The sequence below is a fragment of the Sulfuricurvum sp. genome (genome assembly GCF_028688295.1).
In the GTDB taxonomy this organism is placed as follows: Bacteria; Campylobacterota; Campylobacteria; order Campylobacterales; family Sulfurimonadaceae; genus Sulfuricurvum.
This window is the reverse complement of the sequence record NZ_JAQTYM010000017.1, coordinates 1-41109: the sequence shown is the minus strand read 5'-3', so window position 1 is coordinate 41109 and position 41109 is coordinate 1. Positions and strand designations below refer to the sequence as shown.

At 42.3% G+C, this 41109-nt stretch carries 40 protein-coding genes and 1 rRNA gene; 33 read left to right on the top strand and 8 right to left on the bottom strand.

Translation table 11 applies throughout. From position 1 onward, the window contains the following. Both rrf and PHR02_RS05695 read left to right on the top strand, forming a co-directional pair. Window positions 1-108, top strand: a 5S ribosomal RNA gene (gene rrf / locus PHR02_RS05700); the annotation flags it as partial. Window positions 109-251: 143 nt separating this feature from the next. Continuing rightward, the gene (locus PHR02_RS05695) at window positions 252-494 is read left to right on the top strand and encodes a helix-hairpin-helix domain-containing protein (RefSeq protein ID WP_299990090.1); all 243 of its coding nucleotides are present in this window, start codon (window positions 252-254) and stop codon (window positions 492-494) included. Here PHR02_RS05695 and PHR02_RS05690 read toward each other — a convergent pair. Genes PHR02_RS05690 through bioD form a run of 3 tightly spaced genes read right to left on the bottom strand, consistent with a single transcriptional unit; the run spans window position 491 to window position 2964 of the window. Beyond that, window positions 491-1426, bottom strand: a complete 936-nt coding sequence (locus PHR02_RS05690; protein ID WP_299990089.1) for an aminodeoxychorismate synthase component I — start codon at window positions 1424-1426, stop codon at window positions 491-493. The two genes, PHR02_RS05695 and PHR02_RS05690, sit on opposite strands and share 4 nt — an antisense overlap. After that, window positions 1426-2295, bottom strand: coding sequence for an aspartate carbamoyltransferase catalytic subunit (locus PHR02_RS05685; protein ID WP_299990087.1), 870 nt, complete (start codon window positions 2293-2295; stop codon window positions 1426-1428). Before PHR02_RS05685 ends, PHR02_RS05690 begins: the two co-directional genes overlap by 1 nt. A gap of 15 nt (window positions 2296-2310) precedes the next feature. Then, a complete protein-coding gene (bioD, locus tag PHR02_RS05680; protein WP_299990085.1) occupies window positions 2311-2964 on the bottom strand; it encodes a dethiobiotin synthase in 654 nt (217 codons plus the stop codon). A 50-nt stretch (window positions 2965-3014) separates the two neighbouring features. Here bioD and PHR02_RS05675 point away from each other — a divergent pair, with 50 nt between their 5' ends. The 19 genes from PHR02_RS05675 (at window position 3015) to dxs (ending at window position 24082) form a co-directional block, all read left to right on the top strand. Continuing rightward, window positions 3015-4253: an aminotransferase class I/II-fold pyridoxal phosphate-dependent enzyme gene (locus PHR02_RS05675; RefSeq protein WP_299990083.1), complete on the top strand. Its 1239-nt coding sequence runs from the start codon at window positions 3015-3017 to the stop codon at window positions 4251-4253. A gap of 22 nt (window positions 4254-4275) precedes the next feature. Then, window positions 4276-4575: an ATP-dependent Clp protease adaptor ClpS gene (locus tag PHR02_RS05670; protein ID WP_299990081.1), complete on the top strand. Its 300-nt coding sequence runs from the start codon at window positions 4276-4278 to the stop codon at window positions 4573-4575. Between the two features lie 2 nt (window positions 4576-4577). Then, complete coding sequence (gene clpA / locus PHR02_RS05665; protein WP_299990079.1) at window positions 4578-6758, top strand: ATP-dependent Clp protease ATP-binding subunit ClpA; 2181 nt, start codon at window positions 4578-4580, stop codon at window positions 6756-6758. Next, complete coding sequence (gene aat / locus PHR02_RS05660) at window positions 6755-7435, top strand: leucyl/phenylalanyl-tRNA--protein transferase (RefSeq protein ID WP_299990077.1); 681 nt, start codon at window positions 6755-6757, stop codon at window positions 7433-7435. The genes clpA and aat overlap by 4 nt, the downstream gene beginning before the upstream one ends. Before the next feature lie 49 nt (window positions 7436-7484). Further along, window positions 7485-7931, top strand: a complete 447-nt coding sequence (locus PHR02_RS05655; protein ID WP_299990075.1) for a DUF3015 family protein — start codon at window positions 7485-7487, stop codon at window positions 7929-7931. A gap of 70 nt (window positions 7932-8001) precedes the next feature. Beyond that, window positions 8002-9798, top strand: coding sequence for a DUF4105 domain-containing protein (locus tag PHR02_RS05650; protein WP_299990074.1), 1797 nt, complete (start codon window positions 8002-8004; stop codon window positions 9796-9798). Window positions 9799-9842: 44 nt separating this feature from the next. Beyond that, a complete protein-coding gene (locus PHR02_RS05645; protein WP_299990072.1) occupies window positions 9843-10820 on the top strand; it encodes a transaldolase in 978 nt (325 codons plus the stop codon). A gap of 6 nt (window positions 10821-10826) precedes the next feature. Continuing rightward, on the top strand, window positions 10827-12032 hold the full coding sequence (locus PHR02_RS05640; RefSeq protein ID WP_299990070.1) for a PilT/PilU family type 4a pilus ATPase: 1206 nt from the start codon (window positions 10827-10829) through the stop codon (window positions 12030-12032). A gap of 67 nt (window positions 12033-12099) precedes the next feature. Then, a complete protein-coding gene (locus PHR02_RS05635) occupies window positions 12100-12636 on the top strand; it encodes a 50S ribosomal protein L25/general stress protein Ctc (protein WP_299990068.1) in 537 nt (178 codons plus the stop codon). A gap of 2 nt (window positions 12637-12638) precedes the next feature. Continuing rightward, window positions 12639-13187: an aminoacyl-tRNA hydrolase gene (gene pth, locus PHR02_RS05630; RefSeq protein WP_299990066.1), complete on the top strand. Its 549-nt coding sequence runs from the start codon at window positions 12639-12641 to the stop codon at window positions 13185-13187. Window positions 13188-13243: 56 nt separating this feature from the next. Further along, on the top strand, window positions 13244-14332 hold the full coding sequence (locus PHR02_RS05625; RefSeq protein ID WP_299990065.1) for an LptF/LptG family permease: 1089 nt from the start codon (window positions 13244-13246) through the stop codon (window positions 14330-14332). A 16-nt stretch (window positions 14333-14348) separates the two neighbouring features. Beyond that, complete coding sequence (gene lysA, locus PHR02_RS05620; RefSeq protein WP_299990063.1) at window positions 14349-15551, top strand: diaminopimelate decarboxylase; 1203 nt, start codon at window positions 14349-14351, stop codon at window positions 15549-15551. Window positions 15552-15560: 9 nt separating this feature from the next. Then, window positions 15561-16340: an HAD-IIA family hydrolase gene (locus PHR02_RS05615; protein WP_299990061.1), complete on the top strand. Its 780-nt coding sequence runs from the start codon at window positions 15561-15563 to the stop codon at window positions 16338-16340. Then, window positions 16337-17419: a prephenate dehydratase gene (gene pheA, locus PHR02_RS05610; protein WP_299990060.1), complete on the top strand. Its 1083-nt coding sequence runs from the start codon at window positions 16337-16339 to the stop codon at window positions 17417-17419. Before PHR02_RS05615 ends, pheA begins: the two co-directional genes overlap by 4 nt. After that, window positions 17416-18510: a histidinol-phosphate transaminase gene (gene hisC / locus PHR02_RS05605; protein ID WP_299990058.1), complete on the top strand. Its 1095-nt coding sequence runs from the start codon at window positions 17416-17418 to the stop codon at window positions 18508-18510. The genes pheA and hisC overlap by 4 nt, the downstream gene beginning before the upstream one ends. A 139-nt stretch (window positions 18511-18649) precedes the next feature. Continuing rightward, window positions 18650-20368 (top strand): flagellar basal-body MS-ring/collar protein FliF, encoded by a 1719-nt coding sequence (fliF, locus tag PHR02_RS05600; RefSeq protein ID WP_299990056.1) that lies wholly within the window; start codon window positions 18650-18652, stop codon window positions 20366-20368. Between the two features lie 9 nt (window positions 20369-20377). Then, a complete protein-coding gene (gene fliG / locus PHR02_RS05595) occupies window positions 20378-21403 on the top strand; it encodes a flagellar motor switch protein FliG (RefSeq protein ID WP_299990054.1) in 1026 nt (341 codons plus the stop codon). A gap of 5 nt (window positions 21404-21408) precedes the next feature. Then, the gene (fliH, locus tag PHR02_RS05590; protein ID WP_299990052.1) at window positions 21409-22194 is read left to right on the top strand and encodes a flagellar assembly protein FliH; all 786 of its coding nucleotides are present in this window, start codon (window positions 21409-21411) and stop codon (window positions 22192-22194) included. A gap of 73 nt (window positions 22195-22267) precedes the next feature. Further along, entirely contained in the window at window positions 22268-24082 is a 1815-nt protein-coding gene (gene dxs, locus PHR02_RS05585) for a 1-deoxy-D-xylulose-5-phosphate synthase (protein WP_299990050.1), read from the top strand. On the opposite strand, the gene pgeF is transcribed toward dxs, so the two are convergent. Both pgeF and PHR02_RS05575 read right to left on the bottom strand, forming a co-directional pair. Next, window positions 24069-24800 carry a peptidoglycan editing factor PgeF gene (gene pgeF / locus PHR02_RS05580; protein WP_299990048.1) on the bottom strand — a complete coding sequence of 244 codons (732 nt, stop codon included), beginning with the start codon at window positions 24798-24800 and terminating at the stop codon, window positions 24069-24071. The two genes, dxs and pgeF, sit on opposite strands and share 14 nt — an antisense overlap. Before the next feature lie 19 nt (window positions 24801-24819). Next, complete coding sequence (locus PHR02_RS05575) at window positions 24820-25863, bottom strand: hypothetical protein (RefSeq protein WP_299990046.1); 1044 nt, start codon at window positions 25861-25863, stop codon at window positions 24820-24822. Between the two features lie 149 nt (window positions 25864-26012). Between PHR02_RS05575 and ovoA the strand changes: the two genes are divergently transcribed. From ovoA to PHR02_RS05555, 4 genes are all read left to right on the top strand, one after another. Next, window positions 26013-27431, top strand: a complete 1419-nt coding sequence (ovoA, locus tag PHR02_RS05570; RefSeq protein ID WP_299990045.1) for a 5-histidylcysteine sulfoxide synthase — start codon at window positions 26013-26015, stop codon at window positions 27429-27431. Further along, window positions 27424-28587 (top strand): pyridoxal phosphate-dependent aminotransferase, encoded by a 1164-nt coding sequence (locus PHR02_RS05565; protein ID WP_299990043.1) that lies wholly within the window; start codon window positions 27424-27426, stop codon window positions 28585-28587. The genes ovoA and PHR02_RS05565 overlap by 8 nt, the downstream gene beginning before the upstream one ends. Further along, window positions 28580-28987, top strand: coding sequence for a pyridoxamine 5'-phosphate oxidase family protein (locus PHR02_RS05560; protein ID WP_299990041.1), 408 nt, complete (start codon window positions 28580-28582; stop codon window positions 28985-28987). The genes PHR02_RS05565 and PHR02_RS05560 overlap by 8 nt, the downstream gene beginning before the upstream one ends. A gap of 199 nt (window positions 28988-29186) precedes the next feature. Next, a complete protein-coding gene (locus tag PHR02_RS05555; RefSeq protein ID WP_299990039.1) occupies window positions 29187-29873 on the top strand; it encodes a dUTP diphosphatase in 687 nt (228 codons plus the stop codon). Window positions 29874-29875: 2 nt separating this feature from the next. Here the strand turns inward: PHR02_RS05555 and PHR02_RS05550 are convergent, their stop codons facing one another. Together PHR02_RS05550 and waaC are read right to left on the bottom strand one after the other, a co-directional pair. Next, a complete protein-coding gene (locus PHR02_RS05550; RefSeq protein WP_299990037.1) occupies window positions 29876-30757 on the bottom strand; it encodes a lipid A biosynthesis lauroyl acyltransferase in 882 nt (293 codons plus the stop codon). Further along, complete coding sequence (gene waaC, locus PHR02_RS05545; protein WP_299990035.1) at window positions 30757-31749, bottom strand: lipopolysaccharide heptosyltransferase I; 993 nt, start codon at window positions 31747-31749, stop codon at window positions 30757-30759. The genes PHR02_RS05550 and waaC overlap by 1 nt, the downstream gene beginning before the upstream one ends. 65 nt (window positions 31750-31814) lie before the next feature. Between waaC and PHR02_RS05540 the strand changes: the two genes are divergently transcribed. The 8 genes from PHR02_RS05540 to pssA all read left to right on the top strand — a co-directional run bounded on the left by PHR02_RS05540 (window position 31815) and on the right by pssA (window position 38661). Beyond that, window positions 31815-32723 carry a PDC sensor domain-containing protein gene (locus tag PHR02_RS05540; protein ID WP_299990033.1) on the top strand — a complete coding sequence of 303 codons (909 nt, stop codon included), beginning with the start codon at window positions 31815-31817 and terminating at the stop codon, window positions 32721-32723. Next, window positions 32720-33331: an imidazole glycerol phosphate synthase subunit HisH gene (hisH, locus tag PHR02_RS05535; RefSeq protein ID WP_299990031.1), complete on the top strand. Its 612-nt coding sequence runs from the start codon at window positions 32720-32722 to the stop codon at window positions 33329-33331. The genes PHR02_RS05540 and hisH overlap by 4 nt, the downstream gene beginning before the upstream one ends. A gap of 13 nt (window positions 33332-33344) precedes the next feature. Further along, window positions 33345-34043 (top strand): 1-(5-phosphoribosyl)-5-[(5-phosphoribosylamino)methylideneamino]imidazole-4-carboxamide isomerase, encoded by a 699-nt coding sequence (gene hisA, locus PHR02_RS05530; protein WP_299990029.1) that lies wholly within the window; start codon window positions 33345-33347, stop codon window positions 34041-34043. Window positions 34044-34118: 75 nt separating this feature from the next. Next, window positions 34119-34493 carry a chemotaxis response regulator CheY gene (locus PHR02_RS05525; protein ID WP_299990028.1) on the top strand — a complete coding sequence of 125 codons (375 nt, stop codon included), beginning with the start codon at window positions 34119-34121 and terminating at the stop codon, window positions 34491-34493. Further along, entirely contained in the window at window positions 34493-35326 is an 834-nt protein-coding gene (locus PHR02_RS05520) for a 50S ribosomal protein L11 methyltransferase (protein WP_299990026.1), read from the top strand. Before PHR02_RS05525 ends, PHR02_RS05520 begins: the two co-directional genes overlap by 1 nt. A 4-nt stretch (window positions 35327-35330) precedes the next feature. Next, window positions 35331-37283 carry an ATP-dependent zinc metalloprotease FtsH gene (gene ftsH / locus PHR02_RS05515; RefSeq protein ID WP_299990024.1) on the top strand — a complete coding sequence of 651 codons (1953 nt, stop codon included), beginning with the start codon at window positions 35331-35333 and terminating at the stop codon, window positions 37281-37283. Between the two features lie 12 nt (window positions 37284-37295). Beyond that, window positions 37296-37943 carry a phosphatidylserine decarboxylase gene (locus PHR02_RS05510; protein ID WP_299990023.1) on the top strand — a complete coding sequence of 216 codons (648 nt, stop codon included), beginning with the start codon at window positions 37296-37298 and terminating at the stop codon, window positions 37941-37943. Window positions 37944-37947: 4 nt separating this feature from the next. Continuing rightward, window positions 37948-38661: a CDP-diacylglycerol--serine O-phosphatidyltransferase gene (pssA, locus tag PHR02_RS05505; RefSeq protein WP_299990021.1), complete on the top strand. Its 714-nt coding sequence runs from the start codon at window positions 37948-37950 to the stop codon at window positions 38659-38661. On the opposite strand, the gene PHR02_RS05500 is transcribed toward pssA, so the two are convergent. Then, window positions 38656-41007, bottom strand: a complete 2352-nt coding sequence (locus PHR02_RS05500) for a tetratricopeptide repeat protein (protein WP_299990019.1) — start codon at window positions 41005-41007, stop codon at window positions 38656-38658. The two genes, pssA and PHR02_RS05500, sit on opposite strands and share 6 nt — an antisense overlap. Window positions 41008-41109 lie beyond the last annotated feature (102 nt).

Here is a 41109-nt window from a genome sequence, read left to right as displayed (position 1 = left end):
CTATAGAGAGGGGGAAACGCCCGGTCCCATTCCGAACCCGGAAGCTAAGACCCTCATCGCTCATAATACTGCATCTTTCAGGTGTGGAAACGTAGGTCGCCGCCTGGCTTTCAGAATTTATCCTTCTTAATACTACTCCCAAATATTTACAATCCAAATTTCTAGTTTATCACAATATAAATTATCAACAAAAAATTGACAAACCATTTTTTACCCGCTACAATCTAATACTTTATTTTATGAGGTTAGATATGGTTAAAATAATCACAGCCCTTTTTCTATTTTTTTCACTTGCTTTTGGGGTAGTCAATATCAATAAAGCTAACTCCGCACAATTACAATCACTTAGTGGCATTGGACCTACAAAAGCACAAGAGATTATGAAATACCGTAAAGCGCATGGTGGATTTAAAACAGCAGATGAACTCGTAAATGTTAAGGGTATTGGACCTAAAACGCTCCAGAAATTAAAATCACAAGTGAGTGTTCGCTAAGGGATATAAATTTTATCGATCATCTCTTTGTACTCATTCTCACATATACTATCCGCGGTGATACCGCCACCGCTTTTGTATAAGAGTTTACCATCGGTTTTTTCAATAAACCGTATCGCTACAGCACTGTAGAGATTTTCTCCGTCAAAGTGGCCGAAGATACCTGTGAAATAGCCTCGATTATACTCTTCAACATTCTGGATAATCTCGAGTGTTTTCCGTTTTGGTGTTCCGCTGATGCTTCCTGCCGGTAACAAAGTCAAAATCAATCCTTCAGCATTATCTTTCCAATTGCTCTTTAATGAACCCGATATATGAGAACTTACTTGATGCAATTTTTTTTCTCCGGTATCGATGGTGGTAATGTAACGGAATTTTTCGACTTTAATAGTGTTTGCAACAATTCCTAAATCGTTACGTAAGAGATCGACAATCATTGTATGTTCGGCAAACTCTTTTGGATCATTGAGTATGGTATCAACCGCATTTGGGAGTGATGCATCAATAGTCCCCTTCATCGGATAGGTGTGTATGGTGTTGTTTTCAATAGTAATGAACGGCTCGGGAGAGAAACAAACAAACTCGTCTCTTACTCGTAGTTTATAAGGAGCATGAGACATCGTATAGATCTCTTTGAGTGTGTAGGGCGACTTGATAGGGGTTGGCTGTGTCAAATTAAGCAGATAGGTATTACCGCACCGAATATGCTCTTGAACTGAAGCAAATTTCTGTCGATAATTTTCTAACGAAACAGGGCTAAATATGGGTTTATGAGGGGAGTTGCTACTATCAGAATCACTTTTAAAGGCAAATTCGATATCTTCGCCTTTGAGTTCATCAAGGGTATAGTAATGGAGAGTTTCTCCGGTAAAATCGGTATAAAAAAAGCAAGGAACCCCCGAAGAGACGAGGGAGCTAAAACTCTGAATCATTAGGCGATAAGAGCTTTTAGGACTGCCATACGGATGGCAACACCGTTTCGTACTTGTTCTAGTACTTTGCAGCGAGGGTCACGCAGCATCATATCATCTATATCGATATTACGGTGTACGGGTCCTGGATGAAGGAGGATGAGATCACGATTAGCTACGAGTTCTTGGGTGATACAAAAATCACTGGCGTAATCTTTGAGTGAACCGTAGGTTTGGTGTGAATGGCGTTCTGTTTGGGTTCGTAGAGACATAATTGCATCGACATTATCGATAACATCATGAAGATTATGGGTCATTTTGAGATTACATTCAGGGAGAAAATGTGGAGGTGCCACAAGGGTGATATCCATCCCGAAACGGGTTAAAAGTTCGATATTACTGTTGGCGACACGAGAATTTTTAATGTCACCGACAATGGCGATTTTTTTACCCTTGAGATCTCCAAAATGGCGGCTGAGGGTAAAGAGATCAAGGAGTGCCTGCGTTGGATGGGCATGTGCACCATCACCCGCATTAATAATGGAAGCTTGGGTATGTTGTGCGAGGATATTGGGCACTCCGGCATGGGCATGGCGGACGATCATCGCGTGTGGTCCCATCGAATCGAGGTTGGCCGCCGTATCGACGAGACTTTCCCCTTTTTGGGTAGAGCTTTTTTGAACATCCAGATGAACGACTTCGGCACCTAGACGTTTGGCTGCGATTTCAAACGAACTTTTGGTACGGGTTGAGTTTTCGAAAAAGAGGGTAATAATAATTTTTTCTTTGAGGATCGGGTCGAATTGTCCTCTCAAATAGTGTTCAGCATCTTGTAATACCTGATGAATCTCTTCAGTGGTAAAATCGTCTGTACGGATAAGATGTTTCATAATATTTCCTCGTATTTATGATGATATTGTATCTAAAAGTGCTTTGGCAATGGTATCGATATTGTGATCGATTCGGTAGAGTGTTTCAAACCGATAGTTGAAATAAGGGAGCGATGTCGTTTCAAAATCGGTATCTTCATGTCGGCAGTTAAGAGCCCATATAAAAGGGATTTTAGTCTCTTCTAGGGCTTTTATACTCAGTAGGGTATCGTTAATACAGCCGAGATTGCAGTGGGTTACGAGCAGGGTCACGGCATTAAAGTGGCGAGCCAAATCTATCATCATGATCTCACTATCAATCGGAACCATCAATCCTCCAGCCCCTTCGATAATAACAATGTCACAGAGTGCTTCAATTTTAGCTAATGCACTCTCAAAAAGAGATAGCTCTACCTTATCCCCTTTATTGGCGACAAAGGGGGCAGCGGGTAGGGGAAGTTGCAGGGTAACAATATCACTCAATGATAGAGATTCGAGTGCTGGATTATGGATTAATGCCGTTTCAAAAAGGGCTTTTCCATCACTTGGTAACGTTGTAACACCGGTTTCGATCGGTTTGTAGACACCTACGCGCATCCCTAGTTTCGTGAATGCTTCAATGAGTAATTTAGAGGTATGAGTTTTGCCGATATTGGTGTTGGTCGCGGTGATGAAAATGCGTTTAGACAAGGAAAGAGCCTTTTAGGTTATAATTACCCCATTTTAATATAGGTTTGATGATGAATCGCTTTGAAGAGTTTACAACCCGCATTGTTCAGCAAGTGGGAAAAAAAGAGGGGGCAATTAGCCCCGTAATGGTCAATTCCGCCTCGTTTGGATACGGCAATTGTGAGAGTGGTGAGGGTATTTTTGATGGATCGGTTAAAAAACCGTTATACGCCCGTGTCGGAAACCCGACATCAGCCCAATTGGAGCAGATTTTAGCCTCTATGGATGGTGGTATTGGTGCAGTTGTTGCCTCAACAGGGATGGGTGCCATCGCCATGGCAACCCTTAGTTTACTAAAATCAGGTGATGAGATCATCAGTATTGGGGGACTTTTTGGAGGAACTTACTCTTATTTTACGGAGACTTTAGCGCGTTTTGGAATTACGACCCATTTCTTCGATGTGGATGAGTTGGCAGGTATCGAAGAAGCGATCAACACGGCAACAAAAATCATCTTTTTGGAGAGTGTCGGAAATCCAAATATGCGCCTTCCTGATATTTCTAAAATTGCACAGATCGCTAACGCTCATGGGATTGTATTGATAGTGGATAATACCTGCACACCTCTTAGTGTAGCCCCGATAGCTTTAGGATCAGATATTGTTGTTTATTCGACCACTAAAATCATTACCGGGAATGCTTCTGCATTGGGTGGAGCCGTTATTTACCGCGCTATCTCTGAGGGTGAGGATAAATTGAAGGGGGATCGTTACCGCGATATCCATCCGTTTATCAAAAAGATGGGGGCAATGGCATTAATCGGGGTTGCTAAAAAGCGGGCATTGCGTGATTTTGGAATGTCGGCCAATGGGTTTGGAAGTTACTTGACGATGCTTGGATTGGAGACATTACCGCTTCGCCTTGATCGGATTGTGACAACGGTTGAGACGGTGGTTTGTGCTTTGCAGGAGAGAGGATTTAATGTCAATCACCCTTCTTTAGCAGCGCACCCTCATCATGAGCGATATCGGAGTCAATTTGCCAATGGATGCGGAAGTATTTTCACGATTGATATGGGATCTAAAGAGAGAGCTTTTGAGTTTTTAAACCGTTCAAAACTCATTACCATTACTGCAAATATTGGAGATAGTCGTACGTTAGGTCTTCATATGGCTTCAACTATTTACCGTGATTTTGACGATCAAACCAAAGAGTTTTTGGGGATTACGGCTGGATTGATTCGTATTTCGATTGGCTTGGAAAGTGCTGAAGCAATCATCGATGATTTTGCTAACGCGGCAAAAATTTAAAAAGATTTGGTATAGTTCATTCATGGCGACAAAACACGAGCACTCGACGCAGTTAGATAATTTAGTAGAACATCCAAAGCAGTACAAGGTTTTTTTGCTTAATGATGATTACACCTCGATGGATTTTGTGGTCGATATCTTGATGAAGCTATTTCGTAAAAACTTTCAGGATGCCCACCGTATTATGATCGAAGTACATCAGAATGGTCGTGGTCTATGCGGAGCCTATCCGTATGAAGTGGCGGAAACGAAAGTTCATCAAGTGGGGACACTCTCACGTGAAAACGGGTTTCCTCTTAAAGCGATAATGGAGGAAGCATAAACATGGTGAGTACAGAACTTAATGCAATTTTCCAAAAAGCGATTGCGTTTGCACGACATCAGCGGCATGAGTACCTTACGATTGAGCACGTTATGCTGGCCCTCCTTAATTCTCCTGATGGGGAATCGATCATCCGAAATTGTGGTGCAGATGTAGAGATCATTCGAGAATCGCTGGGTGCGTATTTGATGCAGACGATGGAACCGTTACCGGATGATGCAGAGCAAGAACCATTTGAGACGGTAGCTCTCGCAAGAATGATTGATGGGATGATGCATCATGTCCGAAGTGCTCAAAAAGAGTATGCCGATGTGGGAGATCTCATCGCGGCAGTGTATGAAGAACACCATACCTATGCGTGTATGCTCTTAGAAGAGTACGGTATCAGCCGTGTTGATGTACTTGAAGCGATATCTCATCGAGATATTGAAAGTGTTCAGGATGATTCTCGTAGTGAGGGAGCCCTCCAAAAATATGCGATTAACCTCATTGAACAAGCAAAAAAAGGGAAAATTGACCCCGTTATCGGACGGGTAAATGAGATTGAACGTTCCATTCAAACACTGTGTCGTCGTAAGAAAAACAATCCGCTCCTGATCGGTGAACCTGGAGTTGGTAAAACAGCTATTGCGGAGGGGTTGGCGTTGCGTATCCTTTCCGGTGATGTCCCTGCATTGCTTGAAGATGCCGAAATATTTGCCCTTGATCTTGGGGCGATGCTCGCAGGAACCAAATATCGGGGTGATTTTGAGAAACGCCTCAAAGCGGTGATGGATGAAGCCTCAGAACACCCGAATGCCATTTTGTTTATCGATGAGATTCATACGATTGTTGGTGCGGGTGCCGTAGGGGGTGGGAGTATGGATGCTTCTAATCAGCTCAAGCCTGCACTCGCTTCGGGTGTACTCAAATGTATGGGGGCAACAACGCATGCCGAATACCGAAGTGTCTTTGAAAAAGATCGTGCCCTTAGCCGCCGTTTTGCCCGTATTGAGGTGGGTGAACCGAGCGAAGAGGAGAGTTTTTTAATCCTCAAGGGGTTACGTGCACGGTATGAGAAACACCATGGGGTAAAATACAGCGATAAAGCATTGCGCTCAGCCGTAGAACTCTCAAAAAAATATATTACGGATCGTTTTTTACCCGATGTTGCTATCGATCTGATCGATGAGGCTGGTGCGTCGTTTCATCTTAAAACGCACAAACGTACTACCATAACTCCTCATGATATCGAGACGGTCATCGCAAAAATGACAGGTATACCTACTTCTAAAATGGGTGTGGATGAGCGTGAAAAGCTCGCTTCACTAGAGAGTGATCTAAAAGCACTGGTTATTGGGCAAGACGGTGCGATTGAACAAGTGGCTAAATCGATTAAGCGCTCATACGCAGGCCTTAGTGCACCGCAAAAACCGATTGCTTCTTTTTTATTTTCCGGTCCTACAGGAGTAGGTAAGACAGAACTTGCGAAATCATTGGCCGAAACATTGGGGATCTATTTTGAGCGGTTTGATATGTCCGAATACATGGAAAAACACGCCCTTAGCCGTCTCATCGGTGCCCCTCCGGGATATGTTGGATTTGAGCAGGGTGGATTACTGGTCGAGACGGTGCGAAAACATCCGTACATGGTATTGCTGCTCGATGAGATCGAAAAAGCTCACCCTGATTTGATTAATGTCTTGCTTCAAGTAATGGACAGTGCAACGTTGACCGATAATACGGGATTTAAAGCCAATTTTTCCAATGTTGTCCTCGTTATGACATCCAACATTGGAGCTACTGAGCGCAGTGTTATGGGATTTAATAGCGATAGTTCAATCTCGCGGCATGAAGCACTTAAATCGTTTTTTACCCCGGAGTTTCGTAACCGTCTTGATGGGGTAATCGAATTTGCCGCATTACCGATGAGTGTGGTAGAGGGAATCGTCGATAAATTTATTCGACAGCTCAATACGCAGCTCAAACCTAAAAAAGTGACGGTAACTCTCAGTGAGAAAGCAAAAGCTTATATTGCGAAAATCGGTTATGACAAAGCGATGGGGGCACGGCCCCTCTCACGTGTTATCTCGGACAAAATTAAAGATCCGCTGGTGGATGAGATGCTCTTTGGGCGTTTGGCACAGGGTGGGAAAGTGTCGGTTGATTATGCCGATGAGCTGCTCTTCGATTATGCGGTATGATTCCGAAACTTACCTATCATCTCTCGTTTCCCAACCCTCTTGATGCTTCCGAGGAGGGGGTTGTTGCTTACGGCGGTGATCTCTCCCCCTCACGCTTGATGCTAGCGTATCGTTCGGGTATATTTCCATGGTACAGTGCAAAAGATCCGATTTTGTGGTGGTCACCTAACCCGAGACTGATATTAGAGTTGGATGAGTTTAAACTCAGTCGGTCGTTACGTAAAAAAATTCCTCAGTTTGAGATTCGTTTTGATACTGCTTTTTCGTCAGTAATCCGTGAATGTTCAATTGCACCGCGCACTGGACAAAGTGGAAGCTGGATTGTTCCGGAGATGATTGAGGCGTATGAGGAGCTTCATGCACTAGGGTATGCTCACAGTGTCGAAACGTATCAAAATGGTATTTTGGTTGGAGGGCTTTATGGGGTGAGTGTCGGAGGGGTGTTTTGCGGCGAGTCGATGTTTGCCAAAGTCTCCGATGCTTCTAAAGTTGCTTTTGCCGTTCTGGTGAACCGATTGAGAGAATGGGGATATGATTTTATCGATTGCCAGGTTCCCACCAATCATCTTAAAAGTTTAGGGGCTAAAGAGGTGTCAAGAAACATTTTTTTACAACGACTTTCTAGTGCATCTACTCCTCCATCAGGTGAGATGCTTTGGAATATGAGCGAATTTTAAGCTCTATTTACCTATACTATTTGTTAATTTTAATGAAAAAGGGGTTTATATGAAAAAAGTTTTGATCAGTATCGCAGCGGTTGCTGCACTCGCTACAGCAGGTTTGGCAACGGTTAATTCTCAGACAGGATGTGGTCTTGGATCACAAATCATCAAAGATGACAGTTCAGCAGTAATGTTGGCACTTCAAGCAACAACAAACGGTACTTCTGGAAGCCAAACATTTGGTATCACTTCAGGTACATCAGGGTGTAAAAAAGCGAAATTTGTTATGAATGAGCGTGCGGCAGAGTTTGTGGCATCAAATATGGATCAACTCTCTCGTGAGATCGCTATCGGTCAAGGTGAAAGTGTTTCAACGTTGGCAGAACTTTTAAATGTTGAAAACAAAGCAGAATTTGCATCAGCACTTCAAGCTAATTATAATGCTATCTATACCAGTGAAAAAGCCGATATGGCAACCGTTCTCGATAACGTATCTACTATCGCTGGATAAGTTTAAATCTAAAATTATCTCCAGTCATTCCCGGATTAAGTCCGAGAATGATGAAAATTCAAGGTTTTTATTGCCATTTCTTCTTTTAATATGTGTACTGAGTTTATCGCTTTATGCTGTAACGACCGATGAACTGATTGCACAAGCTCACACACAAAAACTTTCTGACTCTCGCTATTGGCATTTGTTGATGCACGCTCCGACTGACGAGAGTGAAATCGACGATGATACATTTTTTCTCTCACCTGAGGGGAAACACAACCTCTCAGCAGAACTGGATGCAACTCTTCGTTACCTCACTGATGAATCAAATCGAAGTAATGAGAGCCCTTTTTGCCGTTTTCCGGCTCGACGTGCATGGCTCGAACAAGAGCTTAATACCTCTTTTGGTGAAGGTGAATGCAGTGAGTACGATCAATTAGTTTCCAAAATGGATCCTCAGAGTGTGACGTTGGTTTTCCCCAGTGCTCACATCAACTCCCCCGCATCGATGTTTGGACATACCTTTTTGCGGATTGATTCTTCCATGGAAAGCCGTCTTATGTCTTATGCCATCAATTATGCGGCGCAGACGGATGAAACCAGCGGATTGAGGTTCGCCTATAAAGGGGTACTCGGCGGTTATTACGGATACTACTCGATGCTCCCTTATTATGAGAAACTGAAAGAGTATCGAGACAGTGAATCCCGAGATGTATGGGAATATGATTTGAATTTGACCCATGATGAGGTGATGGCAATGGTACGTCATATCTGGGAACTGCAACATATCCATTCATGGTATTATTTTTTTGATGAGAACTGCTCATATCATATGCTTTGGCTCACTGAAATTGCCCGTCCGACAGTCCGATTGAGAGATCAGTTTTTTTATTATGTCATTCCGCCCGATACGGTTCGCGCTTATGAGGAGGAGGGATTGGTAGGAGAGAAACATTTCCGCCCTTCTAAACGGACAAAATTATTGGCGTATGAAGCGAATCTCTCTCCTCAAGGGCTTTATGCAGTTAAAGCTCTGAGTTCGGGTGAGATTAATCCAGCTTCATTCAATAATCAAAAGAATTCCCCTCAAGAGAGCCGGTATATTCTTGAAGCAGCAGCTGAGTTGGTTGAATATGAGTATATTGAGAGAAAAATTTCCAAAGAGGAGTATACCTCCCGTTATCACGCACTATTATCACAACGTGCTGCATTAGGCTCGGGGGATATACTGAATGTACCTCTTAAATCAAATCCCGATTCCGCTCATCGCTCTGCACGAGTATCTATATCTCAAGGGTGGTATGAAAATAGATCTCCGCTTTTAATAGGGATACGTCCTGCTTTCCATGACTTAGGTGAAGATGATACAGGGCATCTTAGCGGAGCGCAGATCGAATTTCTCGATCTCCTTATCGGGGTTGATCAAAGTAATGTACGTTTGGAAAAATTGAGTATTCTCTCTTTGGCTTCCATTACTCCGGTTACCCATTTTTTTAAACCGTTTTCTTGGCGGATGAAAAGTGGGTGGGACCGTGATTATGCAGATGACCGGCTCAGTTTTGTTACCCGAGTGGGTGCCGGTGCGTCTGTTGGAAATGATCAGCTGTTCGGATATGTATTGAGCGAACCGGAAGTGAGATTAGGATTTCATGCCGATGTCGGATTAGGACTCACTGCAGGGGCTGCAATCAATTGGGGCAATCGGATGAAGAGCCATATAGACACATCTTATATATTCTATTTAGATGGTGAAGATCGAAGCCGCATTATGATTTCTCAAGGGTGGCAATGGAGTCCGCTGGGGGGAGTACAGTGCAGTTATGAAGGAATCGATCAAGATTATAGAGAAGATCGTTTCAAACTAGGGGTGAACCTCTATTTTTAATTATTTTTTGGCATAATAGTCCTAATTTATGTTTCGGAGTTTTTATGTATTTAGCGGAAGCGCGTTTTGCCCTTTGGGCCGATTTTATTGAACGAACATTTTTGGATGAAGGATTTAAAGAACTGATTGCAAAGGGGATTATTAATGGAGCAACCTCCAATCCCGCAATTTTTAAAAATGCAATTTTGACATCACCTGCGTATAAAGAACAGCTCGCTACCCTCACACATCTCTCTCCAAAAGAAAAATACGAAGCATTGGCAATCTTTGATATCCAAAAAGCGGCAGATATTTTGCGTCCTTTGTATGATGCGGGAGATGATGGATACGTGAGTATCGAAGTCGATCCATTTTTGTGTGATGATGCAGAAGCAACGCTAACAGAGGGGAGACGTCTCCACAAGAGTATTAACCGACCCAATGTTATGATTAAAGTTCCAGCAACTGAGGCAGGCTATAGTGCAATGGAAACATTGGCTTCCGAGGGGATTGCTGTTAATGCGACGCTGATTTTTTCGCTTGAGCAAGCATTGAACTGTGCGAGGGCATTTGAACGGGCATCTCATAAAGCGAGTGTTGATACCGTCATCAGTGTATTTGTCAGCCGGATTGATCGAGCTATCGACGAGACACTCCGTCTAGCTGGTGTTGAAACCGGTCAAATGGGAATTTTGAATGCGGCAGATATTTATAACCTTGTTGAAGCGCTGAGTGTCCCAAAGTGCCGCGTCTTATTTGCCAGTACAGGAGTGAAAGGCTCTGAGTTTAGGGGATCATACTATATTGATGAACTTTTGGCCTCTAATAGTGTCAATACTGCTCCTATTGCGACGATTGATGCTTTTGTTGAGGGTGGAGACAGGGTGTTAAAACTACCGATAAAGGATGAGATTATCAAAACTCATAGAGATAAAGTAGCGGATGCAGGGGTCGATATGGATGCTATCATTGATCAGCAAATCAGTGAAGGATTAGATGCCTTTAAAGTAGCTTTTAGTGAAATTTTGAGTGAATTGGAGTAAAGAAATATGAGCCAAGATATACATCACAGCGTCCATCAACCGGACTTGGGAGAACTCAATTTTGAAGTATTGAAAAAAATTCGTGGTTATTTGCGCCGTATGATCGATGCTGGTGGAAGTGACTTGCACATTAAGGCGAATGCCGTCGTTCGTGCGCGTATTAATGGAGAAATTATCCCATTATCGGGTGAAATTTTTTCCAAAGATGATGCCCTTATTTTTGCAAAAGAGTTGCTTCGTACCCGTTTTCCTGAGTTAGTTGAGAAAAAAGAATTGGATTTGGTGTATCCCTTTGATGATAACACTCGCTTTCGTATCAATATCTTTTTTCAAATGGAGGGAATATCTGCGGTTTTTCGTCTGATTCCAATCAAAATTTTAACGGTAGATGAGTTGCTATTGCCCGAAATTGTGCACAGTTTTGCGGAGATGGAACGGGGGCTTGTTTTGGTGACGGGAGTTACTGGAAGCGGGAAATCGACAACGCTAGCGGCATTAATAAATGAAATAAATTGGAAGCGTCGTAAACATATTATCACTATTGAGGATCCGATTGAATTTGTTCATAAAGATCGTAAATGTATCGTTAATCAACGCAGTATCGGGCAAGATACCCATAGTTTTGGTTCAGCCCTTCGTGCGGCGTTACGTGAAGACCCTGATATTATCTTAGTCGGGGAGATGCGTGATATGGAAACAATTGAGATTGCGCTTCATGCGGCGGATACGGGACATTTGGTTTTTTCAACGCTACACACTTTGGATGCGAAAGAGACGGTAAACCGTATTATTTCAGTATTTCCGACGGCTGAGCAGAACCGTGTTCGTATGACGCTTTCATCGGTCCTTAAAGGGGTGATTTCACAACGTTTGATTCCTACCGTGGATGGTAAACGGACGGCAGCTTTGGAAATTTTGGTTCGGACTCCACGCATTGAACAGCTTATTGCTGAAAATCGTGATATTGAAATCCCCGATACAATTGCAGAGGGAAAAGAACTTTATAAATCACAAACCTTTGATCAGGGAATTTTGGATTTATATCTTTCAGGGCGAATTTCTAAAGAGGACGCGTTTGCATTTGCAACGTCTCCATCGGACTTAAAACTTCGAATGGAAGGGCTTAGTACTACTGTTGAAAAAGGGAAGCTGGGTGTAGATGATGGTCCTAAGGAATTTAAGGAAGAGGAATATATCGGGCTAAAAGAATAAAAAGCTTTAGGATATTTTTAGCTGTATTTAAGTATAATCCGTCCCATTTTATTTTAAGGACATGATTATGTTAGAAGGCATCGTAAGAGAGAGTATTGGCAAACGTTCAACAAAAGCGTACCGCCGTGATGGTTATCTTATTGCCAACATCTACGGAAAAGGGCTTGAAAATATTCACGCTGCGTTCAAAATGAACGATTTTATCCGTACTGTGCGCAACAAAGAGACCGTAGCATTTGCTGTAAATGTAGCTGGCAACGAGATGAACCTTGTAGTTCAAGGGTATGAGTCTCATCCGGTTTCAGGTAACTTGTTACACGTTGATTTAATGGTTGCACAACCAGGTGTTGTCACTCACTATCATGTTCCGGTTAACACAGTAGGAACTCCTATCGGTTTGAAAAACAAAGGTATGTTGTTTGTTGCTAAAAAACGTCTTCGTGTAAAAGCGGCAATTGAAAACTTGCCAGCTGCTATCACTGTTGATGTTGCTCCACTCGATTTGGGTGATTCTGTATTGGTTCGTGATCTTCCACGTGTTGAAAACGTTACCTTTACTGATTCAGACCGTGTATCGGTTCTTAGTATCATCAAAGCGAAATAAGTATGCTAATCGTCGGACTGGGCAATCCTGGCCCGGCGTATGCGTCAACTCGACACAATGTTGGGTTTATGGTAATTGATGAACTTTGTCGGCGTCACAGCGTGCAAAACATTTCAAAGAGCTCCTTCGAAGGGGAGTTGTTTAAAATGGGAGCACACTTTCTCCTTAAACCTACTACTTACATGAATCTTTCCGGTCGCTCTATCCTCACGGTTAAAAATTTTTACAAAATTGATGAAATCATTGTTGTTCATGATGATTTGGATCTCCCTTTTGGCGCGATGCGGTTTAAAATTGGTGGTGGGCATGGCGGACATAATGGTCTGAAATCAGCGGATGCAGCCATCTCTTCAGAGTATACCCGTGTTCGACTAGGAATCGGAAAGCCAGAACATAAGTCCCAAGTTGCCGATTATGTCCTGCATCCGTTTAACCCTGAAGAGCAATCGAAGTTGTCGCATTGGATTTGTGCCGCAGCGGATGCGGTTGAAATGCTTTTGACACAAAATTGCAGTGATGTAGCTGCAAAGTGCTCTCTCAAGGGGCTGTGAAAATTTTGCAGGTTTAATTGGGTACAATAAACTCCAATTTTTTATTTTAGGCTCTTATGCTCGCATTTAATACTTTATCACTACTTTATTTACGCTATTTCTCGATTGTTTTGATTGCTTTGAGCAGTTTCATGGTTGGGTTCGATTTAATGGAAAATGCTTCAGAACTTCCAAGTTCCGCAAATCTTGTACTAATTTACATCATGTATAAATTTTTTTACGCGATTGATATGATGCTTCCTATTTCACTAACTTTTGCCATTGTCATTTCGTTGGTTGAACTCATCCGTTCGAATGCATTAGCGGCGTACTTTGCCCTTGGGTACTCAAAAGTGCGTATTATGGCCCCATTTTTAAGTGTATCAGGAAGTTTGATCTTAATCTATATTGCGATGCATTCCACTAATTTTGCCCGTTCCAACGAATTTGCTGATAACCTTCGAGAAACCTCGCAGTTTATTCGTCCTACCAGTAATCTGTTTTTTACCCATGAGGGGAACTATATTTATTTTGGCAACCTTTATCCACTTAGTAAACGGGCAGAAGACATTCGAATTTTTACCTTTAAAGAGGGGCATTTGAAAGAAGCCTTAAATGCAAGTGAAGCAATTTACGATGACGGATATTGGAAAATTGAAAAAGCACATATTCTTCGTCCACCAGAAACCTTTGACGTTAAAGGCTTAGGGTTCGTTACGCAAGAGGGTAAAAATATTCGAGTTTTACGCGATTTTAAACCTAAGATTTTGGATCAAGTATACGAAGGAAAAGCGAATTTTACGATAGGTGATGGATTAGATGCTTTGAAATTACTGGAAAATCAAAATGTTGATGTTGCAAAAATAAAAAGTGCTTTGTACAGAATGTTTATTACCCCTTGGTTCGCCCCGATATTGATGGTGATTTTTTTCACTTATGCCCCTATAAGCAGTCGATTTTTAAATTTATCCTTATTTAGTTTTGGGGCAATTTTAGTAACTTTGATTGTTTGGGGGATCTTATTTATGATGGGTGAACTTTCAAATAACAAAACACTTGCACCTGAAATAGGGATAATTGCCCCGATAGTAGCTCTTGTATTCGTGATGTTATGGCGACTTGGAAATCCCCTAAGGAGAGTTAGGGTAAAATCGCGACAAAACTAATCAAAGAGGATTATGAGTGATCGATTTTAAAGCTCTGGCGCAAACCTACGGAACACCTTTGTATGTGTATGATTTTGATGCGATGAAAACGCAATTTGAATCGTTAAAAGAGGCATTTCGCGGGCGTAAATCGATTCTTGCATACGCGGTTAAAGCGAACTCAAATCTTAGTGTTGTTAAACACTTTGCAGCGCAGGGTTCTGGTGCGGATTGCGTGTCGATCGGTGAAGTACGCCGTGCCTTGATGGCGGGAGTACCGAAATACCGTATCCTTTTCAGTGGTGTCGGTAAACGTGATGATGAGATCCGCGAAGCGATCGAAGCCGATATCCTTTACATCAACGTCGAAAGTGAAGCAGAGCTTGGGCGTGTCGAAATGATCGCGCGTGAACTGAATACTAAAGCACGTATTAGTATCCGCGTTAACCCAAATATCGATCCTAAAACCCATCCATATATTTCTACTGGGTTACACGACAATAAATTTGGTGTTGAGATCGTAGCGGCAAAACGGATGTATATCCAAGCAAAAAATTCTGATCATCTTGACCCAGTCGGGATCCATTTTCATATCGGAAGTCAGTTGACTGAGTTGGAACCGATTTACGAGGCGGCGGTAATCGTAGCCGATTTGCTCCGCTCACTTCAAGCGATAGATATCGAACTCAAATTCTTCGATATCGGTGGCGGTTTAGGTGTCCGTTATGATAATGAAACGACGATTGAACCGTATGATTATGCTCAAGCAATCCTCGCGGCTCTTAAAGGGATCGACGTGACGATCATTTGTGAACCGGGACGTTTTTTAACGGCAAATGCAGGCTATTTTTTGACCAAAGTACTCTATGAGAAAAACAACGGAGCAAAGCGTTTTGTAATGGTGGACGGTGCCATGAACGATCTTATCCGACCAAGCTTATACAAAGCGTATCACCGTATCGAAGCATTAGATAAAGAGGGTGAGACAACACCAGCTGATGTCGTAGGGCCGGTATGTGAGAGCGGTGACTTCTTGGCTAAAAATTATCCACTTCCTGCGATGGAACATAACGATATTCTTGTGGTTCACAGTGCCGGAGCGTATGGTTTTGGAATGGGAAGCAACTATAACACCCGTGGCCGTTCTGCTGAAATCGCGGTAGAAGCGGCCAATGTGCGCCTTATTCGACGTCGTGAAACGTATGATGATGTTATCGCGTTAGAGCGCGACTACCTGTAGGGATTAGCTATGTATTTTGTGGATGTGCAAGGGACATTAATCGATGATAATACCAAACTCCCTACCCGTGGAGCAGTTGCTTTTATCGATTATCTTAACGCTCACAACATCCCTTATATGGTGATTACCAATAGCACCAAAAACCCGAGCAATGAGTTTTTAGGGTATCTAAACACAATAGGGTTGAATATTCCGCATGAACATTATCTCGATCCTCTGATGATGTTAGAGAGCCACATTGATAAACATAAAAAGATTGCGGCATACGGATCAGAACCTTTTTTGAAAGTACTGCATTCTATGGGATATACTCTTGATTATACCTCTCCTCATGTTGTTTTAGTGGCAATCAAAGAGGATTTTACCCCCGATGAGTATGCTCAGATGATCGAGTTTCTCCTCGCAGGATCCGAGCTTGTTGGGATGCATGAGACAACGCTTTATGCGAAAAACCATAAACGTTATCCCGGTGTGGGTGCGATTTTGAAAATGTTAGAGTTTGCAACATCTACGCCCTATAGCGTTGTCGGTAAACCGAGTATTCCATTTTTCGAAGAGGCATTGTCCCGACTTCAGAGACAAAAAGCGGGCTCGGTGTTCAGTGAGATAACCATTATTAGTGACGATGTTAAAGGGGATCTCATTGGTGCGCAGGCGTTGGGGATGAGAGGTGTCTTTGTCCTCAGCGGAAAAATCAGAAATGCTGATGAGATTATTCCGTCATTGAAAATTTCCGAACGACCGGCAGAAATTTATCCTGATATGCAAGCAATATTGGAGCGTTTATGAATACATTAGAAGAGTGCAGAGCACGTATTGATGAGATTGATAATGAAGTTGTAGAACTTTTGAACCGCCGTATGGAGGTGGTACGCCGTGTTGGCGAGATCAAACATGAAAGCAATGGGGCTATCTATCGTCCAGAACGTGAAAAATCGATTATTAATCGTCTCACAAAAATTAGTGAAGGATCCGGCGGACTACTCAATGCGGCTGCAATTGAAGCGGTTTTTTTGGAGATTTTTGCCGTTGCTCGCAATCTTGAACTTCCTGAGCGAATTGCTTATCTGGGACCGGAGGGAAGCTTTACCCATCAGGCAGCAGAATCACGTTTCGGTGCAATGAGCGATTATCTCTCACTCGGATCCATTGAAGCGGTTTTTAAAACCCTCGAAGCAAGACGTGCAAAGTTTGGTGTTGTTCCGATCGAAAATTCTCGTGATGGCGTTGTTGGTGAAACGCTTGATTTATTAGGAAAAAGCAACGTAAAAATTGTAGCCGAACTGTATATGCCAATCCATATGGCATTTGCGACCAAAGCCGAGAAGATACACCATATCAAGCGGATTTATTCGAAAGACAAAGGGTTCGGTCAATGTAGAGAATTCTTGGCAGAGCACGGATTGGATACCATTGAGCATATTCCGGTAGAATCTACCGCAAAAGCGGCTATTTTAGCCTGCAAGGATCCTGAAGCGGCTGCTATTTGTTCACACATCGCCGCAAAATTGTACGGCGTTCCAACACTCTTTGAGAACATTGAAGATACTCAAAATAATGCGACCCGATTTTTTATCCTCAGTGATTTTAAAAATGGCGTCAGCGGTGATGATAAAACCTCTATTTTGGTTCGACTTAAAGATGCGCAAAAAGCGGGAGCATTAGTCCATTTCTTGGAAGATTTCAATAATGCGGATATCAATCTCAGTAAAATTGAGAGTCGCCCTTCGCGCGATGATGATGGGTTTGGGTACTGGTTTTTTATCGATTTCTTTGGTCATATTGATGAAGATCGGATCCAATCACTCATACAAAAACATACTGATGAAGTAACATGGCTTGGAAGCTACATAAAGGGAGAATTATGAAATTCAATCAAGCGTTAGAATCAATTAAAATTTACGAAGCCGGTAAACCGATTGAATTGGTTGTTCGTGAATATGGTATTGATAAAGATTCGATTGTGAAACTGGCAAGCAATGAGAATCCATTTGGGTGCTCTCCTAAGGTCAAAGAGGCAGTTCGTGCTATTATTGATAATATGTCCCTTTACCCCGATGATTCGATGGTGAAACTCAAATCAGCACTCTCAAACAAGTACGGTATTAAAAGTAATGAGCTTATTATCGGTGCCGGAAGTGATCAAGTTATCGAATTTGCGATTCATGCGAAAGCACATCATGGCGGTAAAGTACTGATGAATAGCGTGACATTCGCAATGTATGAGATTTACGCCAAGCAGGTAGGAGCTGAGATTATCAGAACTGCGTCACGAGAGCATAAAATGGAAGAGTTTTATGCTCTCTACCAAGAGCATAAACCCACTATTGTTTTCCTCTGCACACCGAATAATCCAACAGGAGATGGCCTTCTTGCTCAAGAAATGGTTGATTTTATCGCCAAAGTGGATAGTGATACTCTTGTCATTGTTGATGGTGCCTATATGGAATACGCCCGTTTTAAAAATCCCGACTATGCGATTGAGCCGAAAGAGTTAATTGAGAAGTTTGATAATGTTCTTTTTCTTGGGACATTTTCGAAAGCGTACGGATTAGGGGGGATGCGCGTGGGGTACGGAATTGCCCAATCGTCTATTATTGAAGCCCTTTATAAAGTGCGTCCACCGTTTAATATCACAACCCTCTCTCTTGAAGCGGCTTCGGTAGCCTTGGAAGATGAAACGTTTGTTCAAGAATGTATCGCCGATAATTTTATGCAGATGGATCGTTATAAAGGGTTTGCACATGCCAAGGGGATCGATGTGATTGAAAGTTATACCAATTTCGTCACTTTATTGCTTCCTGAAGAAAAAAAATCATCAAAAATTGCGCAAGAACTCTTAAAAAAGGGTATGATTGTACGTGATTTAAGCAGTTACGGATTGAATGCGATTCGCGTTACAATCGGAACCTCAGTCCAAAACGATCGTTTTTTTGAACTCATAGATACTTTAGTATAGTTGATCTTCCAAGATCAGCTTATCTCCCGCATTCGAAAGATGCGGGTAGCTTTAGGGGGATGTAGGGACATTTGTCCCTGCCACTTTATGGGCTTTGCCCAGAAAGTGCATAATATTAAAATATAAAAAATAGGTAACAATGGATTTTAAGGCCCTTTTCTCGCAACTTGTTGTTTTTTTCGGAAAGCTCACCCAAGCACAAAAAACTATTATCGGTGCAGCAGTAGCAGGAATAGTTGGTTTTTTGATTTTTTTGGTGGTGTATACTTCTGAGGGTTCCGGCGGAAGCGGAGGTGAATATCAAGTGCTCTTTGATCAGCTTAGTTCTGAAGATGCCGCAAAAGTGATAGAACAACTTGAAAAAGACAAAATTCCTTATCGAATTCCCCGCGACAATGTGATCGAAGTTCCTAAAGATGTTGTCTATAAAGAGCGTATTACAATCGCCTCTATGGGGATTCCTAAAGAGGGACATGTCGGATTTGAGTTGTTTGATAAGCAAGAATTCGGTGCTACCAATTTTGATCAGGAAGTTAAGTTTCGACGTGCCCTTGAGGGTGAACTTGCTCGATCTATCGATTCGCTGAGTCCAGTTGAGAAGTCAAGTGTTAGTTTGGCATTGCCAAAAGAGACACTATTTGTTTCTGAAGAAGTACCTCCTTCTGCATCGGTTATGGTTCAACTCAAAGATGGTGGAAAATTAACCTCGAAACAAATCCGCGGGATTAAAAAATTGGTTGCCGCAGCGGTCCCTAAATTGACCCCTGAAAATGTGACATTGATCGATTCTGAGGGGGAAGCCCTTGGAGATGATGACGCAGCAGCGGCGATGGGTGAACTCTCTGCTATGCAACAGCAGTATAAAACCAAAGAAGAGAAAAAGCAAGAAGAGAAGATTGTTAATGTTCTTGCCCCTTTTATTGGCGGTAAAGATCGTATAGTGGCGAAAGTAACGATAGAGTATGATTTTTCTGAACAAAGTTCCACCTCTGAAAAATACGATCCTGAAAGCGTTGTCCGAAGCGAACAAACTTCTGAAGAGAAGCGCGAAGGTGCTGCTCCTGCTCCAGTAGGGGGAGTTCCTGGTGCAGTGAGCAATGTAGGACCGGTAGAGGGACTTGCCAGTGGCAGTGGAGGAGAAAAGTTCGAGAAAACAACGGGTACAACGAACTACGAAATATCAAAAACAGTGTCAACCACAAAAATGGAATTCGCACGTATTAAACGGATGAGTGCAGCGGTTGTCGTTGATGGAAAATATGAACCGAAAAAAGACCCTAATGGGGTAGCAACGGAAGAAGTAGAATACATCGCATTAGACGAGACACAACTGCAGGCTATTGATGCATTAGTCAAGCAGTCCATTGGAGTTAATGAAGAACGCGGCGATCTAGTGAGTATCCGAAATTTTGAATTTCAAACTTCTAGGGCTGGAATGCAACCTAAAGATGCTGCTTCGAAAACAACCGAGTTTGTGGATATGTATTTAGCACCTTTTGCACCGGTGTTTAAGTATCTTTTTGTGCTTATCATTTTATTTATCGCTTACAAGAAAATTATTATTCCGTTTGCAGAGCGTATGCTTGAATTTAGCCGTGAAGAAGAAGAATTTGATAAACCAAATCTTGAGATCGCTGATGATGAAGATGAAGATTTGGCCGAAAAAGTACAACAAATGCGTAAAAAAGTGGAAAATCAACTTGGACTTGGGGATAATTTCAACGAAGATGAGCTTAAATATGATGTATTACTCGAAAAAGTGCGTGAAATAGCAGAAGAGCATCCAGAAGAGATTGCTTCGCTGATTCAAACGTTGATTGATGAAGAGAGTATCCCGAATGATGCAAGCAAGAGATAGGAACATACGATGAATTTAACACCTTCGCAGCAAGCAAATTTTGATGAAATGACGATGACACAAAAAGTTGCCATTCTTTTAGTTCAACTGGGGGAAGATGTTACAACAACACTTTTTTCGCGGATGAATGTGGATGCGATTACCGAGATATCCAAATACATTGCCAATAATCGCTCTATCGAAAAAAGTATAGGGGCGGCAGTTTTAGAAGAATTTTATGCGATCATCCAATCTAATCAATATTTAAATACTGGTGGTATGGAATATGCGCGTGAAATTCTTTACAAAGCACTTGGATCTGACGAGGCTAAAAAAGTATTAGAAAAACTAAGTAAAACGATGCAAAATACGCAAAATTTTGCCTATTTATCCAAAATAAAACCACAGCAATTAGCTGATTTTATTATGACCGAGCATCCACAAACAATCGCGCTCATTTTGGCCCATATGGACCCATCAGCAGCTGCCGAAACGCTCTATATTTTTCCGGATGATTTACGTGCTGAAGTGGCGATGCGTATGGCGAAACTTGGGGATATTTCACCATCGATTATCAAGCGTGTCAGTGCGGTGCTTGAATCCAAACTTGAAGCACTTGCGACGTATAAAGTGGAAGTGGGCGGTCCGCGTTCTGTTGCTGACGTATTCAATCGTTTGGGTGCGAAAGTTTCTAAAGCAACATTGGCGCAAATCGAGCAGCTTGATCAAGAGTTGGCTTCATCAATCAAAGAGATGATGTTTACCTTCGAAGATATGGTTGATTTGGACGCAAACAGTATTCGTGAAATTCTTAAAGCAGTCGATAAAAATGATCTTATGTTAGCACTTAAAAGTTCAGCAGATGAGCTTAAAGAGAAGTTTTATGCAAACATGTCACAACGTGCCAAAGATGCATTTGTTGAAGAGATGCAATTTTTGGGTGCGGTTAAAGTTAAAGAGGTTGAAGGGGCTCAGCGTAAAATTGTTGATGCGGTTCAAGCTTTGGCTGAGCAGGGAATTCTACAGTTGGGCGAATCTGAAGAGATGGTGGATTAAGTTCAATGGACGTTGTTATTCAACACAATCGCTCTGCTGCTCATACCATTAGTAAATATCAGTTTAAAATACTCTCTTCCCTGAGCGGTTCAAGTATCGCTGAAGCAGCACATGAGTTGAGTCATGCATCTGAACCCGTTTATAATGAACCGGTAGGCGAGAGACGAAGAGAGAGCGGTAGTTCTTCTAAAGATGAATTGATTGAATCGCTACTGAAAAAAGCGGATGAGATGAGTTCAAATGTTATTAAAATGCAGATGCGTTTAGAAACCATGCAAGAAGAACACGCAGCTGCACTTGATGAAGCCAAAAAAATGGGTTACGCTGAGGGGCTTGCTGCTGGAATCGCCCAAGAAAAAGTGACGAACGATGGTCAAAGTGCTAAATCACATGAACAATTGTCTCAATCGATTAAGACCCTCGAAAATGCTGCCGAAGAGTTCGTAGTGGCTCTTGGGGCTATTCAAAAAGAGCTTACCCATACCGCTTTAGAGATTGCCAAAGAGGTGATCGGGATTGAGACGAATGAACATAGTTCTAAAATAGCGGCTAAACTTTCGAGTGACTTGATTGAAGAGTTGAAAGATGCTTCTAAAATTACTTTGCGGGTGAATCCTGCCGATCATGGATTTATCTCTGAAAAGGTGGGTTCACTCGCGCATGTAGAGGTGTTGTCTGATCGAGCTATCAGCCCTGGCGGCGTAGTCGCTATTAGTGATGCCGGAAACATCGATTCGGAGATTAAAAAGCGTTACGAACGCCTTAAACGTTCTTTGTTACTTGAATCGTAAAGCATTTTTGTAAGCGTTCACTTTTATACTATAGTATTTGAATACATAATTATTGTTAGGACAGTGCATCATAATGGATATCAAAAAATTTACTTTGCCACAGTTAGAAGAACTCTCTCAAAAGATACGGGATCGTATTTTAGAAGTAGTTAGTACTAACGGTGGGCACCTTAGTTCAACTTTGGGTGCTACAGAAATTATTGTTGCCATGCATAAAGTTTTTGACTCTACCAAAGATCCTTTTATTTTTGATGTTTCCCATCAATCGTATGCCCATAAATTATTGACCAATCGTTGGGAAGAGTTTACTACACTGCGTCAATTTAACGGATTAAGCGGATATACCAAACCTTCCGAGTCACCAAGCGATTATTTTGTGGCAGGGCACAGTTCGACCTCTATTTCTCTCGGCGTTGGTGCCGCAAAAGCAATTGCCCTTAAAAATGAGCAGGATAGTCGTATTCCCATCGTCGTTATCGGTGATGGTGCAATGTCGGCAGGGATGGCGTATGAAGCAATGAATGAGCTAGGGGATCGTAAATATCCGATGATTATTATCCTCAATGATAATGAGATGAGTATTGCTAAGCCAATAGGTGCGATTAGCCGAATGCTAAGCTCTGCAATGGCTAGCCCTTTTTATCAACGCTTTAAGCGTAAAACAGAGCAGTTTGTCGATAACTTCGGTGAAGGTGCCCATTATCTCGCGAAGCGGTTTGAAGAGTCTTTTAAACTCATTACACCAGGGATATTATTTGAAGAGATGGGAATTGAATACATCGGGCCGATTGATGGGCATGATTTAAAATCACTTATTGAGACGTTTGAGATTGCCAAAGGGATGGGCAAACCGGTATTGGTCCATATCCAGACCATTAAGGGGAAAGGCTACGAGATCGCAGAGGGAAAACATGAAAAATGGCATGGCGTCTCCCCTTTTGATCTTAAAAGCGGTACGGCAAACGCTAAGAGTTCAGCCAAGAGTGCCACCCAAATTTATGCCGATGCACTGATGAATCAAGCAGATAAAAACGATAAAATCGTCGGGGTTACGGCTGCGATGCCAAGTGGAACCGGTTTGAGTGCGTTGATGGAAAAATATCCTGAGCGATTTTGGGACGTCGCGATTGCCGAACAGCATGCCGTAACCTCGATGGGAGCATTGGCCAAAGAGGGATTCAAACCGTTTTGTACGATTTACTCGACCTTTTTGCAACGAGGGTTTGATCAAGTGATCCATGATGTTTGTCTCATGGACTTGCCGGTTGTATTTGCACTGGATCGAGCCGGAATCGTCGGTGAAGACGGTGAAACCCATCAGGGCGCATACGATATCAGCTTTTTGCGTTTGATCCCTAATATGACCCTTTGTGCTCCACGTGACGAACTCTCATTTCACCAGATTATTGAGTTTGTATCGGGGTATGAACACCCTTGTGCTATCCGCTATCCGAGAGGTTCTTTCATAGATGCTGATCTCATCGAATCGGTTCCGTATGAGAGCGGGAAATCACAACTTTTGATCTCCAATGATTCCGGTAAACTCTTTATCGGATATGGAAACGGGGTTGGACGTGCAGCGCAAACAATCATGTTGATGGAAGAGAAACCATCATTACTTGATTTACGTTTTGTGAAACCTCTTGATTCTCAGATGTTACGGCAAATGGCACAAAAATATAAACAATGGTATGTATTTAGTGATTCTTCTCGTATGGGGGGAGTTGGAAGTGCCTTGCTTGAATGGCTATCGGAAGAGAAAATTACTGATGTATCGGTAGTGAGTTTCGAGTACGGTGATGCGTTTATCAAACATGGCAATACGAAGCTTGTTGAAGAGTCACTGGGACTTTTACCGGAGCAGTTAGCACACTCTATCCAAGGATAATCACCCCAGCGAGGCGTCCTGTGTGCTGGGCCTCGGCGCGATAGGAAAAATACTCATCACATTGGCATGATGTACAGTGCTTTAGGACTTCTACATTTTTTATGAGCAACGCTTTTAACTGCTCTAATAAAATCGTATTAACGTCCAAAAATACTTTTTTATTTTCTTTTCGCAATGCCGAGCCATATCCCTTTTCCTCACACTCTGAGGCTATCGTTTTATTGATCTCATAACAGCATCCATGGATAGAAGGTCCTAATACAATCTGAAGGTTTTTAGATAATGAACCGAACGCTTCTTCCATTTTTCGAATTGTTTTAGGGAGGATATGATTCAGTGCTCCTGCACGTCCCGCATGTACTACTGCAATCACCTTTTGGATAGGATCGTAAATCAATATCCCTGTACAATCGGCACTCATAACCATCAGTGGAGTATTTGGGCGGTTAGTGATAAGGGCGTCGCATTCGGGAGGAGTATCAAAGGTCAATTTTTCGTTGACGATGACAATTCGATCTGAGTGGATTTGACGCATGTGTATGAGCGATTGGCGATCATACCCAAGTGCATGTGCGAGGAGATCGTGATTTTGTAAAACATCATTGGGATTATCTCCCACGTGGAAAGCAAGATTGGCACTGTAATAAGGTGCAGTGGAGACTCCTCCATGACGCGTTGTAAAACAAGCCTTAACGTTAGGATGTGTTAATAGCTGCATGGGTTTGATGTGAGTGGGTTTAGACAATCCATGCTCCGTCTCGATAAACAACTTCATCTCCAAGGAAAAAAGTATGGGTATCGGCAAAAACATCAACATGGTAAAACCCATCACGTCGTTTAAAGCCTGGCTTACCGTATGTACCGTGTTTGGCACCCAGTGATATATGGACACCGCACATACGTTCATACGTTCCGGTATCGGCTACGGTTCGCGTTTTACTAAAAGCTCTGTTGAGCCCAAAACCGAGTTCACGTATCCAAACAACTCCCCCCTCATCCCTGCGTATGTTAGAGAGGATGAGATCAAATGCCGCCGTTGAATTTTCGCACCCGACTACCTGACCCTCGTCAATAATAAGGGTAATGGGCACTTCAGGGGTGTTGATCTTATACGTTACGTCACCGAAACAATAAATTTTTACCCGTCCATGAACGGCTCTTAAATTCTGAGCTTCGGTAAATACTTCGCCGAGGGGAAATTGACCTCCCCAATTGTTCATGCCGGTATAATCTCCGATATTGACTTTTGAGGGTTCAAACGGTGAATCGTACACTAAAATCTCCCCTCCGCTATCGAGTACCCCGATGGGTGCATTATCGATTTTATGCTGAAGGGTACGTCCTACATGTCGGTAATAGGTTTTGTCATACGCTAAGGAGTCGATGAAATACGAGGCTTCATCATCAGCCATACGGCTTAAATGAGGATGCTCGATCACTTTTAATTTGAGTTTAAACAACTCAACGCGTAGGCGAAAGGCATCGAGTCGAAAACTAGTAGATTGGATCAATACAACTAAATCGGAAGGATGAAGTGCCTCTAATCTTTCTCGAACCTCTTGTGGGGGATGTTCATCAAAATTAATCAGTTGCGCGTGATCTAAAGAGCGCTTATACCCCTCCATTAAAATAGTCGATAAGAGTGAACGTGTATCATAAACAATCACTGCATTTTCTTTATTGGTGTGATGAAATACTTCGTGTAAAAGTTCTGTGAGATAGGTTTGAGCGGTTAGAATGAGCGGTTCATAATTTTGGGAAGAGGGTACATTTTCGTTCATCGTATTCTCGCTAATAGGGATGCAATTTTGTCTATGTAAAGAGATATTTTAGCGAAATCCAACTGGTTAGGGCTGAATGCGCTTGTGTGAGAACCTCTTTTTTAGCATCAAATTTGCTACAATACCCAAAATGTGATAAGGACGATGTTGTGCTACAAAGACAGATGGTATCGGTACGATTGGACGGAGAAGATGGCGCCCTCAAAAGAGAAGAACTGAGCGCTTATTTTCATCAGAGTTTTGATCTCTTTGAATCTTTGTTTGAACTTTTGATATCGGATGAGGTTTATTATTCTCAATCCGAACCAACACGCCATCCGATGATCTTCTATTTCGGGCATACGGCGATTTTTTATGTTAATAAACTAATAGCATCCGGTGCGCTAAAAGAGCGACTAAATCCCCATTTTGAAGAGCTTTTTGCCGTGGGTGTCGATGAAATGACATGGGATGCTTCGAGTGATTCACTGAGATGGCCGAGTGTCGATGAGGTAAGAGCATACCGTCAAAAAGTTAGAGCTCTCGTGGATGAGATGATCACAACCCTCCCGATGAAACTCCCTATTACGAGTGAAGATCCATTTTGGGCGATTTGGATGGGGATCGAGCATGAGCGTATTCATATCGAGACATCGAGTGTATTGCACCGTCAGATGCCATTAGCGTCTATCCGAGACCATGCCGATTTTCCGATTTGTCCGATTCGAGGAGATGCACCTGAAAACAGTATGGTCTATTTTAGCGCATCAAATGTGACACTGGGTAAAGGTAGTGAGGATCAAGGGCTGTATGGGTGGGATAATGAATACGGCAGTGCAGAGGTACATGTAGAGGAGTTCCAGACCTCTAAATATCTAGTAAGTAACGGCGAGTTTATGGACTTCGTAGCGGCAAATGGATACGGCGTGAGCCGATGGTGGGATGATGAGGGGCTTCGTTATCTTCAAATCCGTAAAGCGACTTGTCCGCCGTTTTGGATTTTGCAAGAAGATGGGAGTTATAAATATCGCTCATTAACGGATGAGATCGATATGCCTTATAACTGGCCCGTTGAAGTAAATGCTCTCGAAGCCGAAGCCTTCTGTCGTTGGAAGAGTGCTCAAGAGGGGGAAACTTATCGTCTCCCGAGCGAAGCGGAATGGAGAGTAATGGCAGAAGCGGGCGGTATGGATGGAGCGGTATTTGATGATGAGCGTGCTAACATCAATCTTGCCCACGCAGCTTCCTCTGTTCCTGTAGATATGTTTGCGCACGGTGAGCTGTATGATGTAGTGGGGAATGTGTGGCAATGGACCCAAACACAGATGGATGGATTTGAGGGTTTTATCACCCATCCATGGTATGACGATTTTTCAGAGCCTACATTTGATGGAAGACATAATCTCATCAAAGGGGGATCGTGGATATCTACAGGTAATGAAATTATGCGTGAGTCCCGATATGCCTTCCGTCGCCATTTTATCCAGCATGCCGGATTTCGATACGTGATCGGTGAGGGCGCAAACGAGAGGGATAAATACGCTACTATCGTTCAAATGCATGAACGATGGAGTAAACGGTATGGATGAGTTTCGTTTTATTGACCGCAGTAGTTCTAATGCTGAAAAATATACGCTGAGAGAAAAGCTTTTTCATACCGAAGAGGTTCAGCCGATGTGGGTCGCCGATATGGACGTCGCAACCCCAGAATGTGTTATTTACGCGGTTCAAAAGCGACTTCTCCATCCGATACTAGGATATGAGATCATGAGCGATAGCGCTTATGAAGCTCAGATCACTTGGATGAGAGAACATCACGGATTTACGATAAAGCGTGAATGGCTCAGTTACTCCCCCTCCGTGGTCGCTTCGATCGGATGTGCGATCCGTGCATTCAGTGAAGCGGGTGATGAAGTGATTGTGATGGATCCTGTTTATCCTCCGTTTTATAGTATGGTAAAAGATAATAACCGCTCTCTTCTTCTCCATCCATTGAAACAAGATAGCGCAGGAGTTTACCGTTTTGATATCGAGCGTCTACGTGCGCAAATTACCCCGAAAACCAAACTGTTATTACTCTGCTCGCCTCATAACCCGATCGGGCGGGTATGGAGCCATGATGAGCTTCTCGCAGTGGGAACATTGTGTCTGGAACACGGTATTCGTATCATCAGTGATGAAATTCACTCCGATATCGTTTTTGCACCGCACCAACATGTCCCTATTGCGTCACTCTCTGAAGCACTTTTGCATAATACGATCACCCTGATAGGACCGGGGAAAACGTTTAATATGGCGGGATTCTCGATTTCTACCGTTTGTATCGCTTCAGATGAAGTACGAAAGCTTTATGAACAAGAGGCTCACCGCGTCCATTTCGGAGATGGCGCGGTATTGTCTCATGTGGCGTTTGAAAGCGCTTATCGTGAGGGGGGAGAGTGGCATCAAAAACTATTAGAGCATCTAAGGGTTAATGCCAGCCTCATCGAAGCGTGGGTGTCAGAACACCCTACGATTAAATTCCGCCCTCCTGAAGCGACCTATTTGGGATGGCTTGATTGCCGAGAGCTTGGATTAGGGGATCGGGAGCTGCGGGAATTTTTTATCCACAAAGCGGGGCTTGGACTCAGCCCGGGGCTTAGTTTCGGTAAAGAGGGAAGCGGGTTTATGCGGCTCAATTTCGCGGTACCGACATCGGTGCTTAGTGATGCGTTGGATCGGTTAGATAAGGCTTTAAATGATTGAAAAAATAGAACACTTCATCGGTGAGCATCATCTCCTCTCTCTGGCAACAATGGGAGAGCGGTTGTGGTGCTGTTCGATGTTTTATGCGTATGCCCCGAAGAGTGTTTCATTTATTGTTGCTTCCGACGAGACAACCGAACATATGAGGAATGTGGCGCAAAATATTCATGTCGCAGGAACGGTCGCACTGGAGACTAAAACGGTGGGAAAAATTCAGGGGATACAGTTTGCAGGGGAAATGGAGAAATGCTCCGATGAGTTAAAAAGCCTTTATTTCGATGCGTTCCCTTACGCACGCGTGATGAATCCGACATTATGGATGATACGGCTCGATGAGGTCAAAATGACCGATAACACTTTGGGGTTCGGTAAAAAGGTTACTTGGAAACGGGAGTTTTGAGTTGAAATAAGCTGCACGGTTTTCCGCTCGAATTTTGTACGACCATTGAGGGGATCATTTTTGCTTTAAAGCCGTATGCTTTACATCCGTGCGGTTGATTGGCTTCCCATGTGACAAAATAGTAAATACATTTATGACAATTTATTTTTTCCATAAGGGGAATATTAGCGTATAATTTCAAAGATTGAAAAGGATAGATATGAATAAATTGCTCTGTATGGTAGAACTGCAACAAAAATTGAATGATGCAACCAACGGATTAGGTTGGGAAAAAGGGGTAACGAAAGAGGGAAAATCGATCAATTGGCGTCGTTGTATTACGATGGAATCGGCCGAAATGATCGATTCGTTCGGATGGAAACACTGGAAAAGTATTGCACAGCCGACCGATTATGCCAACCTTCAGATCGAGATTGTCGATGTGTGGCATTTTGTGATGAGTTTGCTTCTAGAGTTTACCCATAACAATGGAGCAGAAAGTATTAAAGAGTTGGCGGAACGGATGTCAAAGACTCCGGAATATCAACGATTAAATACGGCGACATCTCTTGAATTCGGCAGTGACCCGCTTTTAATGACTAAAATCGAAAACGTTATGCGTCTTTCCCTTATCCCTGTCTCAGCGGAGATGGTCGGTGCCTTGATCGAGGAATTTTTTGAATTGGCCTATTTGGGAGCGTTAAATACGACAGAGCTTTACCGTTTGTATGTCGGTAAAAATATCCTCAATCAGTTCCGGCAAGATCACGGCTACAAAGAGGGAAGCTACATTAAGTTGTGGAACGGTTTGGAAGATAATGTCGTGATGAAATGCGCTTGGGAAACCAATCCCGATATGACCCCTGAAGCGTTGTACGACGCACTTAAAGCCGCTTATCCGGCATAAAGTTAGGCCGAATATATCTCTTTGTATTCGCCTTTCCACCGTTTGTGGCACCAGAACCAGAGTTTTGGATGCTCTTTAATGAGTCGCTCTAGTGCATTTACTTGTTTTATTGTCGCTTCCAAAATCGCTTCTTCACTATTTTGCTCAACCTCTATCGGGTCTTCAAACGTAATGGTGTAATCCTCTTCATTCTCAGTAGTAATGTAAACACCTACGATCGGGACATTAAATTTGTTCGCTAAATGGGCTGCGGTTGAAGAATGATAGATACTATGACCGAAAAAGTCAGCCGATACACCATATTTTGCATTGCTAGCTTGATCGATCATGAGCAATACCGAGCCATTTTTTTTAAGCGTTTTAGCCATGTGTTTAAGGGCGCCGTTTTTTTCTGCGAGTTCCATTCGATGATTGGATCGTGCCTCAAATAAATAGGGGTCGAATTCTTGGCGGCTAAACCCTTTGTAGATGGATGCCACCGGTGTAATGAGTGAAGAGAGGGCAGCCCCTCCGAGTTCCCAATTTCCAAAATGGGCAGAGACGAAGATAATCCCTCTCCCCTGAGCCAAAAGTGAATCGACTTTTTCGCGATTGTGAAACGTTACGAATGAAGCGATTGTTACGGCACTATTTCTGCGATTTTCCATTGTTTGGAGTAGATTCAGCGCTAAGTTACGATAACAGTAGGCTTCAATCTCTTTTTTGTCGGCATCGCTCAATCCTTCTTTAAAAGCAAAGGCAAGATTTTGTTGAATCACTTTGTTGCGAGAGGGGGCAAATTGATGGGCAAGTGCGGCTAATGAGGTAAAAAATCCTTTTCTCCACGATCTTGGTAATGCCATTAAAAAGGTATCCAAGAGTAAAAAAAGGCGATATAAAAGCATTACAACAGCTCCTTGGCTTTTTGGAGAATCGATTCAGGATCGATATCACGGATTGAAAAGTCGTTGCGGTTAATTTTTAAAATATTGACAGGAGAGGGGGATTTGATCCCGATATTACGTGTGGTAGGGAAAATCATCCGCTCATTCGTAGGGCCAAAGAGGGTAATGGAAGCTTTATTCATTGCCCACGCCATATGGGTAGGCCCTGTATCATTGCCGATCGTGAGATCACAGTGCGCGATGAAACTTACCAATTCATTCAGTGACATTTTGGGAGCAATATACGCATTCTCTGAATGCTCCGCGATCCATTGCGCATCTTGGTACTCTGCGTCTGTCCCCCAAATTAGATGGCATGGATAGGGTAAGTTTTCACAGAGCGTGAGAAAATGCTCTTTAGGATAGCACTTGCTTGGCCATGAAGCACCGATAACAAAGGCGATATTTTTATCTCCATGTAAAGAATCATTTTTTTCCATTAGTGGGAAAAGAGGTTCTTTTTGAAGGATCTCGTTTTCATCATAGGCGATCTGAAGTCCTTCGGTAATGACCAAAACATTGCGTTTGATGATATTCATTTCATAAGGGATGGTAGAGGTGGAATCATAAAAACATGCGGCAAATTTTTCACGTATACTGTTACGATCAAATCCGTGTACTTTACCTTTAATAAAAGAGGTGACGATTGCCGATTTTAGGAGCCCTTGGGCATCGATGATTTGATCGTAAATCGGATGTGAACGGAAGGTGCGGATAGTCTCTCTGAGAAGAAGAAAACTTTTTGTTTTTCGAATCCGTTTTATTGGAACAGGAATCACGCTGTTAATGAGAGGATGATTATTTAAAATAGGGGCAAAGGCCTCTTCGACGTACCAATCGATCAATGCATTAGGATAATGATGAGCGATAATCTGTAGTACGACAGCGGTGTTTACAATGTCGCCCAGCGCACTAAGGCGAACAATAGCAATATGGATTTTAGCTGAATTCATAAGCGTAACTATAGCGCAACTAAGTTACAATTCCCATCAAAATAAGGGACAAAGGGTTAGGATATATGGTTATTCAAGACATTCAGCAGTTTGCAGAAATTCGTCCAAAAGCAAGAGCCTATTTTTGTTATTTGTTTCACAAAAATCTTCCCAATCACCTCCCTTCCGTTTCGATTGAAGCTCTAACTGCCCGTTTACTTAAAATCCGTGGAGATTTAAAGGGATTAGAAGCCGCGTATCTTCTCGATGCTGCTGGGAATCAAGTCACGCCTACCTATTTAAAAAATGGAAAAAAAGCTGAAGATATCGGTGAAAGTCGTTCAACACGTGCCTATTATTACCGTGCTATGCATGAGCGAAGATGTACGATTACCGATCCTTATCCATCGTTGTTAAACGATGAACTTACTGTTACGGCATCAGAACCGATTTTTGACGAACATGGTGAAATCGTTTATGTGGCGTGTATCGATATGCCGTTGGCAGAGGTATTGAAAATTGCCCATCCGATGGCACTTGAATCAGCAGCAGGACGCTTTTTTAGATTAGCGTATGCAGGATTTACCGTTGTTCTTGCTTTGGTTGCGTTGTTATTGTTTGTCAAAGGTATCGAGGGATTTTTATCGTATGGATTTGGTCATGTTGATCGAATTGAGATTAAAGATATTTTTGAAGCCACGATTTTATTGACGTTATCACTCGCAATACTCGATTTGGTGAAAACACTCTTTGAAGAGGAAGTGTTGGGCAGGCCTAAAAATGATCCGGCTTCGAGTATCCATAAAACAATGGTCCGCTTTTTAGGTTCGATTATCATCGCCCTTTCGATAGAAGCGCTGATGTTGGTATTCAAATTTGCCATGACCGAGCCGCACATGATTGTAAATGCAATCTACATAATCGCAGGGGTAGCGATGCTTCTCGTCGGACTTGCGATTTATATCCGTTTTACGAATTTAGGAGAACGCCGTTGATAGCAATTGTCGATTATAACATGGGCAATCTTGCCAGTGTCAAAAATGCATTTGATCTTTTAGGGGAAAAAGTTATTGTTGAGTCTGATCCTGAAAAATTAAAAACGTATGACCGTATTATCCTCCCCGGAGTCGGTGCATTTGGAGATGCGATGGAGCATTTGAGAGAGCGGGGTATGGATGAAGCGGTACGTGAATATGCCGCGAGCGGAAAATATCTCCTCGGAATCTGTTTGGGGATGCAGCTGCTGTTTGAATCGAGTGAAGAGTTCGGAATATCTGAGGGGCTTGGATTGATAGAGGGGCGAGTAGTGGCGTTTGATACGAGCCGTTTTAAGACTCCTTTGAAAGTTCCCCATATGGGATGGAACCGGATGTTTACACGGGAACACCCGTTATTTGCGGGACTCGATGAAGCCCATTATCTTTATTTCGTCCACTCCTATCATGCTCTGTGTCAAGATGAAAGAGACAGTATTGGTGAGTCCGTTTACGGATACCGTTTTACAAGTGCAGTAGCCCATGAAAATGTTATGGGAATTCAGCCCCATCCAGAGAAAAGCCATCAAAACGGTTTGAATATTCTCAAAAATTTTATTAACCTATAAAGGATTTTATTTTATGACAATTTTTCCAGCGATCGATCTCAAAGACGGCAAAGCAGTCCGTCTTACTAAAGGACTTATGGAGAGTGCTAAAATCTACTCTGATACTCCATGGGAATTGGTTAAAACATTTGAAGAGATGGGTGCTACTTGGGTTCATTTAGTGGATCTTAACGGGGCGTTTGCAGGAGAGCCAAAAAATTTGGAACAAATTCGGGCTATTCGTGAAAATTGTAATGTTAAACTCCAACTTGGCGGCGGTATTCGTGATGAAGCGACGATTCAGCGTTATTTGGAATTAGGGATAGATCGTCTCATCTTAGGTTCGATTGCTCTGCGTGATCCTGAATTTGTGAAATCAATGGCGGCAAAGTACCCTATTGTTGTTGGCATTGATGCGATTGATGGATACGTTGCTGTTGAGGGATGGGGCGAAGTAAGTTCCATGAGAGCGACTGATTTGGCACGTGCTTTTGCAGACGCGGGTGTGGAAGCTATTATTTGTACCGACGTAGGGCGTGATGGTACTCTTAGTGGTGTCAATGTGGAATTTACCCTTGAAATAGCCAGAGCCTCCAAAATACCAACGATCGCAAGCGGCGGTGTTAAAGATGGAAGTGATATCGAAGCCTTGCAACTGTCTCAAGAAGTCTCCGGTGTAATCGTTGGGAAAGCATTTTATGAGGGAAAAATTGATCTCAAAAAATATCTTTAAACTTCTCACAAAGATGGATAGGTTATCATTGGGATATTTATTCTCTCTCAATAAGAATTGACAAAAGGATTTGCTTTGAAATTATTAGTTGTAGATGATAGCTCGACAATGCGCCGTATTATCAAAAACACTCTTTCTAGACTTGGTTACGAAGATGTTTTAGAGGGTGAAGACGGATTGCAAGGATGGAGTGTTCTTGATGCTAATCCAGATATGGGAATGTTGATTACGGACTGGAATATGCCGGAGATGAATGGACTTGAATTGGTTAAGCAAGTGCGTGCCGACCCACGTTTTAGCGATCTTCCGATCATTATGGTTACGACTGAAGGGGGGAAAGCAGAAGTTATTACTGCCCTTAAAGCAGGGGTCAATAATTACATTGTTAAACCGTTCACTCCTCAAGTTTTAAAAGAAAAACTTGCTGCCGTACTTGGTACTGAGGGTTAATGCAAGACTACTATTATATGTTGGTGGTTAAGCCATCATCGCATAGAGAACTTTTTAGCGATTTTTTAGTTGATGCTATCCCTGTCGGTTTTGAAGAGATTGATGAGGGGTTTATCATTCGTAGTGAAGAGGACCTCGAAACCATTATGTGGGGAATCGAGCAGTTTAGCGAAGCACTGCAACGTGCATTAGGTGAGGTTGTTGATGTTGATATGACCCTTACTAAAGAGAAAAATGACGATTGGATTGCGCAGTATCAACAAGGGATAACACCGATTAAAATTGAGCCGTTTTACATTCATCCTACATGGGAAAAACCGTGTGAGGGGATGTTAAACATAGCCATCGATCCTGCTCTTGCTTTTGGAACAGGGCATCATCCCACTACGGCTTCATGTTTACGTGCTGTAGCCAAATACGTTAAAACAGGCGATGAAGTTATGGATGTTGGATGTGGCAGCGGGATTTTAGCGATTGCTGCAATTAAAAAAGGGGCTATGGTCGATGCGTGTGATACCGATCCCCTTTCGGTAGAAAATGCAATTGCCAATGCAGAGCAAAACCAGATTACTTATCGACGCCTCTGGGAAGGCCCCGTTCAAGAGAGTGATGAAACGTATGATGTGATCATCGCAAATATTGTTGCTGATGTCCTTGTTTTTATTGCGAGTGATCTTAAAAAACGGTTACGTGAAGGGGGCATTTTGATCCTCTCAGGGATAATGGATAAATATGAAGATAAAGTTCTACGCGCTTACAAAACGCTTGAATTAACAGAACGTATCGTCGAAAATGAATGGGTGACACTGGTCGTTACTCAAAAAGGAAACTAATTCTATGTCTAAAAACGAATCGAATCCGAATCCGGATAAAAACAGTAATTTTTTTAACAAAAATCCTTTAATTACCTTTGCTATTTTTTCAATCGTTATTATTATTTTGTTCAAAGCTGTAATAGGGGATGAAAATGAGCTCACCGGTAAAATAAATGGTCAAAATGTGACACGTACCCAAGAGATCAGTTACGCTGATCTTAAAAAGCTTATCCAAGATAAACAGGTTGAAAAAGTCTCTATCGGACAAACCTACATACGTGCTGTTGGAAACGATGGAACCGGTAAAGTGGCTTATACCACTCGTATCGTTGGTCCCGATGCTACACTTATCCCGTTATTGGATGAAAAAGGGATTAACTATGTCGGCTTTTCAGAGAGTAACTGGTTTACGGAAATGTTTGGATGGTTGTTTCCTTTCTTAATTATTATTGCTATTTGGATGTTTTTTGCAGGTCGTATGCAAAAAAGCATGGGTGGCGGTATTTTGGGGATGGGAAATTCCAAAAAACTGATTAATTCCGAAAAACCGAAAACGAAATTTGATGATGTAGCCGGTGCGCAAGAAGCTAAAGAAGAAGTTTTAGAGATTGTCGACTTCTTAAAATCTCCGGATCGTTACGTAGAACTGGGGGCGAAAATTCCTAAAGGAGTGTTACTCGTCGGTAGCCCTGGTACCGGTAAAACATTATTGGCAAAAGCCGTTGCAGGAGAGGCAGAAGTGCCCTTTTTCTCAGTATCGGGATCGAGTTTTATCGAAATGTTTGTCGGTGTCGGTGCGGCACGTGTTCGTGATTTATTTGAGCAAGCAAAAAAAGATGCCCCTTCAATCATCTTTATCGATGAGATCGATGCAATCGGTAAAAGCCGTGCAGCAGGCGGGATGATGGGGGGAAATGATGAGCGTGAACAAACCCTCAATCAACTCCTCGCCGAGATGGACGGTTTTGGAACCGATACTCCGATCATCATTTTAGCAGCGACTAACCGTCCTGAAATTCTCGATCCTGCACTTCTTCGTCCGGGACGATTTGACCGTCAAGTATTGGTCGATAAACCCGATTTCCAAGGGCGTATTGACATTCTTAATGTTCATGCTAAAGGGGTGAAGCAAGATGCAGATGTTGATCTTGAAGAGATTGCGCGTCTTACTGCAGGTCTTGCCGGAGCAGATTTAGCCAACATTATTAATGAAGCGGCATTACTTGCAGGTCGCAAAAGCCAAAAAACTGTACGTCAAGCTGATATGCGTGAAGCGGTAGAACGTGCTATTGCCGGATTGTCGAAAAAGAGTCGTCGTATTGATGAAAAAGAGAAGCGAATCGTGGCGTATCATGAGAGTGGACATGCATTATTAGCAGAGACAACTAAGGGCGCTAAAAAAGTTTCCAAAGTTTCTATTGTCCCTCGTGGACTGGCAGCATTAGGCTATACACTCAATACCCCTGAAGAGAATAAATATTTGATGCAACGTCATGAATTAATCGCTGAAATCGATGTATTGCTCGGAGGACGTGCAGCAGAAGAGGTCTTTATCGGTGAAATTTCTACCGGCGCAGCCAATGATTTGGAACGAACAACCGATATTCTCAAAGCGATGGTACAAATGTATGGTATGAGTGATGTCGCAGGTCTAATGGTACTAGAACGTCAACGCAGTACTTTCTTGGGCGGCGGTATGACTCAGGCAAAAGAGTACAGTGAAAAAATGGCTGAACAGATGGATGAGTTCATTAAATCCACTTTGGCTGAACGTTATATTGCGGTCAAAGAGCGATTGGAAGAATATCGTGATGCTATCGAAAAAATCGTCGAACTTTTGTATGCAAAAGAGAATATCAGTGGTAATCAGGTTCGTGAGATAATTCAAGCTTTTGAAGTTGAAAATAATATTGAAACAAAAGTAGAAGCACCCAAAGAGACACCATCAAGTAAAAAAATAGTCATTGACGAATAAAAGGGAGATATTATGAGCGTTCAAAGTGATACCTTTATCCTTTCTAGCCGAGGATGGTTACTATCGGGTGTGTTGAGCGCTCTTTTTTTATTTTTCACAATGACCGGTTTGCACCTTTTTCAATTTTTATTCGGTGCATTATTGTTGGCTGTATTGATCATCTTTCGTAATCCGGAGCGCAATACACTCCAAAGTGAAGAGCAGGGGATTATCAGCAGTGTAGATGGCGTTGTCCTCTCGATCGAAGAGACGATGGTGGACGAGCAAAAAATGACTAAACTCACCATTATGAATTCGTTGTGGGATGTATCGATTCTGCGTGCACCGTTCGATGGTAGTATTGAAGGGTTTAAGATTCGTCGTGGAGCTTCATTGCCACTTTATAACCCAATGGCAGATACATTAAATGAGAAAGCAGTTCTCTCTTTTCGATCCTCAAAAGGGGATGAAATTTATATCGAGCATTTGAGTGAACAAAGCTGTTTTCCTATCGGTATCGAGGTAGAAAAAAGTCAAAAATGTAAAGAAGGTACCCGTTACGGTTTTTTAGCTAAAGGTCGAACGATTATTTATTTACCACAAGATACGCGCTTATCCGTCAATGCAGGTTCTTCGGTTCGTGCCGGTGAGAGTGTTATTGGGTATCTAAACGCAGCGTAAGTCGATGCGTCAGCCCCCACCGCCTATTGCCTATCTTCTCCCTAACCTTTTTACCGCAGCTTCAATTTTTACCGGTTTTTTTGCTATCTCTTTAGGGGTAGAGGGAGAGTTCGTTTCTGCCGCTTGGTTCATTTTTTTGGCGCTTATTTTTGATGGGCTAGATGGACGTGTAGCCCGTATGACAAACACTGCCAGTCATTTCGGGGTAGAGTTTGATTCTTTGGCTGATATCGTTGCTTTTGGAGTTGCTCCTGCTCTGTTATTGTATTTTTATGTCGGTGACTTGTATGGTCGTATAGGGATTGTGGTGAGTGCCCTTTTTATTATTTTTGGGGCGGTTCGACTCGCACGATTTAATGTAACGACATCACGGATAGAACCGAGTGTTTTTATCGGTCTTCCTATTCCAACAGCGGCTATTATGATCTCAATTGCGATTATTTTACTGGAACAATATCGCGATTTTGTCCACTTAAAAGTTTTTATTTTACCCTTAAGTGTCCTTTTGTCTATTTTAATGGTGAGTAACATACGCTATCCAAGTTTCAAAAAAATCAGCTTTAAATCATTTCATTTTATGCGCTTTTTGGTTGGATTGATTGTGATTGCGTTGGGTGTATTTATTTACCCGATTGAGGGGATGGCCATTATTGCAGCGGGCTATTTACTTTATGGTCCACTGCGAGCCTCATTCTATCTTTTACGCCGTTTTTTATAGGGCGTGGTATTTTTTAGGCTCATTGGCAAGTTTATCGGTATCAATTCTAAAATCAAAATAGCGCGATACAAAACCGGTATTCCCCATTTTACTCAGTTGAATAATGGCACCTGGATTATTGCGTACTTGCATGTAAAGCAGTGCAAGGGCGTAACGACTCTCTAAAAAGTTTGTATTCTTTAATTTTGAAAGTTCGAGCAAAGCGATAGCATTTTCATAATGTTCTGAGCCGATTGATGCGCAGGCACCCATAAAAAGGGTATGCTCATCACGTACTTTGTAGGTATCAATGAGTTGATTGTAGAGGGTATAAGACTTTTCAAACTCTTGCTTGTAAAAATAGGCCTGAGCCAGTGCTCCCATAATATCAGCAGCATGATCGGTAGTCGTTTGCAGTTGGTTTTCAAGACGTTCGATCAAGGGGACAAGCTGTCCAGTCATCATCGCCATTAAGATACTCTTGTCCCTTGTGAGTTGTGGTCCAAAATAAAGATCATCGTATTGAAAGGTTTGTTTTTTGAGATAATTGATAGCAGAAGAGGCGAACTGTTTTGTTTTTTGGTCACTAAAGTGGGTATCAATCACGATTAGGTGGGGAAGAATATCGTTAGGTTGAAGTGATGCTAACCGTTTTGCTGTTTTTTGAGCGATCTCAGTCTTACCCATTTCGGTAGCAATAGCAATTTTTAATGCTAAATATAGAGGTCGTTCTTTATAGGTATTATCGAGCCATTTCGCTGCACTAGGGAGATTGTTTTGGGTAATATCTACCATTGAACGGTAAAGTTCAAACTCTTCTTTCACTGCTTCTTGCGCGAGGTTATCTTTTAAAATTGAACTCAATTTAGGATTGCTTTTACCGATCATCTCAGAACTCATAAGGGCAAAAATTCCGGACATATAGTTATTGGCATCAAGATGGTAGGAGCGAAGAAAATGATCATACGCTTTAGACACATCGCCTAATTGTGCGTAGGTAAGTGCTAAATTGTAATGTAAAATGGAGTGTTGCGGATTGCGCTTTAGAAGAGCTAAGAGTTGTTGATTGGCATCTCGAAGGCGGAATTTAAGGGCTTTTTGTATCGCTAGTGCTATGCCGTAATCAACGCTGGAAGCACGGGTACTTTTTTGTAAATACTCTTTTGCACTGGTTATGTCATCAATGTAAATGTTGGCATTTCCTTTACGGATATAGCTAATGGTTTGATCGGCATTAAAGATTTTGTAAGGGGCAAAATAAAAGAGAGTTTGATAGATTTTTGTCCGATTGTTTTGCTTACGATCTCGATAAACCTTTTGTATATCATCCGGATTAAAAAGAGATGACTTTAAAATAACTTCAATCGGATAAGGTGTATAAACTTCATTCGGATAGGTATCCGTTGTATCTTTTATGAGTACACCGGCATCACCTTGGAATCCTGATTTTAGATAGACGAAAGCAAGAGCAAGCTGTTCTTGAATTGGTTTGTCATTTTGAATCATTGCATCGCTCAAATACTTTTTAGCCAAAGTCAAATCACCAATGTTCGCATACATCAGTCCCAAGGAAAAAGAGTCTTCTTCTTGAAACGGATTTTCTAAGGCACTGATAGCATCATCATAATCACCATAAAGTGCTCCGATTTTAGCTCGGAGTTTATTTTGAGTTTCTAGATATTCTTCGGTGGTAGGGTGTTTAAGGGCACTAAGGGCTTCTAAATAACGTCCTTTATAGTAATTTATCAATGCATAATAATAAGAATACATTGGTGAATTAACCTCTTTCGGGAGGTACGTTTGTGCCATATCGATGTAATAATTGAAATCTTTTTCCCGTTTTAGATGTAAAGCGCAGACTGCCGCATTAATAGCACTAACACATCGATTTTCGCTGCTCTCTATAGAGCGTTTAAAGTTCTCCAACGCCCCTGCATGTTCTCCCTCTTTGAGTTGTACTACCCCTAGATTGTATTGGCTGATTGCTTCGGAATAGAGGGCGATTTTTTCATAAAGTTTTAATGCTTCTGTTTGATTGCCGTTTGTGTACAAATAGTTGGCACGTTCGATCATGTTTTCCAAAGCGCTTGGTTCGATAATTGTTTCATCGGTTTTTTTGATTTTATCGGCGATAGGGGCATCGAGGTTTTGGGTGATAGCCTCATCGGTTCCGCTAAAAAATAGAACCCAACTGCTTCCGCCAACGAGTAGTAAAAGGGCAAGTGCTCCACCGATAAAAATGAGTTTTTTCTTTTTGTTTGAGCTCTCATCCGGTTCAGAAGTATCATTGCTCGAAGAGGGAGCGGTATCCATACCTGCCGCATCGGCTTCTTCGATAATGATTATCTCTTCTTGTTCTTCGGCCATGGCGTATCTTTATCCTGATTAAAGGTATTTTTGAAGAACAGCAGGGATGCTAATCGTTCCGTCTTCGTGTTGGAAGTTTTCCATAATAGCTATCATCGTCCG

Excerpts from the sequence above, each read along its gene's own strand:
- PHR02_RS05695 (WP_299990090.1), top strand. The coding sequence starts at position 252 with ATGGTTAAAATAATCACAGCCCTTTTTCTATTTTTTTCACTTGCTTTT.
- PHR02_RS05690 (WP_299990089.1), bottom strand. The coding sequence starts at position 1,426 with ATGATTCAGAGTTTTAGCTCCCTCGTCTCTTCGGGGGTTCCTTGCTTT.
- PHR02_RS05685 (WP_299990087.1), bottom strand. The coding sequence starts at position 2,295 with ATGAAACATCTTATCCGTACAGACGATTTTACCACTGAAGAGATTCAT.
- PHR02_RS05675 (WP_299990083.1), top strand. The coding sequence starts at position 3,015 with ATGAATCGCTTTGAAGAGTTTACAACCCGCATTGTTCAGCAAGTGGGA.
- PHR02_RS05670 (WP_299990081.1), top strand. The coding sequence starts at position 4,276 with ATGGCGACAAAACACGAGCACTCGACGCAGTTAGATAATTTAGTAGAA.
- clpA (WP_299990079.1), top strand. The coding sequence starts at position 4,578 with ATGGTGAGTACAGAACTTAATGCAATTTTCCAAAAAGCGATTGCGTTT.
- aat (WP_299990077.1), top strand. The coding sequence starts at position 6,755 with ATGATTCCGAAACTTACCTATCATCTCTCGTTTCCCAACCCTCTTGAT.
- PHR02_RS05655 (WP_299990075.1), top strand. The coding sequence starts at position 7,485 with ATGAAAAAAGTTTTGATCAGTATCGCAGCGGTTGCTGCACTCGCTACA.
- PHR02_RS05645 (WP_299990072.1), top strand. The coding sequence starts at position 9,843 with ATGTATTTAGCGGAAGCGCGTTTTGCCCTTTGGGCCGATTTTATTGAA.
- PHR02_RS05640 (WP_299990070.1), top strand. The coding sequence starts at position 10,827 with ATGAGCCAAGATATACATCACAGCGTCCATCAACCGGACTTGGGAGAA.
- PHR02_RS05635 (WP_299990068.1), top strand. The coding sequence starts at position 12,100 with ATGTTAGAAGGCATCGTAAGAGAGAGTATTGGCAAACGTTCAACAAAA.
- pth (WP_299990066.1), top strand. The coding sequence starts at position 12,639 with ATGCTAATCGTCGGACTGGGCAATCCTGGCCCGGCGTATGCGTCAACT.
- PHR02_RS05625 (WP_299990065.1), top strand. The coding sequence starts at position 13,244 with ATGCTCGCATTTAATACTTTATCACTACTTTATTTACGCTATTTCTCG.
- PHR02_RS05615 (WP_299990061.1), top strand. The coding sequence starts at position 15,561 with ATGTATTTTGTGGATGTGCAAGGGACATTAATCGATGATAATACCAAA.
- pheA (WP_299990060.1), top strand. The coding sequence starts at position 16,337 with ATGAATACATTAGAAGAGTGCAGAGCACGTATTGATGAGATTGATAAT.
- hisC (WP_299990058.1), top strand. The coding sequence starts at position 17,416 with ATGAAATTCAATCAAGCGTTAGAATCAATTAAAATTTACGAAGCCGGT.
- fliF (WP_299990056.1), top strand. The coding sequence starts at position 18,650 with ATGGATTTTAAGGCCCTTTTCTCGCAACTTGTTGTTTTTTTCGGAAAG.
- fliG (WP_299990054.1), top strand. The coding sequence starts at position 20,378 with ATGAATTTAACACCTTCGCAGCAAGCAAATTTTGATGAAATGACGATG.
- fliH (WP_299990052.1), top strand. The coding sequence starts at position 21,409 with ATGGACGTTGTTATTCAACACAATCGCTCTGCTGCTCATACCATTAGT.
- dxs (WP_299990050.1), top strand. The coding sequence starts at position 22,268 with ATGGATATCAAAAAATTTACTTTGCCACAGTTAGAAGAACTCTCTCAA.
- pgeF (WP_299990048.1), bottom strand. The coding sequence starts at position 24,800 with ATGCAGCTATTAACACATCCTAACGTTAAGGCTTGTTTTACAACGCGT.
- PHR02_RS05575 (WP_299990046.1), bottom strand. The coding sequence starts at position 25,863 with ATGAACGAAAATGTACCCTCTTCCCAAAATTATGAACCGCTCATTCTA.
- PHR02_RS05565 (WP_299990043.1), top strand. The coding sequence starts at position 27,424 with ATGGATGAGTTTCGTTTTATTGACCGCAGTAGTTCTAATGCTGAAAAA.
- PHR02_RS05560 (WP_299990041.1), top strand. The coding sequence starts at position 28,580 with ATGATTGAAAAAATAGAACACTTCATCGGTGAGCATCATCTCCTCTCT.
- PHR02_RS05555 (WP_299990039.1), top strand. The coding sequence starts at position 29,187 with ATGAATAAATTGCTCTGTATGGTAGAACTGCAACAAAAATTGAATGAT.
- PHR02_RS05550 (WP_299990037.1), bottom strand. The coding sequence starts at position 30,757 with ATGCTTTTATATCGCCTTTTTTTACTCTTGGATACCTTTTTAATGGCA.
- waaC (WP_299990035.1), bottom strand. The coding sequence starts at position 31,749 with ATGAATTCAGCTAAAATCCATATTGCTATTGTTCGCCTTAGTGCGCTG.
- PHR02_RS05540 (WP_299990033.1), top strand. The coding sequence starts at position 31,815 with ATGGTTATTCAAGACATTCAGCAGTTTGCAGAAATTCGTCCAAAAGCA.
- hisA (WP_299990029.1), top strand. The coding sequence starts at position 33,345 with ATGACAATTTTTCCAGCGATCGATCTCAAAGACGGCAAAGCAGTCCGT.
- PHR02_RS05520 (WP_299990026.1), top strand. The coding sequence starts at position 34,493 with ATGCAAGACTACTATTATATGTTGGTGGTTAAGCCATCATCGCATAGA.
- ftsH (WP_299990024.1), top strand. The coding sequence starts at position 35,331 with ATGTCTAAAAACGAATCGAATCCGAATCCGGATAAAAACAGTAATTTT.
- PHR02_RS05510 (WP_299990023.1), top strand. The coding sequence starts at position 37,296 with ATGAGCGTTCAAAGTGATACCTTTATCCTTTCTAGCCGAGGATGGTTA.
- pssA (WP_299990021.1), top strand. The coding sequence starts at position 37,948 with ATGCGTCAGCCCCCACCGCCTATTGCCTATCTTCTCCCTAACCTTTTT.
- PHR02_RS05500 (WP_299990019.1), bottom strand. The coding sequence starts at position 41,007 with ATGGCCGAAGAACAAGAAGAGATAATCATTATCGAAGAAGCCGATGCG.